Annotated in this window: 53 protein-coding genes and 1 tRNA gene (2 of these 54 only partly in view); 21 read left to right on the plus strand and 33 right to left on the minus strand. The window is 66.9% G+C overall.

Features of this window, described 5'->3' with window-relative positions:
- On the minus strand, positions 1-172 hold the beginning of the coding sequence (locus O3139_RS01430; protein WP_269515118.1) for an AI-2E family transporter. The gene continues 974 nt to the left of window position 1, outside the view; the window shows 172 of its 1146 coding nt (coding positions 1-172); its start codon is at positions 170-172; its stop codon lies beyond the left edge, outside the window.
- A 96-nt stretch (positions 173-268) separates the two neighbouring features.
- Between O3139_RS01430 and O3139_RS01435 the strand changes: the two genes are divergently transcribed.
- Complete coding sequence (locus O3139_RS01435; protein WP_269515119.1) at positions 269-1798, plus strand: helicase HerA-like domain-containing protein; 1530 nt, start codon at positions 269-271, stop codon at positions 1796-1798.
- Between the two features lie 54 nt (positions 1799-1852).
- Here O3139_RS01435 and O3139_RS01440 read toward each other — a convergent pair whose 3' ends face one another.
- Genes O3139_RS01440 through timA form a run of 3 tightly spaced genes read right to left on the minus strand, consistent with a single transcriptional unit; the run spans position 1853 to position 4136 of the window.
- On the minus strand, positions 1853-2281 hold the full coding sequence (locus tag O3139_RS01440; protein ID WP_269515120.1) for a BLUF domain-containing protein: 429 nt from the start codon (positions 2279-2281) through the stop codon (positions 1853-1855).
- Positions 2282-2341: 60 nt separating this feature from the next.
- On the minus strand, positions 2342-3475 hold the full coding sequence (locus tag O3139_RS01445; protein ID WP_269515121.1) for an MltA domain-containing protein: 1134 nt from the start codon (positions 3473-3475) through the stop codon (positions 2342-2344).
- A 13-nt stretch (positions 3476-3488) separates the two neighbouring features.
- Positions 3489-4136 (minus strand): TIM44-related membrane protein TimA, encoded by a 648-nt coding sequence (gene timA / locus O3139_RS01450; RefSeq protein WP_269515122.1) that lies wholly within the window; start codon positions 4134-4136, stop codon positions 3489-3491.
- A gap of 212 nt (positions 4137-4348) precedes the next feature.
- Between timA and secB the strand changes: the two genes are divergently transcribed.
- Positions 4349-4846 (plus strand): protein-export chaperone SecB, encoded by a 498-nt coding sequence (gene secB / locus O3139_RS01455; protein ID WP_269515123.1) that lies wholly within the window; start codon positions 4349-4351, stop codon positions 4844-4846.
- 42 nt (positions 4847-4888) lie between these two features.
- On the opposite strand, the gene dnaQ is transcribed toward secB, so the two are convergent.
- Genes dnaQ through O3139_RS01480 form a run of 5 tightly spaced genes read right to left on the minus strand, consistent with a single transcriptional unit; the run spans position 4889 to position 8548 of the window.
- Positions 4889-5596, minus strand: a complete 708-nt coding sequence (gene dnaQ / locus O3139_RS01460; RefSeq protein ID WP_269515124.1) for a DNA polymerase III subunit epsilon — start codon at positions 5594-5596, stop codon at positions 4889-4891.
- Positions 5597-5602: 6 nt separating this feature from the next.
- A complete protein-coding gene (gene coaE / locus O3139_RS01465; protein ID WP_269515125.1) occupies positions 5603-6244 on the minus strand; it encodes a dephospho-CoA kinase in 642 nt (213 codons plus the stop codon).
- Complete coding sequence (locus tag O3139_RS01470) at positions 6241-7068, minus strand: shikimate dehydrogenase family protein (protein ID WP_269515126.1); 828 nt, start codon at positions 7066-7068, stop codon at positions 6241-6243. Before O3139_RS01470 ends, coaE begins: the two co-directional genes overlap by 4 nt.
- Positions 7065-7667: a Maf family protein gene (locus tag O3139_RS01475; protein ID WP_269515127.1), complete on the minus strand. Its 603-nt coding sequence runs from the start codon at positions 7665-7667 to the stop codon at positions 7065-7067. Before O3139_RS01475 ends, O3139_RS01470 begins: the two co-directional genes overlap by 4 nt.
- Entirely contained in the window at positions 7667-8548 is an 882-nt protein-coding gene (locus tag O3139_RS01480) for a pyruvate, water dikinase regulatory protein (protein ID WP_269515128.1), read from the minus strand. Before O3139_RS01480 ends, O3139_RS01475 begins: the two co-directional genes overlap by 1 nt.
- A gap of 493 nt (positions 8549-9041) precedes the next feature.
- Here O3139_RS01480 and hemE point away from each other — a divergent pair, with 493 nt between their 5' ends.
- The 4 genes from hemE to rho all read left to right on the plus strand — a co-directional run bounded on the left by hemE (position 9042) and on the right by rho (position 13280).
- Positions 9042-10079, plus strand: a complete 1038-nt coding sequence (gene hemE / locus O3139_RS01485; RefSeq protein ID WP_269515129.1) for a uroporphyrinogen decarboxylase — start codon at positions 9042-9044, stop codon at positions 10077-10079.
- Positions 10076-11155: a ferrochelatase gene (hemH, locus tag O3139_RS01490; protein ID WP_269515130.1), complete on the plus strand. Its 1080-nt coding sequence runs from the start codon at positions 10076-10078 to the stop codon at positions 11153-11155. The genes hemE and hemH overlap by 4 nt, the downstream gene beginning before the upstream one ends.
- A gap of 11 nt (positions 11156-11166) precedes the next feature.
- The gene (locus tag O3139_RS01495; RefSeq protein ID WP_269515131.1) at positions 11167-11631 is read left to right on the plus strand and encodes a CopD family protein; all 465 of its coding nucleotides are present in this window, start codon (positions 11167-11169) and stop codon (positions 11629-11631) included.
- Between the two features lie 215 nt (positions 11632-11846).
- A complete protein-coding gene (gene rho, locus O3139_RS01500; RefSeq protein WP_269515132.1) occupies positions 11847-13280 on the plus strand; it encodes a transcription termination factor Rho in 1434 nt (477 codons plus the stop codon).
- A 43-nt stretch (positions 13281-13323) separates the two neighbouring features.
- Here rho and O3139_RS01505 read toward each other — a convergent pair whose 3' ends face one another.
- Positions 13324-14295: a quinone oxidoreductase family protein gene (locus O3139_RS01505; protein ID WP_269515133.1), complete on the minus strand. Its 972-nt coding sequence runs from the start codon at positions 14293-14295 to the stop codon at positions 13324-13326.
- A 64-nt stretch (positions 14296-14359) separates the two neighbouring features.
- Here O3139_RS01505 and O3139_RS01510 point away from each other — a divergent pair, with 64 nt between their 5' ends.
- From O3139_RS01510 to O3139_RS01540, 7 genes are all read left to right on the plus strand, one after another.
- Complete coding sequence (locus O3139_RS01510; RefSeq protein WP_269515134.1) at positions 14360-14596, plus strand: DUF6489 family protein; 237 nt, start codon at positions 14360-14362, stop codon at positions 14594-14596.
- A 7-nt stretch (positions 14597-14603) separates the two neighbouring features.
- Positions 14604-15905 (plus strand): tRNA uridine-5-carboxymethylaminomethyl(34) synthesis GTPase MnmE, encoded by a 1302-nt coding sequence (gene mnmE, locus O3139_RS01515; RefSeq protein WP_269515135.1) that lies wholly within the window; start codon positions 14604-14606, stop codon positions 15903-15905.
- A gap of 81 nt (positions 15906-15986) precedes the next feature.
- Positions 15987-17852 (plus strand): tRNA uridine-5-carboxymethylaminomethyl(34) synthesis enzyme MnmG, encoded by a 1866-nt coding sequence (gene mnmG / locus O3139_RS01520; RefSeq protein WP_269515136.1) that lies wholly within the window; start codon positions 15987-15989, stop codon positions 17850-17852.
- A complete protein-coding gene (gene rsmG / locus O3139_RS01525) occupies positions 17852-18466 on the plus strand; it encodes a 16S rRNA (guanine(527)-N(7))-methyltransferase RsmG (protein ID WP_269515137.1) in 615 nt (204 codons plus the stop codon). The genes mnmG and rsmG overlap by 1 nt, the downstream gene beginning before the upstream one ends.
- 1 nt (position 18467) lies before the next feature.
- Positions 18468-19280 (plus strand): ParA family protein, encoded by an 813-nt coding sequence (locus tag O3139_RS01530; RefSeq protein WP_269515139.1) that lies wholly within the window; start codon positions 18468-18470, stop codon positions 19278-19280.
- 21 nt (positions 19281-19301) lie between these two features.
- Positions 19302-20198 carry a ParB/RepB/Spo0J family partition protein gene (locus tag O3139_RS01535; RefSeq protein ID WP_269515140.1) on the plus strand — a complete coding sequence of 299 codons (897 nt, stop codon included), beginning with the start codon at positions 19302-19304 and terminating at the stop codon, positions 20196-20198.
- A gap of 26 nt (positions 20199-20224) precedes the next feature.
- Complete coding sequence (locus O3139_RS01540; protein ID WP_269515141.1) at positions 20225-20401, plus strand: hypothetical protein; 177 nt, start codon at positions 20225-20227, stop codon at positions 20399-20401.
- A 6-nt stretch (positions 20402-20407) separates the two neighbouring features.
- Here O3139_RS01540 and holA read toward each other — a convergent pair whose 3' ends face one another.
- The 4 genes from holA to O3139_RS01560 all read right to left on the minus strand — a co-directional run bounded on the left by holA (position 20408) and on the right by O3139_RS01560 (position 25181).
- Positions 20408-21460, minus strand: a complete 1053-nt coding sequence (gene holA, locus O3139_RS01545; protein WP_269515142.1) for a DNA polymerase III subunit delta — start codon at positions 21458-21460, stop codon at positions 20408-20410.
- Entirely contained in the window at positions 21457-21936 is a 480-nt protein-coding gene (gene lptE, locus O3139_RS01550) for an LPS assembly lipoprotein LptE (protein WP_269515143.1), read from the minus strand. Before lptE ends, holA begins: the two co-directional genes overlap by 4 nt.
- Complete coding sequence (gene leuS / locus O3139_RS01555) at positions 21937-24534, minus strand: leucine--tRNA ligase (protein ID WP_269515144.1); 2598 nt, start codon at positions 24532-24534, stop codon at positions 21937-21939. It abuts the gene before it with no gap.
- A gap of 194 nt (positions 24535-24728) precedes the next feature.
- On the minus strand, positions 24729-25181 hold the full coding sequence (locus tag O3139_RS01560) for a DUF3576 domain-containing protein (protein WP_269515145.1): 453 nt from the start codon (positions 25179-25181) through the stop codon (positions 24729-24731).
- Positions 25182-25550: 369 nt separating this feature from the next.
- Between O3139_RS01560 and O3139_RS01565 the strand changes: the two genes are divergently transcribed.
- Complete coding sequence (locus tag O3139_RS01565) at positions 25551-25946, plus strand: NtrZ family periplasmic regulatory protein (RefSeq protein ID WP_269515146.1); 396 nt, start codon at positions 25551-25553, stop codon at positions 25944-25946.
- Here O3139_RS01565 and O3139_RS01570 read toward each other — a convergent pair.
- Entirely contained in the window at positions 25943-26593 is a 651-nt protein-coding gene (locus O3139_RS01570; protein WP_269515147.1) for a thiamine phosphate synthase, read from the minus strand. The two genes, O3139_RS01565 and O3139_RS01570, sit on opposite strands and share 4 nt — an antisense overlap.
- 10 nt (positions 26594-26603) lie before the next feature.
- Here O3139_RS01570 and O3139_RS01575 point away from each other — a divergent pair, with 10 nt between their 5' ends.
- From O3139_RS01575 to O3139_RS01585, 3 genes are read left to right on the plus strand one after another with little or no spacing between them, the layout of a single operon-like run.
- Positions 26604-27317 carry a YggS family pyridoxal phosphate-dependent enzyme gene (locus tag O3139_RS01575; RefSeq protein WP_269515148.1) on the plus strand — a complete coding sequence of 238 codons (714 nt, stop codon included), beginning with the start codon at positions 26604-26606 and terminating at the stop codon, positions 27315-27317.
- Positions 27318-27377: 60 nt separating this feature from the next.
- Positions 27378-28064, plus strand: a complete 687-nt coding sequence (locus O3139_RS01580) for a response regulator transcription factor (protein WP_269515149.1) — start codon at positions 27378-27380, stop codon at positions 28062-28064.
- A gap of 58 nt (positions 28065-28122) precedes the next feature.
- Positions 28123-29376, plus strand: coding sequence for a UbiH/UbiF/VisC/COQ6 family ubiquinone biosynthesis hydroxylase (locus O3139_RS01585; protein ID WP_269515150.1), 1254 nt, complete (start codon positions 28123-28125; stop codon positions 29374-29376).
- 66 nt (positions 29377-29442) lie between these two features.
- Here the strand turns inward: O3139_RS01585 and O3139_RS01590 are convergent, their stop codons facing one another.
- Positions 29443-29832 carry a hypothetical protein gene (locus tag O3139_RS01590; RefSeq protein ID WP_269515151.1) on the minus strand — a complete coding sequence of 130 codons (390 nt, stop codon included), beginning with the start codon at positions 29830-29832 and terminating at the stop codon, positions 29443-29445.
- A gap of 369 nt (positions 29833-30201) precedes the next feature.
- Between O3139_RS01590 and dnaK the strand changes: the two genes are divergently transcribed.
- The 3 genes from dnaK to dapB all read left to right on the plus strand — a co-directional run bounded on the left by dnaK (position 30202) and on the right by dapB (position 34202).
- Positions 30202-32103, plus strand: a complete 1902-nt coding sequence (gene dnaK / locus O3139_RS01595) for a molecular chaperone DnaK (protein WP_269515152.1) — start codon at positions 30202-30204, stop codon at positions 32101-32103.
- Positions 32104-32266: 163 nt separating this feature from the next.
- Entirely contained in the window at positions 32267-33442 is a 1176-nt protein-coding gene (gene dnaJ / locus O3139_RS01600) for a molecular chaperone DnaJ (protein WP_269515153.1), read from the plus strand.
- Positions 33443-33452: 10 nt separating this feature from the next.
- Positions 33453-34202: a 4-hydroxy-tetrahydrodipicolinate reductase gene (gene dapB, locus O3139_RS01605; RefSeq protein WP_269515154.1), complete on the plus strand. Its 750-nt coding sequence runs from the start codon at positions 33453-33455 to the stop codon at positions 34200-34202.
- 74 nt (positions 34203-34276) lie between these two features.
- On the opposite strand, the gene trmB is transcribed toward dapB, so the two are convergent.
- From trmB to O3139_RS01640, 7 genes are all read right to left on the minus strand, one after another.
- Positions 34277-34996: a tRNA (guanosine(46)-N7)-methyltransferase TrmB gene (gene trmB, locus O3139_RS01610; RefSeq protein ID WP_269515155.1), complete on the minus strand. Its 720-nt coding sequence runs from the start codon at positions 34994-34996 to the stop codon at positions 34277-34279.
- Between the two features lie 79 nt (positions 34997-35075).
- Positions 35076-35435 carry a hypothetical protein gene (locus tag O3139_RS01615; protein ID WP_269515156.1) on the minus strand — a complete coding sequence of 120 codons (360 nt, stop codon included), beginning with the start codon at positions 35433-35435 and terminating at the stop codon, positions 35076-35078.
- Positions 35436-35575: 140 nt separating this feature from the next.
- The gene (locus tag O3139_RS01620) at positions 35576-35941 is read right to left on the minus strand and encodes a hypothetical protein (RefSeq protein WP_269515157.1); all 366 of its coding nucleotides are present in this window, start codon (positions 35939-35941) and stop codon (positions 35576-35578) included.
- Between the two features lie 98 nt (positions 35942-36039).
- On the minus strand, positions 36040-37239 hold the full coding sequence (gene metK, locus O3139_RS01625; protein ID WP_269515158.1) for a methionine adenosyltransferase: 1200 nt from the start codon (positions 37237-37239) through the stop codon (positions 36040-36042).
- 224 nt (positions 37240-37463) lie between these two features.
- The gene (locus O3139_RS01630; protein WP_269515159.1) at positions 37464-39689 is read right to left on the minus strand and encodes a S8 family peptidase; all 2226 of its coding nucleotides are present in this window, start codon (positions 39687-39689) and stop codon (positions 37464-37466) included.
- 216 nt (positions 39690-39905) lie between these two features.
- Entirely contained in the window at positions 39906-42278 is a 2373-nt protein-coding gene (locus tag O3139_RS01635; protein ID WP_269515160.1) for a putative bifunctional diguanylate cyclase/phosphodiesterase, read from the minus strand.
- Between the two features lie 5 nt (positions 42279-42283).
- Positions 42284-44344 (minus strand): FecR domain-containing protein, encoded by a 2061-nt coding sequence (locus O3139_RS01640; protein ID WP_269515161.1) that lies wholly within the window; start codon positions 44342-44344, stop codon positions 42284-42286.
- A gap of 247 nt (positions 44345-44591) precedes the next feature.
- Between O3139_RS01640 and O3139_RS01645 the strand changes: the two genes are divergently transcribed.
- The gene (locus tag O3139_RS01645) at positions 44592-46076 is read left to right on the plus strand and encodes a ShlB/FhaC/HecB family hemolysin secretion/activation protein (RefSeq protein ID WP_269515162.1); all 1485 of its coding nucleotides are present in this window, start codon (positions 44592-44594) and stop codon (positions 46074-46076) included.
- Positions 46077-46273: 197 nt separating this feature from the next.
- On the opposite strand, the gene O3139_RS01650 is transcribed toward O3139_RS01645, so the two are convergent.
- The 10 genes from O3139_RS01650 to hemC form a co-directional block, all read right to left on the minus strand.
- Positions 46274-47467: a GIY-YIG nuclease family protein gene (locus O3139_RS01650; protein ID WP_269515163.1), complete on the minus strand. Its 1194-nt coding sequence runs from the start codon at positions 47465-47467 to the stop codon at positions 46274-46276.
- Positions 47460-49526 (minus strand): DEAD/DEAH box helicase, encoded by a 2067-nt coding sequence (locus tag O3139_RS01655; RefSeq protein ID WP_269515164.1) that lies wholly within the window; start codon positions 49524-49526, stop codon positions 47460-47462. Before O3139_RS01655 ends, O3139_RS01650 begins: the two co-directional genes overlap by 8 nt.
- A gap of 5 nt (positions 49527-49531) precedes the next feature.
- Positions 49532-52285 (minus strand): class I SAM-dependent DNA methyltransferase, encoded by a 2754-nt coding sequence (locus tag O3139_RS01660; RefSeq protein ID WP_269515165.1) that lies wholly within the window; start codon positions 52283-52285, stop codon positions 49532-49534.
- A 102-nt stretch (positions 52286-52387) separates the two neighbouring features.
- Complete coding sequence (locus O3139_RS01665) at positions 52388-53491, minus strand: site-specific integrase (RefSeq protein WP_269515166.1); 1104 nt, start codon at positions 53489-53491, stop codon at positions 52388-52390.
- A gap of 17 nt (positions 53492-53508) precedes the next feature.
- On the minus strand, positions 53509-53976 hold the full coding sequence (locus O3139_RS01670) for a helix-turn-helix domain-containing protein (protein ID WP_269515167.1): 468 nt from the start codon (positions 53974-53976) through the stop codon (positions 53509-53511).
- Positions 53977-53986: 10 nt separating this feature from the next.
- Positions 53987-54151 (minus strand): helix-turn-helix domain-containing protein, encoded by a 165-nt coding sequence (locus O3139_RS01675; protein WP_269515168.1) that lies wholly within the window; start codon positions 54149-54151, stop codon positions 53987-53989.
- Between the two features lie 772 nt (positions 54152-54923).
- On the minus strand, positions 54924-56144 hold the full coding sequence (locus tag O3139_RS01680) for a tyrosine-type recombinase/integrase (RefSeq protein ID WP_269515169.1): 1221 nt from the start codon (positions 56142-56144) through the stop codon (positions 54924-54926).
- 165 nt (positions 56145-56309) lie between these two features.
- Positions 56310-56385 (minus strand) — tRNA-Thr (locus O3139_RS01685).
- Between the two features lie 40 nt (positions 56386-56425).
- Complete coding sequence (locus O3139_RS01690) at positions 56426-57109, minus strand: uroporphyrinogen-III synthase (RefSeq protein ID WP_269515170.1); 684 nt, start codon at positions 57107-57109, stop codon at positions 56426-56428.
- A gap of 141 nt (positions 57110-57250) precedes the next feature.
- Positions 57251-57671 carry the 3' portion of a hydroxymethylbilane synthase gene (hemC, locus tag O3139_RS01695; RefSeq protein ID WP_269515171.1) on the minus strand. 515 nt of this gene lie beyond the right edge of the window, so 421 of the gene's 936 nt are visible here — the last part of the coding sequence; its start codon lies off the right edge, out of view; the stop codon is at positions 57251-57253.

Raw genomic sequence — 57671 nt, forward strand, 5'->3', positions numbered from 1 at the left:
CCTCGATGAACCGCTTTACGCCGTCGATCATGATCATCAGGAAGATGGCCATGGCCAGAGGCGTCAGGATGTCCCGCAGCCAGTAGAGCGCCGCCCCGACGGCCACGACGGCCAGGGTCACCAGGGCGTTGCGGGCGACCGTGTTGGCCGGGACGGGGATCGGCAGTTTCATGCCCCGACTGTCGGGGCGGTCGCACAGGCGGTCAAGCCGATCCCTCTCCCCGGCTGCGTCTTAAGCTGTATTGTGGCGGTGAAACCGGAGTTCCGAATGACCGACGCCGCCGCCCCCGCCCTCGACCGGACCGCAGGACTGTTCCTCGGCCAATCCTCCGACAACGGCGTCGCGCGGCGGGAGTATCTGCTGTGGAACCGCGCCAACCGACATGGGGTCATCGCGGGGGCGACCGGCACCGGCAAGACGGTGACCCTGCAGATCATGGCCCAGGGGTTCTCCGACATGGGCGTGCCCGTGTTCTGCGCCGACGTGAAGGGCGACCTATCGGGCATCAGCCAGATCGGCACGCCGAACGAAAAGCTGCTGGCCCGCGCCACCGGCATGGGCCTGACGCTGCGGCCGCTGGCGGCACCGACGGTCTTCTGGGACCTGTACGGCCAGAAGGGCCATCCCGTCCGCGCCACCGTGTCCGAGATCGGTCCCCTGCTGATGGCGCGGATGCTGGATCTGAACGACGTGCAGGAGGGCGTGCTGACCGTCGCCTTCCATGTCGCCGACAAGGAGGGCCTGCTGCTGCTCGACCTCGACGACCTGCGCGCCATGCTGGTCTATGTGGCCGAGAATGCGGCCCGGATCGGGCGCGAGGTCGGCAATGTGGCCCCGGCCTCCATCGCCTCGATCCAGCGCGCCCTGCTGCAGCTGGAACAGGACGGCGGCGACGCCTTCTTCGGGGAGCCGGCGCTGAAGCTGACCGACATGATGAAGACCGGCGTCGACGGTCGCGGCCAGGTCAATGTGCTCGATTCGACCCGGCTGATGAACAGCCCGCGTCTGTACGGGGCCTTCCTGCTGTGGCTGATCTCCGAGCTGTTCGAACAACTGCCGGAGGTCGGCGACCCAGAGAAGCCCCGTCTGGTCTTCTTCTTCGACGAGGCCCACCTGCTGTTCAAGGATGCGCCCAGGCCGCTGCTGGAAAAGGTCGAGCAGGTCGTGCGCCTGATCCGCTCCAAGGGGGTCGGCATCTATTTCATCACCCAGAACCCGGCCGACATCCCCGACAGCGTCCTGGCCCAGTTGGGAAACCGCATCCAGCATGCGCTGCGGGCCTACACCCCGGCCGACCAGCGCGGCCTGAAGGCGGCGTCCGAAAGCTTCCGGATCAATCCGGCCTTCGACACCCGGGAGGCGATCCAGGCGCTCGGCACCGGCGAGGCACTGGTTTCGGTGCTGGACGAGAAGGGAGCCCCCACGATCGTCCAGCGCACCCTGATCCGGCCGCCGGACAGCCGGCTGGGCCCCGCCACGGACCCGGAACGCGCCGCCGTCATGGCCGCCAGCCCGGTCAGGGGCGTCTATGACACGGTGATCGACCGCGAATCCGCCGAGGAAATCCTCGCCGCCCGCCATGCGGCAGAAACCGCAACCGAAGAGCCGGCCCCCGGTGCCGCGCCCAGGGGCCGGGCCGCGCCGGCCCCGCGCCCCGCACCGGCCCCCAGGGCCCCGCGCCGCTCGAACCGCCAGACCCCGCTCGAGGCCCTGACCAAGTCGGTTCTGCGCACAGCCGGATCGACCCTGACCCGCGAACTGTTGCGTGGGGTGCTGGGCGGATTGAAGCGCCGCTAGATCATCTCGGGAGCCTGTTTCACGGCATTGGCGGAAGCGCGAAGCGATACCGCCTCAGCCGATCATGCCCGGGACCACCGAACCGAGTCGGGCACTGGCAAGGTCGGCAAGGACGTTCGTGACCTGCGCGCCCGAGCCGGTCTGGGTCAGCAGTCTGGAATGATGCGACGACAGGGCGCGGGTATCGACGTGCACCATGGCCCAGCCCATGAACAGCTGGACCTGCACCGGCCAGCGGGCCAGGACGCGGACATTGCGGTGGCGGTCGTCGGTCTCGATCGTTTCCATCAGGACCGTCAGGGCGTCCGGGTCGCCTTCCAGCACCTGGACAAAGGTCCCGCCCTGCAGCGCCAGAGCCCCGGTCAGCCGCCGCCTGGCGTTGTTGCGGACCGAGGTGGAGATGATGGGCGAGACATCGACGGGACCGTCGGTCAGGGCGACCGCATCGCTGCGATAGACGATGCGTTCGATGGGCGATGTCATGGGAATGGGCAACCTGGCGGGCGATCCGCCTGTCCCTCTAGGCGCTATCGGCCCAATTCCCTAGCGGGGAACCAGACGCCACATCCGCAGGGGGTGGCGCACGACGCCCGCCTCAGCGCCCGCCGCCTCGCCCCGGCCGATATAGAGGTCGGCGCGCACCGGGCCCCGGATGGCCGAGCCCGTGTCCAGCGCTATCACCAGACCCCGATAGCCGTGGCGCGCCCCGGTCAGGGTGCCCGCATCGGCCGAGATCCAGACCAGATCGCCATAGGCCCAGCTGGTGGGATCGACCGCAATCGCCCGGCGTGCCGGCAGGGGCACGCCGGCAGCGCCCGCCGGTTCGCCGCCGTCGTCGGGATCCAGAGAAAAGAAGATGTAGCGCGGGTTCAGGGCCGTGATCGCCCGCGCCTCGGCTCCGCGATGGGCCGCCAGCCAGGCCCGGATCGCATCGCCCGAGGTGCCGTCGGCCGGCAGCAGGCCGCGGTCGGCCATCGGCCGGGCAATCCCCGTGAAAGGTCGCCCGTTGTCGGCCGCATAGGCGGCGCGGGCGGTCGTGCCGTCCTCAAAGGTCAGATAGCCGGAGCCCTGGATCTGAAGAAAGAACAGGTCCTCGGCCCGCATCCAGGCGAGCGGCGGCGATGGCGGTGGTCCGGCCTCGATCGTCGCCCGTTCCGGCAGGATCTGGCCCCGCGTCCAGCCCTCGGGCCGGGCCAGGACCGGCGTGTCGAACGGGCCGTCCGGGGCGCGGCGCGCCGTATACTCCGGCGCAAAATAGGCGGTCATCAGTCCGGGTCGGCCGTCGGAGGTTTCCGCGGCCACGACGCCGAATCCGCGTTCGAAAAAGGCCCGGGCGACCGAGGGGGTCACGGGCCTGGACGTCCGCCCGATCGTCTGAGCCTCCTCGCAGCGCAAGGCCGCGAGAGCCTCGCGGGCGACGCGACAGGTCCCGGCATAGGCCTGGAACGCGGCCAGATGATCCTCGTCGGCCCAGCCGGCCAGGGTCTGCGGGCCGGGCAAGCCGGACGGCGCGGCGGGATCGGGCGCGGGCGATGGCTGCGATGGCCCGGGCGCGGGTGCGGGTGCGGGTGCGGTTACAGTTGCGGTTGGCCGGGTCGGGGCCTCGCCCGTCGCGGTCGCACAACCCGCCAGCAGCAGCAGCGCCGCCGCCAGCCCGGGCTTCCGGTAAAATCCCAAGGGGCGGTCGGCCCTAGGCGTTGGCGGGCTCGACCCGGGCCAGGACCCAGTTCGGGTCGGACGCGCCGAGCGAGCGTTCAAAGGTCCAGTGCTCGGCGGTCCGGCGTTCCTCGATGCGTTCCTCGGCCGGGGCGCCCGGCGTGGCTTCGTCCGCCGGGGGCATGATCCGCGACCGAAGCTCGGCGAGGAAGCGCACCTTGGCCACAGCCCGGTCGCCTTCGGCCGAGGCCAGTTCCAGATCGGCGCGGGGCGGATGCAGAAACTCGACCTGCTCGGTCTCGCCGCGGGTCTCGCGCGCGGCGATGCCGGTCTCGAACGATTCCAGCACGGCGGGGGTCAACAGCGGCTTCAGCGCCGCCCGATCACCGGCGGCATAGCCCCGGACGATCGTCTCATAGGCCTGGCGGGCCCCATCGATGAACCGGGCGGGATCGAAGGCGGGGTCGCGGGCGCGGAGCGAAGCGGCGGCGGCCAGCAGGGTGGCGTCCACGCCGGGCGTCCGGCCGGGCGCGTCGGGACCGGCGGTCGCCGGCAGGGCCGTCAGGCTCTTGGCATCCTCCTGCGGCTGGCGGCCGACCTTCTTGCCCAGCACATTGTAGAGCTGGAACAGGACGATGGCCGCGATCACGGCGAAAATGACGATCAGAAACTGTGAGGGCACGGTCTATCCCGGGTTTTCGATGCGCGCTTCCGACGAAAGGCCAACGGCGTCGGATGGACGATTACGGTCCTATATAGGCCTGCGCAAGGCGACACGCATCCACTGCGTCACGAAGGCGAGTGGACGGCGACGGGACGGGGCCGTTGCGGGGCCGTGTCGCGGATGCTAGTCGCCCGGCCTCTCATCCTTCGTCCGCCCACGGCTTTGACCCCATGACCGATGTCGCCCCGACCGAGCCGAACGGCTCAGCCCCCACCGGCCAGCCGCCCGTCCCCGGCTTCCGCATCCTGGCACAATATGTTCGCGACCTGTCGTTCGAGAACCCCAAGGCCCCGGATTCCCTGCGTATCGAGGGTCGTCCCTCGATCGACATGGGCGTCGAACTGAATGCCCAGGGGCGCCCCGATGGACTGTTCGAGGTCGACATCAAGCTGTCGATCAAGGCCTCGACCGAGACGCTGGCGGTGTTCCACGTGGAACTGCTTTACGGGGGCCTGTTCCAGCTGTCGGGCGTGGCCGAGCAGGACATCGAGCCGCTGCTGCTGATCGAATGCCCGCGCTATCTGTTCCCCTATGCGCGCGAGATCATCGCCCGCGCCACGGCGGACGGCGGCTTCTATCCGCCCTTCATGCTGGATCCGATCGATTTCGCCGGCATCTATGCCGCGCGGATGCAGCAGCAGAACGGCCAGCCGTCGGGCGTGGCGTAGGCTGTAGTCTCCGCCCTATCGGCTTCGCCGACAGGGCGGAGACTACGGGGTCACCCCGTAGCCTTCCCATAACGACCGATCCTTGAGCGTCGCGGCCAGAAATGCGGCATGGGCGGCGCTTTCTTCGGCATTCAGACGTGGTGCCAGCGGCCGGGGCCGGGCACCGTAGCCACCGGCCGCGGCGTGGGCGGCGGCAGCCACACTTTCCCTACGGCTGGTCAGGTCCAGAACCCGCTCCTTGCCGCCCTTCAGCTCCAGATAAACCTCGGCCAGCAACCGGGCATCGATCAGGGCCCCGTGCAGGGTGCGGTCGACCAGGCTGATCCTGTAGCGTTTGCACAAGGCATCCAGCGAATTGGCCATCCCCGGAAAGCGCTTCTGGGCCAGTTGCAGCGTATCGATCCAGCGGGTCTCGTGCAGCAGCGGATGACCGCAGCGGCCGCATTCGTGATCGATGAAATTGCGGTCGAACTGGGCATTATGGGCAATCACGGGCGCATCGCCGATGAAGTCCATCAGATCGACGACGATCTCGGCGAACCGGGGCGCGTCCCGGACCTTGTCGTCGGTGATGCCATGGACCCGGATCGCATCGGCCGGGATCAGCCGTTCCGGATTGACCAAGCGGTGGAACGTCCGCCCGGTGGGCAAGAGATCCATGATCTCGATACAGCCGACCTCGATCAGCCGGTCGCCCGTTTTCGGGTCGAAGCCGGTGGTTTCGGTGTCGAGAACGATTTCGCGGGCCATCCCCGCTTAATGGGGCGCTTCGTCGGGTTGCGAAAGACTCCGCACCGGCCGTTTCCAGTCCGGCGACAGAACCATCCCCACGATTTCGGCCACGCGGGCGCGGGTCGCCTCGAGGCTCTCGCCCGTATCGATGACGAAGTCGGCGCGGCGGCGCTTTTCGGAATCGGGGACCTGCCGCGCCAGGATGGCCTCAAGCCGCTCCGGCGTCATGCCGGGCCGGGCCAGAACGCGGGCGCGCTGCACCGCCTCGGGCGCCGACACGACCACCACGGCATCGACGGCGCGCTCGCCGCCGGTCTCGAACAGCAGAGGAATATCCAGGACCGCCAGCGCGACCCCCGTCGCCCGCGCGGCCTCAAGATCGGCCAGCCGCCCGGCCACCACCAGCGGATGGACGATCGTTTCCAGCTGTCGGAAAGCCGCGGCGTCGCGCCCCAGCGCCTCGGCCAGCCGCGCCCGGTCCACCGCACCGTCCACCACGACACCGGGAAAGGCCTCCCCGACCGGCCCGACCGCCGCGCCGCCCGGGGCATAGAGGGCGTGGACGGCATCGTCGGCGTTCCAGACCAGGGCTCCGTGATCGGCGAACATGGCGGTCGTCGTCGACTTGCCCATGCCGATCGAGCCGGTCAGGCCCAGAACGATCACGCCGTCTCTCCCAGATGGGCCAGCAGCAGAGGCCGGGGGTCGAGATCGGGCGGTTCGACACCGAAGATCGCCCGGTACGATGGCCCGGCCTGGCCGATCAGCATGGCCAGGCCATCGACGGTGGTCAGGCCGGCGCTTCTGGCGGCCGTCAGGAATGGCGTGCGGACCGGTCGATAGGTCATGTCCATGACCACCGTCGCCGGATCGAGGCTCTCCGGATCGATCGCGGGTCGCACGCTGAGCGCGTTCACCACCAGGGCGGCCCCGGCGAAGGCCGTCGCCGCATCACCGACCTCGATCAGGCCGCCGAGGTCCGTGGCCAGGGCTTCGGCACGGTCCCGCGTGCGATTGACGATCCGGACAGTGGCCCCCGCATCGCGCAGGGCCGCGACCGCCGCCCTCGCCGCCCCGCCTGCGCCCAGCATCACGACGGTCGATCCCTTCAGCGACAGTGCGGGGGCCTGTTGGGACAGGGCCCGCAGAAGACCCTCGCCGTCGGTGCTGTCGGCGAAGACCTGCCCGTCGCGGAAGACCAGAGTATTGGCCGATCCGCTGGCCGTGGCCGTCCGGGACCGGGTGTCGGCGCAGGCGAAGGCCTGTTCCTTGAAAGGCGCCGTGACGTTCACGCCCGACAGCAGTCCGGCCCGTCCAAAGGCCACCAGGGTCTCGAATCCAGCCGCATCGCGCGGCGAGAAGGCCCCGTAGGTCCCGTCCAGGCCCGCCGCCTCCAGCCAGGCATTGTGGATGACCGGGCTGAGCGAATGGGCCACCGGATTTCCGACGATCCCGCCCAGCCGGACCGCGCCTGTGAGTCTGGCCGTCATGTCGCGATCACTCCGGCGCGGCGCAGTTCGTCCAGCACCGGCCACAGGGGCATGCCCAGAACGGTGAAATAGTCGCCCTCGACCCGGACGAACAGCTGCGATCCCATGCCTTCCAGCCGATAGCAGCCGACCGAGCCCAGCAGGGCCTCGCCTTCGACGGCCAGATAGTGATCGAGGAATGCGTCGGTGAAAGGCCGCAGGGTCATCCGCGCCGTATCCACGCCGGACCAGACCACCTCTCCGTTGTGGGCGAGGGCCGCCGCCGCGTTCAGATGGTGGGTCCGGCCCCGCATCGACAGCAGACGCAGACGCGCTGCCTCGAGGTCCGGGGCCTTGGACACCATGGTGCCTTCCAGATCCAGCGTCTGGTCCGAACCCAGCACCCATGCGTCCCGATGCTGACCCGACACCGCCAGCGCCTTGGCACGCGCCAGCTCCAGCGCCAGGTCAGCCGGAGCGATGCCGGTCAGGCGGGTCTTGATCGCATCCTCGTCGACGCCGGCGTCCTGGGTCTCGAAGGGAACGCCGGCCCCGGTCAACATGGCCCGCCGCGCGGCGCTGCGCGATGCCAGGATCAGCCGTCTGGACCTCTCTCCCATCACCATGTGACCCCTACGGTTCTGGTCCGCCGTTCGTTCAGCAGATTGAGGATGGCCGCCGCCGTCTCCTCGACCGAGCGGCGGGTCACGTCGATCGTCGGCCATCCCCGACGCTCGAAGGCGCGGCGCGCCTTGATGGTCTCCTCGCGCACGGCGTCGGGCTCGACGTAGGAGGAGGCGTGGTTGGCGTTCAGGCCGTCCAGCCGGTTGCGGCGGATCTGGATCAGCCGGTCAGGCGACACGGTCAGGCCCACGATCAGCGGGTTTTTCAGTCCGACCAGGCGTTCGCCATCCTCCTGACCGGGCACCAGCGGCACATTGGCCGCACGGATACCCCGGTGCGCCAGATAGATGCAGGTCGGGGTCTTGGACGTGCGGCTGACGCCGACGAGGACGACATCGGCCCCTTCCAGCTGCTCGGCCGTGCCCTGGCCGTCGTCGTGCGACATGGCGTAGTCCAGCGCGCCCATCCGGTTGAAATAGTCGTGATCGAGGGTGTGCTGGGCCCCGACCCGCGTCGACAGGGCCGCGCCGAGATACCGGGACAGGGCACCGACCAGCGGGTCCAGAGCGCCGATGTTGGGAATGTCCAGCGCCCGGCAGCCCTCTTCCAGCTGGGCCCGCAGCGCGCGGTCGACGATGGTGTGAAGAACGACACCCGGCGCCGTCGCGATTTCCTCCAGCACCCGCTCCATCTGGCGGTCGGACCGGACCAGGGCATAGATGTGCTCGATCGGAATGACCCCGTCGAAGCGGGCGGTGACCGCCTTGGCCATGGCGTTCAGCGTCTCACCGGTCGAGTCCGAAACCAGATGGACATGGAAATAGGTCGCCAGCCGTGACGCGCCCGCAGGCCTGGCCGGGCTCACTGCGGACCCCATTGCTGGATAACCAAGATCGAGATCGCGCGAATGGCCGTGATTCCTGTGGATCGGTCTGGGCGCCGCGCGGCGAGACCGGGGCACGGTTTTCTATAGGGCGCCGCCGTCCGCCGGGCGAGCCGGGAGAATGTCGGACACGCCCGTATCCTTACCGGACATCATCCAATGCGGCAGAAGCGCCGCTGGTTCGGCTGGGGACATCCTTAACAGAAGGTAAACGACCCCCACGCCAGTCAGGACAGAATCATCAGCCGGAGCCCCCGGCCGTTAAGGTTTGGTTAAGGATTATCCCCGGTTTCCACCGGCCTTCGTCGCCAACGACCGAAGCCGCCCGCCGGCCGTGGAAAAGCGATGCCGAACCCCGGAATCGCCCTGCTTTGTCCCCGTCGTCCCGCCCTCTGCTGCCTTCCTCCAATTCTTTTATGATTCTCAATGGAACAAGGAGGAGGACGTGGGCTTGAGGCCAGCGCCCTCCCCCCGTAAAGCCAAGGTCATGAGCACCACGCCGTCACTGATCCGTGTCCTGCAGGGCGAGACCCTGGAGCGTCCTCCCGTCTGGTTCATGCGCCAGGCCGGGCGCTATCTGCCCGAATACCGGGCGCTGCGGGCCCAGGCCCCGGACTTTATCGCCTTCTGCCTGAACCCGGAGATGGCCGCCGAGGCGACCCTGCAGCCCATGCGCCGGTTCGGGTTCGATGCGGCCATCGTCTTCGCCGACATCCTGCTGATCCCGCAGGCGCTCGGTCAGGACGTCTGGTTCGAGACCGGCGAGGGACCGCGTCTGGGTCTGCTGCCAAGCGTCGGCCGGATGCAGGAGCTCACCGAGGGTGCGGGCCAGCATCTGCACCAGGTTGGCCAGACCCTGAGCCTGGTGCGCAGCCAGCTGGAGCCGGAACGCGCGCTGATCGGCTTCGCCGGGGCACCGTGGACCGTAGCCACCTATATGCTGGACGGCCATCACAACACGATCGGCAAGGGCGAACGCGCCACGGCCCGGTCCTATGCCTATGCCGAACCGGAGAAGGTCGACGAGGTCCTGGCTGTGCTGGTCGAGGCCACCGCCCGCTATCTGAAGATGCAGGCCGATGCCGGGGCCGACGCGCTGAAGATCTTCGAGAGCTGGGCAGAAGGCCTGCCGGATGATCTGTTCGAACGGCTAGTGCTGAAACCCCATCAGGCCCTGGTCAGGCGGGTGCGGGAGCTGGGCGTCACCGTCCCCCTGATCGGCTTCCCGCGCGGCTCGGCGCTTCATGCCGATCGCTACGCCCGCGAGGTCGATGTGCAGGGCGTGGCGCTCGATACCGCCTGCTCGCTGGAGCGGGGCCGCGAGGTCCAGAAGATCAAGCCGATCCAGGGCGCGCTCGATCCGCTGCTGCTGCGCGTCGGCGGTGCGGCGCTGGACCGCAGGGTTGATCAGCTTGTGGAGGCCTGGGGTTCCGGCCCATGGATCTTCAACCTGGGCCACGGCATCCTGCCGGACGTGCCGATCGCTCACGTCGAGCAGGTTCTGAAACGGATCGGCGCGCAGTGAACGCAAGCCCGGGGAGCCAGCGGTCGGGTCGTCGTATCGCCGTCGTGCTCTTCAACCTGGGGGGGCCGGACGATGCGGCCACCGTCAAGCCGTTCCTGTTCAACCTGTTCAACGACCCGGCCATCATCGGTCTGCCCGGGCTGTTCCGCACGCCCCTGGCCAGGCTGATCTCCTCGCGTCGCGAGGCCAGCGCCCAGGCCAACTATTCAATGATGGATTCCAACGGCGGTTCGCCGCTGAAGGGCGAGACCCGGGCCCAGATGGAGGCCCTGGATGCCGCGCTGTCGGCCCGGCTGCCCGGCGACGAGGTCAGAAGCTTCATGGCCATGCGGTACTGGCATCCCCTGACCGAGGAAGCCGCGGTCGACGTGGCCGCCTGGGGGCCGGACGAGATCGTGTTGTTGCCGCTTTATCCGCAGTTCTCGACCACGACGACGCGGTCGTCGCTGAAGGCCTGGAATGCCGCCTATGCCGGCACAGGCACGACCCGGACGATCTGCTGCTATCCCCGGGCCGAGGGCTGGGTCGCGGCGCAGGCCGAGGGCGTTCGTCTCAAGCTGGCCGAGGCCGATCGGGAGCATCCGGGCCGGCCGGTCCGGGTCCTGTTTTCGGCGCACGGCATCCCGGAGAAGCTGGTCCACAAGGACGGCGATCCCTATCAGGAACAGGTCGAGGCGACCGTCGCGGCCGTGGCTTCCGAGGCCGGTCTGAGCGACTGGCTACTGTGCTACCAGAGCCGCGTCGGGCCGCTGAAATGGCTGGGACCGTCCACGCCCGATGCCATTCGCGCTGCTGGAGCCGAGGGTATCGGCCTGGTCGTCACCCCCATCGCTTTCGTGTCCGAACACATCGAGACCTTGGTCGAGCTGGATATCGAATACGGTGAACTGGCGCATGAGGCCGGGGTTCACCCCTATCTGCGCGTGCCGGCTGTGGGGGTCAGCCCCCTGTTCATCGACGGCCTGGCCGATGCGGTGAAGGACAGCCTCGGCCGAACCGGTATCGCGCCCGCAGGGCCGGGGTGCCAGGGGCGCTGGAAGGCCTGCCCCTGTCAGGCGCAGAAGAAGGCGGCGTAGGAAGCTCAGCGATGAATCTGTACGATCTGGCCCGGGGGCTTCACATCCTGGCCGTCATCGCCTGGATGGCGGGCCTGCTGTTCCTGCCGCGGCTCTATGCCTATGACGCCGAACAGGCTGACAAGGCCGAGCCGCTGAAGACGGAGATGCGCACGCTCCTGCGACTGTGGCAGGGGCGAATGCTGAAGATCATCCTGCATCCGGCCATGGGTCTGGCCCTGATCTTCGGCCTGTGGCTGATCCATCTGGATGTGGAGATGCGCGGTGCCGGCTTCCTGGCCGAGCCATGGATGATCGCCAAGCTGATCGGGGTCGTTCTGCTGCTGGCCTGGCATGTCTATCTGGTGGCGGAGCGCAGGAAGATCCTGGCCGGGACATCGGTCCGGACCTCGAAATTCTGGCGCATGACCAATGAGGTGCCGTTCGTGCTGGCCATCGTCATGGTGCTGTCGGTAACGACGGAGTGGACGTTCTGATCCGCCACGCTTGACCCGGACCCCTGGTTCGTGGTTCCGCTCGCCGTGAGGCGTCGTTCTGCGGCGCTGCCCTTCTCTTCGCGTCGACCGATCGCTGGCAGATGCCGCCCTCGGATCCGACGCTCCCCCTCGGCCGTCAGGCCACATCCTTCCAAGCGTTCCTGCCTGACGTCGTCCGACGCCGGGCCGGAATGGCGTGAATCCCGAGTTCCGACATGACCGACGTCCGCGACACCCCCAACGACAGCCCCGAATCCGAGACGCTGGACGCCTCGACGCCCGAAGCCACCGAGGATTCGTCCCAGGCCGACGGGGCCAACGACGCCGACGTGGCGGCCGACATCGGCGACGATGCCGAGGACGAGGGCGAGTCCGTCGTCCCCTCCGGTCGGATCACCCTTCAGGAATTGAACGACAAGTCGCCGGTCGAACTGGTGGCCTTTGCCGAGCAGCTGGACATCGAGAATGCCTCGAACCTGCGCAAGCAGGACCTGCTGTTCGCCATCCTGAAGACCCTGGCTGACGAAGAGGTCGAGATCATCGCCTCCGGGACGCTGGAGATGCTGCCCGACGGCTTCGGCTTCCTGCGTTCGCCGGACGCGAATTATCTTCCGGGTCCGGACGATGTCTATGTGTCGCCGTCCCAGATCCGCCGGTTTGGTCTGCGGTCGGGCGACACGGTCCACGGCGCGGTCCGTGGGCCCCGCGAAGGCGAGCGATACTTCGCCCTGCTGAAGGTCGACACGATCAATTTCGAGGATCCCGAGACCGTCCGCACCAAGGTCAATTTCGACAATCTGACGCCGCTGTATCCGAACGAGCGGCTGATTATGGAAATCCAGGACCCGACCCTGCGGGATCGCTCCGGCCGGGTCATCGACATCGTCGCCCCTCTGGGCAAGGGCCAGCGCTGCCTGATCGTCGCCCCGCCGCGCGTCGGCAAGACGGTGATGCTGCAGAACATCGCCAAGTCGATCGAGGCCAACCACCCTGAGGTCGCCCTGATCGTCCTGCTGATCGACGAGCGGCCGGAGGAAGTCACCGACATGCAGCGGACGGTGAAGGGCGAGGTCGTGGCCTCCACCTTCGACGAGCCGGCGACCCGTCACGTCGCTGTGGCCGAGATGGTGATCGAGAAGGCCAAGCGTCTGGTGGAGCACAAGCGCGACGTCGTTATCCTGCTGGACTCGGTCACGCGCCTGGGCCGAGCCTATAACGCCACGGTGCCCTCGTCGGGCAAGGTCCTGACCGGCGGCGTGGACGCCAATGCCCTGCAGCGGCCCAAGCGGTTCTTCGGCGCGGCGCGGAATGTGGAAGAGGGCGGCAGCCTGACCATCATCGCCACCGCCCTGATCGACACGGGCAGCCGGATGGACGAGGTCATCTTCGAAGAGTTCAAGGGCACGGGGAACTCGGAAATCGTGCTGGACCGCAAGGTCGCCGACAAGCGCATCTTCCCCGCCATCGACGTGCTGAAGTCGGGCACCCGCAAGGAAGAGCTGATCACGCCGAAGGACCAGCTGACCAAGACCTATGTGCTGCGCCGCATCCTGAACCCCATGGGACCGCAGGACGCGATCGAGTTCCTGCTCGACAAGCTGCGTCAGTCCAAGAACAACGCCGACTTCTTCCAGTCGATGAATACCTGATCGGGTCTCCTCCCCGTTCGCTACGCGACCCGGGAGGAGACAGTCACGGGATCAGCAAAGTGGAGCCTGTTGTCTGTCGCCCGGCGAGCGCCTCGTGCGCCTCCCGGACCTGATCCAGGCGGAAGGTCTGGCCGATCTCGACCTTGATGGCGCCCGACCGGATCATTCCGAACAGGGCGCTGGCGCTTTGGTCCAGTTCCTCCGTCGTGGCGACATAGTCGAACAGGGTCGGGCGGGTCAGGAACAACGATCCACCGCGCGAGAGCCGGAGGGGCTCGATCGGTGGGACGGGCCCGGACGCGTTTCCGAAACTGACCAGCAGACCCCGACGGCGCAGGCTGGCGAGTGACGCCTCCAGCGTGTCCCGGCCCACCGAATCGTAGACGACCGCGCAGCCCAGGCCGTCGGTGAGGGTCTTGACCCGTCCGGCGATGTCCTCGGTCTTGTAGAGGATCACATGGTCGCAGCCGTGGGCGCGCGCGATCCTGGCCTTGGACTCGTCTCCGACCGTGCCGATGACGGTGGCCCCCAGAGACCGCAGCCACTGACACAGGATCAGTCCCACCCCGCCGGCTGCGGCATGGATGAGAACGGCGTCGCCCTGTTTCACGTGAAACACGCGTCTGGCCAGGAACTCCGAAGTCATACCTTTCAGCATGACCGCCGCCGCCGTCCTCAGGGACACGTCGGCGGGAACCCGGACGGCGCGGTTCGCATCGACGACGTGAGCCTCGGCATAGGCCCCGATGGGCCCCGTACCATAGGCCGCCCGATCGCCCACCTGGAACCGGGTGACCTCCTCGCCGATCGCCTCGACGATCCCGGCGCCCTCCAGCCCGAGACCGGTCGGGCAGGCGAGGGGATAGAGGCCTGTTCGCTGATAGATGTCGATGAAGTTCAGACCGATCGCCTCGTGCCGGATCAGGATCTGACCGGGGCCCGGCACAGCCGTGTCGACCTCATGAAGCGCAAGGACGTCCGGTCCTCCGGCACGGGCGAGGCGAATGGCGCGCATGGGAGGGTTCCTTTGATCGGCCAGTTCGGCCTATGACGGGCCTTCGAGAGGTTGGAGCACCAGGATGAAAGTCAAGATCGAGGCCGAGTGCACACCGGAAGAAGCGCGTGCCTTTCTGGGCCTGCCGGATGTCACGGTTCTGAACGACCAACTGGTCAGCGAGATGAAGACCCGCATGGATGCCAACATCACCGCCATGCAGCCGGAAGAGCTGATGAAGACCTGGACCAGCTTCGGCCTTCAGGCCCAGGACCAGTTCCGCCAGATGATGTCCGTCGTCACCCAGGTGCCGAAGGCCTGATCCGACGTTGACCGACACCATCTTCGCCCTGGCGACGCCGCCCGGCCGGGGGGCGATCGCCATTCTGCGGCTCTCCGGACCCGGCACCGATGCCGCGCTGGCCGGCCTTGGGGCGGGAACCGTATCGGCTCGGATCGCATCGCTGCGAACGCTTCGGCATGGCCCCGAGGTCATCGACCAGGCGCTGGTGCTGCGCTTTCCTGCGCCGAATAGCTACACCGGAGAGGATTGCGCCGAACTGCATCTGCACGGCGGCCGCGCCGTGGTCGAGGCGGCGACCATAGCGTTGACGGCTCTGGGCGTACGTCCCGCCGATCCCGGCGAGTTCACGCGTCGCGCCTTTGAGAATGGACGGATGGACCTGGCCCAGGCCGAAGCCGTCGCCGACCTGATCGACGCCGAAACGACGGCCCAGGCAGCCCAGGCCCTGGGTCAGCTGGAAGGCGCGCTGTCGCAGACCTATGCCGGGTTCCGGCGCGATCTTCTGAAGGCCCTGGCCCTGGTCGAGGCGGAGATCGACTTTCCCGACGAGGACGTGCCCGATCATCTGGCACGGACGGCCGGGCCGGTATTGGACGGGCTGATCGAGGATCTGACCGCTGCCCTGGCCGATGCCGATCGGGGGCGGCGGGTGCGCGAGGGCTATCGCATCGTCCTGATCGGCGAGACCAATGCCGGCAAGTCCGCCCTGTTCAATGCCCTGGTCGCGCGCGAGGCCGCGATCGTCACGCCCATCGCCGGGACCACGCGGGACGTGCTGGATGCCGACATCGTCATCGGCGGCTATGCCGTGACCCTGTCGGACACCGCCGGGCTTCGTGAGAGCGACGATCCGGTCGAGGCCGAGGGCGTCCGTCGCGCGCGGGCGCGGGCCGAGGCTGCAGACCTTCGGCTCTGGGCGCGGGGGCCCGGCGATGCAGAGGGCGATGCGGCGACCTTCGTTCGGAGCGACGACCTCGTCGTCTGGACCAAGGCCGACCTGCGGACGGCCGATCCCTCCAGCCCCGGGTTCGTGGTCAGCGCCACCACAGGGGAGGGACTGGTCGGTCTCCGGGATGCGATCCGAAGCCGGCTCGAGCAGGATCTGTCGGGTTCCGATTTCCCCGCGGTCACGCGGGAACGGCATCGCCGACGACTGACGGAGGCGCTGGAAGCGATACAGGTCGGGCGGATGCGGCTGATCGATGCTCCGGAACTGGCCGGAGACGATCTTCGCCGGGCTGCGGAGGCGCTCGCGAGGGTCACCGGCGATATCGGGGTCGAGGACATCCTCGGCGAAGTCTTCTCCACCTTCTGTATCGGCAAATAGCTCGGGTCGGTCGCCCCTTTGTTTCACGTGAAACAGCGGTGAGAGTGGCGCTCGGCTGTGGTTTCGCCTATGTGCCCGCTCATGAGTTCCCCCACTGCCTTCGACGTCATCGTGATCGGCGGCGGCCATGCCGGCTGCGAGGCCGCGGCCGCCTCGGCCCGGACGGGCGCGCGCACCCTGCTGCTGACCCAGACGCTGGAAACCATCGGCGAGATGAGCTGCAACCCGGCCATCGGTGGCCTGGGCAAGGGCCATCTGGTGCGCGAGATCGATGCCCTTGACGGTCTGATGGGACGCTTGGCCGATGTGTCCGGCATCCAGTTCCGCATGCTGAACCGGTCGAAAGGTGCGGCCGTGCGCGGACCTCGCAGCCAGATCGACCGCCGTTTGTACCGCGAGGCCATGCAGGCCGAACTCGCATCGACACCGAATCTCACCCGGATGGCAGGGACGGCCGAGGCGCTGATTCTGGACAACGACCGCGTGGTGGGCGTGACGACGGGCGAGGGCGTGGCCCTGCGCGCCGGGGCTGTCGTTCTGACGACAGGTACCTTCCTGAACGGGGTCATCCATCAGGGCGATGTACGAACGCCCGCCGGCCGGCATGGCGAGGCCCCCTCGACCGGCCTCGCCCGGGATTTGTATGGCGCGGGCCTGAAGATGGGTCGGCTGAAGACCGGCACGCCCGCTCGTCTGGACGGCCGCACCATCGGCTGGGACAGGCTGGAGATGCAGGCGGCCGACGCGGAGCCGGTCCCCTTCAGCTTCCTGACCGACCGGATCACGGTGCCCCAGATTGCCTGCGGCATCACCCAGACCACCGAAGATACCCACGCCATCATCGCCGCCAACCTGGGTGAAAGCGCCGTCTATGGCGGTCATCTGACCGGACGGGGCCCGCGCTATTGTCCCTCGATCGAGGACAAGGTCGTGCGGTTCGCCGACAAGACCTCCCATCAGGTCTTTCTGGAGCCGGAGGGGCTGGACGATCCGACGGTCTATCCGAACGGCATTTCGACGTCGGTCTCGCCCGAGACCCAGATGGCCTTCCTGCGTACGATGCCCGGGCTTGAAACCGTCGAGGTGTTCCGGTTCGGCTATGCGATCGAATACGACTATGTTGATCCGCGCGAACTGACCCCGGCGCTGGAGGTGAAGCGTCGGCCGGGCCTGTTTCTGGCCGGTCAGATCAACGGTACGACCGGGTATGAAGAGGCCGGCGCTCAAGGGTTGATCGCGGGCCTGAACGCGGCGCGGGCGGCGGCTGGATCCGGGGCGATCGTGCTGGGGCGGGACCAGGCCTATATCGGGGTGATGATCGATGATCTGGTCACACGGGGTGTGACCGAGCCCTACCGGATGTTCACCAGCCGGGCCGAATACAGGTTGACGCTGCGCGCCGACAATGCGGATCAACGGTTAACGCCCATCGGCATTGCGGCCGGGATGGTGTCGAGCCCGCGCCAGTCGGCGTTCGAGGCGAAGGCCGCCGTGCTCGCGATCGCGACGGCCATGGTTCGGGACACCCGGTTCACGCCGAACGAGGCCCAGGGTCTGGGGATCGCGGTCAATGCCGACGGCCAGCGCCGCTCGATGCGCGATCTGCTGGCCTATCCGGGTGTCAGCCTGGCGCAGTTCGAGGTGGCCTATCCGGTGATCCAGTCCTGGCCGTCGGCCATCCGTGAGCAGGTGGAGATCGATGCGGGCTATGCCGGATATCTGGATCGCCAGGCGGCCGATGCCGAGGCCCTGCGCCGGGAGGAGGCGCTGACCCTGCCGACCAATCTGGACTATGCGGCGATCGGCGGGCTGTCGAACGAGGTGCGCGAGAAGCTGTCGATGGTCCAGCCCCGGACCCTGGGCCAGGCCGGGCGGATCGAGGGCGTCACACCGGGCGCCCTGACGGCCCTGCTGTCGCATGTGAAACGGGCGGCGGTCGCGGCCTGATGACCGCGGACGAGTTTCAGCGGCTGACCGGGGCCTGGCCGGAGCGGATGGCCGACCTCGAGCGGTTCCGCATCATGCTGACCGAGGCGAACGCGGTCATGAATCTGGTCGGGCCCGACAGCCTGCCGGACTTCTGGAACCGCCATGCGTGGGATTCAGCCCAGCTGATCGATCTGGCCGGATTCGGCAAGACCTGGGCGGATCTGGGGGCGGGGGCCGGGTTTCCGGGTGTCGTGCTGGCCGTGCTGGCCAAGGGGCGTCCGGGATCGCACGTTTGGCTGATCGATTCCCTGCAGAAACGCTGCCGCTTCCTGCAGACGGTCGTCGACGAACTTGCGCTTCCGGCGACCGTTATCTGGGGTCGGGCCGAGCACCAGGCGCTGAAGGTCGACATCGTGACGGCGCGCGCCGTGGCCCCGATGGAGAAGCTTCTGGGTTATGCACAGCCCTGTCTGTCTCGCGGTGCACAAGGTCTGTTTCTCAAGGGAGAGAAGGCAGAGCTCGAGTTGCAGGAGGCGTCCAAGGTCTGGCAAGTGGAGGCCGATCTCACTGTCTCGCGCAGCGACCCGCGCGGGCGCATCGTGACCGTCCGGAGCGCCAAACGCCGTGGCTAGCATGACCAAGACCGCCCGCGTCCTCGCCGTCTCGAACCAGAAGGGCGGGGTCGGCAAGACCACCACTGCGATCAACCTCGGCACGGCCCTGGCCGCGATCGGCGAGAAGGTGCTGATCGTCGATATGGACCCGCAGGGCAACGCCTCCACGGGTCTGGGCGTTCCACGTGAAGCACGGCGGATCACCATCTACGATGTCATCGTCGATGGGCGTTCGGTCCATGACGCGGCCGTACCGACCACGGTTCCCGGCCTGCACATCATCCCGGCCGATGCCGATATGTCGGGCGTCGAGATCGAGCTCAGTCAGGCAGACAGGCGTTCCTATCGGCTGCGCGACGCGCTGGCGCGGCAGGGGGAGGCCGGTAGCGCCGGGTATGACTATGTCCTGATCGACTGCCCACCATCGCTGAACCTGCTCACGCTCAATGCCATGTCGGCAGCCGACGGTGTGCTGGTGCCGCTGCAGTGCGAGTTCTTCGCCCTGGAAGGGCTGACGCAGTTGATGAAGACCATCGACATGGTGCGACAATCCCTGAACCCCTCGCTGGAGATCCAGGGTCTGGTCCTGACCATGTACGACCGCCGCAATGCCCTGTCGGGGCAGGTCGCGGCAGACGTGCGGGCCCATTTCGGCGACAAGGTCTATGAGGCGGTGATTCCCCGAAACGTCCGGGTCTCCGAGGCGCCTTCGTTCGGCAAGCCCGTCCTGATCTATGATCTCAAATGCTCCGGCAGCCAGGCCTATCTGCGTCTGGCCAAGGAAGTGGTCGGCCGCGAGCGGCGTCGTCTGAAATCCCTCGCTGCCGCTTGATAACGAAACGGAATCAATACCTTGTCTGAACGTCAAAGAGGTCTCGGTCGCGGTCTGTCGGCGCTGCTGGGAGAGCCCGTCGCCGAAACCCCCGTGCCCGTGACCGGTGGCCAGCCGGTGCCCGGTGGCGTGCAGATGGCGCCGATCGAGAGCCTCAAACCCAATCCCGATCAGCCCCGCAAGATTTTTACCCAGTCCGATCTGGAAGAACTGGCCGCCTCGATCCGCGACAAGGGTGTGCTGCAGCCGATTCTCGTCCGGACCCAGCCGGGCGAGGACGGGGTCTGGCAGATCATCGCCGGCGAGCGGCGCTGGCGGGCTTCGCAGGCGGCGCGTCTGACCGAGGTGCCGATCGTCGTGCGGGAGATGGACGACGTCGAGGTCTTCGAGGTCGCGATCATCGAGAACGTCCAGCGCGCGGATCTCAATCCGCTGGAGGAGGCCGACGCCTATCGCATGCTGATGGAGCGGTTCGGGCGAACGCAGGACGCCGTGGCCGGGATCGTGGGCAAGAGCCGCAGTCATGTGGCCAACACCCTGCGCCTGCTCCAGCTGCCCGAGGAGGTGCTGTGGTTCGTGCGGCACGGAAAGCTGAGCGCCGGCCATGCCCGGGCCCTGATCACGGCACCCGATCCCGGTGCCCTGGCTGCCCAGGTCGAGCGCGACGGCCTCAATGTGCGTCAGACCGAGGCCCTTGCCAGACGCGCGGCCCAGGGGCCTGCAAAGGCCAAGGCGGGGGCGGGCGGTGCCAGAACGGGCCTGGCCTCGGCCGACACGGCGGCGCTGCAACAGGATCTGGCCGATGCCCTGGGTCTGAAGGTGGCACTGGCGGACCGCGGCGGCCGGGGTGAGCTCACCCTGTCCTACGCCAGTCTGGAACAGCTCGACGACCTGTGCCGCCGGTTGATGAAGGCCTGATCCAGGTTGTGTGCTAGGGTCTCGTGATGACCGACACGCCCGAAACCGCATCCGAAGCCCTGAAACGCGTCCTGGCCGCCAAGAAAGCCAATGCCCCGGCCCACGCCGGCATGTCCGGCGGCAAGTCCGAAGAACGTGCCGTGGCCGCCAAAAATGTCGCTCTGGCCAAACCCGCCTTCCGCAAGGCGTCGAAACGGGGTTGAGGTCGTCTACAGCCCCAGCCGCCGGGCGCGCGCCGCGATTTCCAGCAGCAGCCGCTCCGCGATCAGGTGTTCTGGCATGCCGGTCGTTTTTGTGGCGACGTCGGCGGTGTTGACGCTGTCCTGGACGACGTCGAGCTCCTCCAGACGCCAGGCGCGCGCCTGACGCAGCATTTCGGCTTCCTGCTTCCAGAACACGCCCGCTGCCTTGGCCGCCTCCTTGGCCCCGGCTCCGGAAAGCTGCAACACGTTGATCCGGCGAAGCTTTCCGAGGTGGATCGAGGCAGAGCGAACCGCCATGACCGGACTCTCGCCTTCTGCCAGGGCGCGGCGCAGCCCGCCCTGGGCCGGGGCGGGTCTGCCGCCGAAGGCCTGAAGCGCCGCATCGGCCAGAGACGCGTCCGCCTCGACGCCGAGATGCGCCTCCAGCTCCTCCACGTCGATCGTGCGGCCTGACCCCGGGCCGATATAGAGGGCCAGACGCTCGATCTCCTGACGCATCAGGCCCCGCTCTTTCGGCAGGCGGGCGACGAAGGCGGCGAGGGCGTCGGAGGTCAGACCGACCTTGTCGGCGGCCAGGGCCTCCCGCGTCATCCGGGCGATGTCGCCGGCCTCGTCCTCGTAGCAGGCGATCCCGACCGAGGCCTTGCCCGTTTCGGCGGCCTTGCGCAGGGCGGAGTCGCGTCCGAGTGCCCCGGCCTCGATGACCAGCATGGCATCGGGATTGTAGCCGCCGTCGCCGTGGGTCTTCAGCGTCGTCGCCAGCATCCGGTCGATCGAGGCCTTGTCGGCCCCCAGCCGCACGCGGACCAGCCGTCGCCCGCCGATCATGCTGAGGGCCGTCAGGGCTTCCTCCAGCCGGGCCTCGTCGCCGTCGATGTCGCTGTCGGTCAGGACCGTGACGTTGAAGGGGTCGTTCAGGTCGGGGGTGATGGCCCTGCACAGCATCTCGGCGCGTTCGGCGACGCCGGACCGGTCCTTGCCGTGGATGACGGCGGCGCGGATCCCGGCGTCGGGCCGCGACAGGAAGCGGTCCACCTCGGGCCGTTTGGCCAGGATCACTCGGCCAGGGCCCGCATCAGGTCCAGACGGATCATCCGGGCCAGTTCGGCGGCCGCGCGGTCCTCGCCGTCCTGCTGGGCCGCGATGGCGGCATAGGGCTGGTCGGCGGCGGCATAGGTGGTGGTCACGGTCTGGCTGCCGGACAGGGGCGTTCCACCCGAAGTCGGGGTCAGGGTCCAGGTCCCGCGCACCGTCAGCTGGTAGCGGGTGGCCGTATCGTCGATCCGGCGCCCCAGCGGGCGGCGGCTCTGCTCGACGGTGGTTTCAAGCCGATAGAGCGGGGCGGTGGCACGATCCCGGCCCAGGGCGTCCTCCAGCTGTTCGCGCAGCCGATAGCCGAGACGATCGTCCTGGGTCGTCACGGTGATCCGCGACAGCGACCCGGAGGCGCCGGTGGTGCCATACAGCGGTGTGAAGCCGCACCCGGCCAGAAGCCCGGCGGCGGCACCCAGGGCTGCAAGGCCCCGAACCGACATCTAGCCGGCCACCAGATTGACGATGCGGTCCGGCACGACGATCACCTTGCGGATGGATTGGCCCTGGCTCTCCAGATAGGCCTGAACGCCGGGATTGGCGAGCGCCTCGGCCTCGACGGCCTTCGCATCCGCCCCGCGCGGCATGGTGATCTCGCCCCGCCGCTTGCCATTGATCTGGATCGGCAGGATCACCTCGTCGTCGGCCGCCAGCGCCGGATCGAAGACCGGCCAGGGCGCGTCCAGGACCAGTCCCGCCTCACCCAGCCGGGTCCAGCCTTCCTCGGCCACGTGGGGGGTGAAGGGGGCGATCAGGCGGGCGAGGGCCGACAGGGCCTCGCGCCGGGCGGGGCCGGAGGCAGTGTCATGGTCGCGCAGGGTGGCGACGAAGGCGTAGAGCTTGGCGATGGCCGAGTTGAAGCGGAAGCCCTCGACCCCTTCGGACACCGCCTTGATGGCCTTGTGGGTTTCCTTCAGCAGGGCCGCATCCTGGGCCAGGTCGCCGGCTGCCGTGGCGTCGAAGCTGTCGAACAGGGTCCAGACGCGCTGGACGAAGCGGCTGGCGCCCTCGACGCCGCCGGGGGTCCACTGGACGTCGCGTTCGGGCGGGCTGTCGGACAGGACGAACAGGCGGCCGGCGTCCACGCCGTGCGAGTCGAGGATTTCCTGCGGCGCGACGACGTTCTTCTTGGACTTCGACATCTTCTCGATGTCGCCGATGACCAGGGTCTCGCCGGTGGACAGCTGGCGGGCGCTGCGGACCCCGGCGGTATTGGCCAGATCGACGTCGGTCGGCTCGACCCAGGCCCCGTCGGCCCGCCGATAGGTCTCGTGGACCACCATCCCTTGCGTGAACAGGCCGGCGAAGGGCTCCTTCACCGCCAGCATGCCGGCGTCGGACAGGGCACGGGTGATGAATCGGGCGTACAGCAGGTGCAGGACCGCGTGCTCGACCCCGCCGATATACTGGTCGACGGCCAGCCAGCGGTCGGCGGCGGCCTTGTTGATCGGCTCGGCCGCCGTCGGATCGGTGAAGCGGGCGAAATACCAGCTGGAATCGACGAAGGTATCGAGCGTGTCGGTCTCGCGCGTCGCATCGGCTCCACAGGACGGACATTTGACGTGTTTCCAGGTCGGATGGCGGTCCAGCGGATTGCCGGGGACGTCGAAGGTCACGTCGTCGGGCAGGACGACGGGCAGCTGATCGGCCGGAACCTCGACCACGCCGCAGGCGGCGCAATGGACGATGGGGATGGGGCAGCCCCAGTAGCGCTGGCGCGACACACCCCAGTCGCGCAGGCGATAGATGGTGGTGCCCTTGCCGTGATCGGACGCCTCCAGGCGGCGAATCGCCTCAACCTTGGCCGCCTCGACCGACAGGCCGTCCAGGAAGTCCGAATTGAAGATCGTGCCCGGACCGACATAGGCCTCGGTGCCGATCTCGATGTCCTCCGCCCCGTCGGGACGGACCACGGGCACGACCGGCAGGTCGTATTTGCGGGCGAAATCCAGGTCGCGCTGGTCATGGCCGGGGCAGCCGAAGATGGCGCCCGATCCATAGGTCGACAGGACGAAATTCGCCGCCCAGACCGGCACGGTGCGCCCGGGATCGAACGGGTGACGGACGCGCAGGCCCAGGTCGATGCCCAGCTTTTCAGCCTTCTCGATATCGGCCTCGCTGGTACCGGTCCGGGCGCAGGCCTTGACGAAGGCGGCGACGTCCTGCCGGTGTTCGCCGATGGCCTTCGTCAGGGGATGGTCGGGGGCCAGGGCCAGGAAGCTGGCCCCGAACAGGGTATCGGGCCGGGTGGTATAGACCTCCACCGGGTCGCGGTCGTGGCTGGGCTGGCCGTCCGGTGCGGCGGGCAGGAACCCCGGAACCTCGGCGATGTCCCACCAGACGGTGGCTCCGCGGCTCTTGCCAATCCAGTTCTCCTGCATCAGCCGGACCTTGTCGGGCCAGCGCTCCAGGTCCTTGAGGCCCTCGATCAGGTCGTCGGCATAGTCGGTGATGCGCAGGAACCACTGGTTCAGCTTGCGCTTCTCGACCACGGCTCCGGAGCGCCAGCCGCGACCGTCCACGACCTGTTCATTGGCCAGGACGGTGTTGTCGACCGGATCCCAGTTGACGACCGAGTCCTTGCGATAGACCAGGCCGCGCCTGAACAGTTCCAGGAACCAGGCCTGCTGTCGGCCATAGTAGGTGGGATCGCAGGTGGCGAACTCCCTCGACCAGTCCAGCGACAGACCCAGCAGTTTCAGCTGGTCGCGCATGGAGGCGATGTTGGAATAGGTCCATGCGCCGGGGTGGATGCCACGCTCCATGGCGGCGTTCTCGGCCGGCAGACCAAAGGCGTCCCAGCCCATCGGGTGCAGGACGTCATAGCCCTGGGCCCGCTTGTGACGCGCCACCACGTCACCCATCACATAGTTGCGGGCGTGTCCCATGTGGATGTTCCCCGACGGATAGGGAAACATTTCAAGGACATAGTATTTCGGACGGCCCGTATCGCGGGTAACGAAGGCGTTCGTCTCCGACCAGCGGGCCTGCTGGCGGGGTTCGGCGGTCTTTGGGTCGTAGCGGGTCGGAGAGGCGGACACGGGATTCCTTGTCGAGTCTCCTCCCTGTCGCCCCTGTGGCGACGGGGAGGTGGATCGGCGGCGAAAGCCGACGAGACGGAGGGGCTCTTGAAGCGGACTCGGTCATGGGGCGTCAAGAACCCCTCCGTCTGCTCGCCAGGAGGCTCGCATCCACCTTCCCTTTCGCCAAGAGGCGAATGGGGAGGAGACGAGGTCTAGCCCGCGTTGGACAGGTTCAGCTGGCGCGCCTTGGTCAGGATCGCGTTTTCCAGATCGGCCTCGGTCTGGGCGGCGACCGGCGCACCGGTCCAGGCCCCCGAGGCGTCCTTGACCTCCTTGGTCACGGTGACGTTGAGGGCATCGGCGCGCAGACGGGTGTCGAGGATGAAGACCGTGGCCTTGAACCGCTCGTTCGGGGTCTGGGGGTTGATGTACCAGTCGTAATTGACAACGCCACCCCACGGGTCGGCGGTCAGCAGGGGCATGAAGCTGAGCGTGTCCAGGGTGGCGCGCCACAGATAGCCGTTGACGCCGATTCCCTGCTGGGCGTTGGCCCGGGGAGTCGGGCGATCGCCGACGAAGGGCAGGCTGCCGCAACCCGCCAGAACCAGACCGCCGAGGGCCAGAGCCGTGGCCGCTACGACCGTCTTGCCGCGAACAAACGCCATTCGTCTTGTCTCCATCCCAGGATCGACCCATGGCCTCCTCGAGGACACGGGCGCGTCGACGGCCCCTTCGAGGGCGCGCGGCGAAGCAAGGCTCTATAACACGCTGAAAAGGGGCGATGACAAGGCAATGGCGTTCCGGTCGTCCCGAGGGCGTCCGATGCCGTCCGCTCGCCATGCGGGCGAACGCCTTCTTGCCGCATTCCCGTGACGCTTGCGCCACAGGGGGAGCCCAGAGTCGCTGGAACCGGGATCGTTCGGTCGGGTTCCGTTGACCGGGCGGACCACCGGTGTCTAATCGGACGGTTCACGGCGAAAACGCCGGTTCAGGAAACAGGTCCGGCGAAAAAACGCCGGATTCAAGGGTTGGAAATGCGGCTTCGCGTCATCATCGCCGGACTGTTCGTCACCGCCGCCCTGTCTGGCGTCGCGGGCGAGGCGGCTGCGCAGTCGCGCTCGCGCGCCCCAGCCGTCAGCCTGTCCGAAGCCAGTGCGGCCCGCAACAGTGTCGCCCCGTCGACGCCGCGCCGTGGCCTGCGCTGGAATGCGAATGGCCGCTGGGGTCTGGATTTCAATCTGAACCAGCCCGTCGGCCGCGAAACCCGCTGGGGCGATGTGGAGGCGGGGGCCTATTACCGGCTGTCGCCATCGCTTCGCGTCGGTGCCGCCGCCGGTCTGGCCCCGGCCGAGCAGGATCCGGCGCGCCCGGCCGAAACCGATCGCCGCGCCCAGCCGCGCGTGCGCCTCGAGACCCTGTTCCGCTTCTAGACAGCGAAGGCTTCGGCGATGCTGGAGACGGCCGCCAGCCCCATTGCGCCCGTTCGCACCAGATTCGCCACATTGTCGGCCGTGATGCCGCCCAGCGCGATGACCGGCCTGTTCGCCGCCACGTCGGCCAGCGCCCGGACGCCAAGGGCGGCCCTGGCGGAGGAGGCCCCGCCCGCCGGATAGATGGGAGACAGGACGACCGCATCGAGATCCCGTGCCGCCCGGGCCCCTTCGACCGAATGGACCGCGCCGGTCAGGATCCAGTCCGGTCGCCGTCCCGACAGCCCATAGGCCGCCGATAGCGCCCGTTCGGGCAGATGAAGCCCGTCCGCGCCGACGGCCTCGGCCAGGGCGCTGTCCATGCCGATCAGCAGGGCGATGCCGCGGTCTGCCGTCACGGCCCGAAGCCGGTCGGCCGTCTCCCGGGCATCGTTCGCGCCGAAGGACCGGTATACGACGCCCGACCCTGCCGGCATCCGCGCGACGATCTCCCACGGCCTGGGCGTCCGCCCGGGATCGGTGAAGAACAGCAGGGGCGGCACCCGCGACGGCGCGCCCCCCCTGACAGCGGCGGCCGCACGGGCTAAGGCCAGGGCGCTGGCCCACAGTCGCGTGGCCGCCGTGCCCATCATTACCGGCTCAGTCATGACCGCCTCTATGCCCGCTTCCGCCCCCGCGTCCAGCGATCCCGGCTTCACGGGACGGCTGGCGGCCGTCCGGAACCGGATGACGGCGGCGGCCACGGCGGCCGGCCGTGACCCGAGCACGGTCACCCTGACCGCCGTGTCCAAGACCCAGCCCCCCGAGGCCATCGACGCGGCCCTGGCGGCCGGACTGCGCGTGTTTGGCGAGAACCGGGTGCAGGAGGCCCAGGGGCGCTGGCTGGACCGGCGCGCAGGCCTGCCTGACCTGGAACTGCGCCTGATCGGGCCTTTGCAATCCAACAAGGCCGAGGATGCCGTGGCCCTGTTCGACGTGATCGAGACGCTGGACCGCGAAAAGCTGGTCGGGGCCCTGGTCTCGGCGGCATCCAGGGCCGGACGGTCGCCGCGCCTGCTGGTCCAGGTCAATACCGGCGAGGAGCCGCAGAAGGCCGGGGTCGCGCCGCGGCAGGCCGATGCCCTGATCGCCCTGGCGCGGGCCCAGGGGCTGACAGTCGAGGGGCTGATGGCCATTCCGCCGACCGACGAGGAGCCCATCCTGCATTTCGCCCTGCTGAAAAAAATCGCCGAACGGAACGGACTGGACGTCCTGTCGATGGGGATGAGCGGCGATTACGAGGCTGCGATCCGGCTGGGCGCGACCCATGTCCGGATCGGATCGGCGCTGTTCGGGGAACGAAAACCGGCGCAGATGCCCTCCAGTTCCTGATTTCGCACCAATTTCCGGCGCCGTCTTGGCGTTTGCCTTCAGCCTCGCCATTCTAGACAGATGCCGACAGCCAAGACCCTGCTCATCATCGACGACGACGACGACCTGCGCGAGGCGCTCGCCGAGCAGCTGGCGCTGCACGAGGAGTTCAAGACCGTCCAGGCCTCCACCGCCACCGAGGGCGTGCGTCTGGGTCGCGAGATCCGCGCCGACCTGATCCTGCTGGACGTCGATCTGCCCGATATGGACGGCCGCGAGGCGTGCCGCTTGTTGCGCAAGGACGGCGTCTCCACCCCCGTCATCATGCTGACAGCCCAGGATTCCGATGCCGACACGGTGCTGGGCCTGGACTCGGGGGCCAACGACTATGTCACCAAGCCCTTCCGGTTCGCCGTGCTGCTGGCCCGCATCCGCGCCCATCTGCGCAGTCACGAACAGTCCGAGGACGCCGTCTTCCAGATCGGCCCCTATGAATTCCGGCCAGCGGTCAAGATGCTGCTGGACGCCCGGGGCAAGAAGGTCCGGCTGACGGAAAAAGAGACCAATATCCTGAAATACCTCTATCGCGCGGGCACCAAGGCGGTCTCGCGAGAGGAGCTGCTGACCGAGGTCTGGGGCTACAACGCCGGCGTCACCACCCACACGCTGGAAACCCACATCTATCGCCTGCGCCAGAAGATCGAGCCTGAGCCGGGTCAGGCGCGGTTGCTGCTGACGGACGCCGGCGGCTACCGTCTTCAGCCCTGACGGCCGTGCGACGCCCCCGACACTGGACGGACCGGATCGACGGGGCGACAAGACGGCCATGAACGGACCCCATACCCACGACGTCATCATCGCAGGCGCGGGCCTGGCGGGTGCGACCTTTGCCCTGGCGGCTGCGCAAGGCGGGCTCAGGGTCGCCCTGATCGATCCCCAGCCGTTTTCGGCCCAGCTGGCCCCGACCTTCGACGGTCGGTCCACGGCCATCGCCTGGTCCACCTTCCGGATGCTGGACGTGCTGGGCCTGGGCGAGCGCCTGCGTCCCCACGCCTGCCGGATGGACCACATTCTGGTGACAGACGGGCGCAGGCCCGGGGCCGCCTCGAAGGCCGCCTCGCCGGCCTTTCTGCGCTTCGATGCCGCGGAGGTCGGGGATGCGACCGGCGGTGAGCCGCTGGGGTATCTGGTCGAGAACCGCCAGATCCGGGCCGCCCTGGCCGGGCTGATCGCCGCATCGGACATCGACCTGATGGCCCCGGCCTCGGTGGTGGCGGTCGAGACCTCCCCGTCCCGCGCGACGGTGACGCTGGCGGATGGCACGGCTCTGACCGCCCCGCTGGTGATCGGGGCCGAGGGCCGGGGATCGCTGGTGCGGTCCGCCGCCGGCATCGAAACCGTGGGCTGGCGCTATGGCCAGTCGGGGGTGGTCGCCACGGTCCGGCTTGACCGGGACCACGGCAATGTCGCCCACGAATATTTCCTGCCGCACGGCCCGTTCGCCATCCTGCCGCTGACCGACCGGCGGGCCAGCCTGGTCTGGACCGAGACGACACGCGCGGCCGAGGCCCTGCGGGACGCTTCGGACGAGGCCTTCCAGTCACATCTGATGCGGCGGTTCGGCGAGTTCGTGGGAACGGCGACGCCCGAAGGGCCGCGGTTCGTCTATCCGCTGGCGCTGGAACTGGCGACACGCCTCACCGCGCCCCGCACGGCCCTGATCGGCGATGCGGCCCATGGAGTTCACCCGGTGGCGGGCCAGGGGCTGAACATGGGGCTGAAAGACGCCGCCGCCCTGGCCGAGGTGCTGATCGAGGCCCTGCGGCTGGGCGAGGATATCGGGTCGGAAACCGTGCTGGACCGCTACGCCCGCTGGCGCCGGTTCGACATCATGGCCCTGGCCGCCGGGTTCGATGCCTTCGTCCGGCTGTTCTCCAACGACATCGCGCCCATCCGCCTGGCACGCGACCTCGGCATGGCGGCGGTCAACCGCATCGGCCCGCTGCGCAAGGCCTTCATGGGCGAAGCGGGCGGCGCGACCGGCGATCTGCCCCGATTGCTGCGGGGAGAGGCTGTCTAGAGGCGCGCGGCGCGGTCGCCTGCTGCCTGGGTGCATTCCGGTGCAAAGGCGCTTCTGTCCGGCGCGTCAGCGCGTGAAATAGTAGTCCGCGATCTGGCAGACGTTGATTCCGCTACGGCGCAGGGATTCGCCATTGTCGAACTCGGCCCAGAAATCATAGCGGCAGGCCCCCGAGCCGTCGTCCACCGTCACAACCACACTGTCGCCGGGTGACAGGGTGGCGGAACCCAGAAGGTCGTCGCCCCAGCCATCCGTGCCGGAACTGGCGGCGTAGAAATAGGTCATGGTCCAGCCGGTCTGGTTATGGACCCGGATCTCGCGGTTATAGCTGTCCCGGGATTGCTGGACGACGGGACGGGCCAGGGCCGGAGCCTCCGTACGCGAGACGGGCTCCGTGGCGGCGACGGCGTCGACCCCGATCCCGAGGGCAAGGCTCCCGACCAGAACGACGGCCATCAGGTTCGCCCTTCGCGTCGCGGACGGTAATGTCTTGGGCATGCGGGCGTCCTGAAGATCGATCGGGGGGGCATTCAGCCCACGATCGGTTGCCATTGTGCCGTTCCTGCCCGCCGAATGCACCTGATGCGACCTGACTCTGTGATCGCGTCGGGATGATTCGCATCAAGGCCTTGCAGGGCATGGCGACTTTCCCATATCCCGACCAGCCCGAGAGACCCCGCCAACTGTGGGGTTTCACGGGAAACGAACCCACCTGTCGATCCGGCCTCGCAGCCGGGCGACGCAAACAAAACGGGGGCGGTCACGCGCGGCGCTTGGCTCCAGAAGGCCGCCGCATCGCCCGCCAGACGGAGAGACATAAGGCTCATGGCCAAGATTATCGGTATCGACCTCGGCACGACCAATTCGTGCGTGGCCGTCATGGACGGCAAGAACCCCAAGGTCATCGAGAACGCCGAGGGCAACCGCACCACCCCGTCGGTGGTCGCGATCCAGGACGGCGGCGACACCTTGGTGGGACAGCCCGCGCGCCGTCAGGCGGTGACCAACCCCGCCAATACCTTCTTCGCCATCAAGCGCCTGATCGGCCGCAATTTCGACGACCCCGTCGTGGCCAAGGACAAGGGCATGGTGCCCTATGAGATCGTCAAGGGTCCGAACGGCGACGCCTGGGTGCGCGCCAACGGCAAGGACTATTCCCCGCAGCAGATCTCGGCCTTCACCCTGACCAAGATGAAGGAGGCCGCCGAGGCCTATCTGGGCGAAAAGGTCACCCAGGCCGTCATCACCGTGCCCGCCTATTTCAATGACAGCCAGCGCCAGGCGACCAAGGACGCCGGCAAGATCGCGGGCCTGGAAGTCCTGCGCATCATCAACGAGCCGACCGCGGCGGCCCTGGCCTATGGCCTCGACAAGAACGACGGCCAGAAGATCGCGGTCTATGACCTGGGCGGCGGCACCTTCGACGTCTCGATCCTGGAGATCGGCGACGGGGTGTTCGAGGTGAAGTCGACCAACGGCGACACCTTCCTGGGCGGCGAGGACTTCGACGTGCGCCTGGCCGACTATCTGGCCGACGAGTTCAAGAAGGAACAGGGCGTCGATCTGCGCCAGGACAAGCTGGCCCTGCAGCGCCTGCGCGAAGAGGCGGAAAAGGCCAAGAAGGAGCTGTCCTCGACGACCCAGTACGAGGTCAATCTGCCGTTCATCACCATGAACGCCTCGGGTCCGTTGCACCTGAACATCAAGCTGACGCGCGCCAAGCTGGAAGCCCTGGTCGACGACCTGATCCAGCGGACGATCGAGCCCTGCAAGAAGGCTCTGGCAGACGCCGGCCTGAAGGCGGCGGACATCGACGAAGTGGTTCTGGTCGGCGGCATGACCCGCATGCCCAAGGTTCAGGAGGCCGTGAAGGCCTTCTTCGGCAAGGAACCGCACAAGGGCGTGAACCCCGATGAGGTCGTGGCGCTGGGCGCCGCGGTTCAGGCCGGCGTTCTGCAGGGCGACGTCAAGGACGTGCTGCTGCTGGACGTGACGCCCCTGACTCTCGGCATCGAGACCCTGGGCGGCGTGTTCACCCCGTTGATCGAGCGCAATACGACGATCCCGACCAAGAAGAGCCAGGTGTTCTCCACCGCCGACGACAACCAGTCGGCCGTGACCATCCGGGTCTTCCAGGGCGAGCGTCCGATGGCGGCCGACAACAAGATGCTGGGCCAGTTCGACCTGATGGGCATTCCGCCCTCGCCGCGCGGGATGCCGCAGATCGAGGTGGCCTTCGACATCGACGCCAACGGCATCGTCAACGTCTCGGCCAAGGACAAGGCGACGAACAAGGAACAGTCGATCCGCATCCAGGCGAACGGCGGCCTGTCGGACGCCGACATCGACAAGATGGTCAAGGAAGCCGAGGCCAATGCCTCGGCAGACAAGGCGAAGAAGGACCTGGTGGAGGCCCAGAATGCGGCCGACAGCCTGATCCACTCGACCGAAAAGGCCCTGGCCGAACACGGCGACAAGGTCGGCGCGGACGAGAAGTCGGCCATCGAGACCGGCCTGACCGAGCTGAAGGCGGCCCGCGACGGCACCGACCCGGAAGACATCCGCACGAAGACCAACACCCTGGTCCAGGCGTCGATGAAGCTGGGCGAGGCAATGTACGCCCAAAACGCGGGCTCCGGCGGTGACGACGCCACGGCCGATGACGGCGTGGTCGATGCGGAGTTCGAGGAAGTCTCGGGCGACGACGACCAGAAGAAGAGCGCCTAGGGCGCATGCAGGGTCCCCGCCTGCCGGTCGCGGGCGGGGATCGTGTCTTTCATGAAACTTGCATCCGCCCACCCGGCGCCCATGTCATCCCTGGGTCGCTGTTCCGCTTGCGCCGATAGAGACGTGAACGGAATGTCCGGAGCTGGCTTGAGGACGTCTGCGCATGGCGCGTGATTATTACGAGGTGCTGGGGGTCGATCGGGGGATCGACGCCGCCGGCCTGAAATCGGCCTATCGCAAGCTGGCGATGGAGCACCATCCCGATCGCAATGGCGGCTCGGATGACTCGATGGCCCGGTTCAAGGAAATCTCCGAGGCCTATACGGTGCTGTCGGACGACCAGAAGCGCGCCGCCTATGACCGGTTCGGCCATGCGGGCGTCAACGGTGGTGGAGGCGGGGGTCAGCAGGGCTTCCACGACGTCAACGATATCTTCTCCCAGGTCTTCGGCGACGCCTTTGGCGATGTGTTCGGCGGGCGGCGTCCGTCGAATGGTCCCCGGCGGGGCTCGGATCTGCGCTACGACCTCGAGATCACCCTGGAGCAGGCCTATCAGGGGGCCGATGTGGAGATCGCGGTGCCGACGACGGCCGCTTGCGAAACCTGCGAGGGCTCCGGAGCCAGGCCGGGCACCAAGCCCAGGACCTGCTCCACCTGTGGCGGGGCGGGCCGCGTGCGTCAGGCGAACGGATTCTTCCAGGTCGAGCGGACCTGTCCCGGTTGCGGCGGCTCGGGCCAGAACGTGGACCCCTGCACGACCTGCCAGGGTCATGGCCAGGTCCGGAAGACCCGAAAACTGGCGCTGAAGGTGCCGGCCGGGGTCGACGACGGCTCGCGCATCCGCCTGTCGGGTGAAGGCGACGCAGGGACGCGCGGCGGACCGCGCGGCGATCTGTACGTCTTTCTCTCTGTGACGCCGCACGACCTGTTCGAGCGGGATAATCTGGATCTGCTGGTGACCGTTCCGGTGCCAATGACGGTTGCGGCCCTGGGCGGCGAGATCGAGGCCCCCTGTCTGATGTCGGAAGCCTGCGACGGCCAGTGCAAGGCTCCGGTCACCGTGCCGGCCGGTGCCCAGACGGGCAAGACGATCCGCATCCGCGGCAAGGGCATGCCCCACCTGAACGGTCGCCAGCGCGGCGACCTGGTGGTCGAGCTGTTCGTCGAGACCCCGACCGACCTGACGCCGCGCCAGAAGGAGTTGATGCAGGAACTGGCGGCCTCCTTCGGGGACAGCCAGAACCCGAGGAACTCCTCCTTCGCGGGCAAGGCCAAACGCTTCTGGGCCGATATCCTCGGGGCCGAGGACGCCCGGACGTCGCGCGAAAATGTCCAGTGACGGCCGTCCGGTGAGCGAGTTGTTTCACGTCGGAATCTCCGGCGCGCGGGGCAAGATGGGACGCGCCGTCGATCTGGCGCTCGATGCGCGCAGCGATGTGATGGTGGCCGCGCGGTTCGACCGGGGCGAGACGCCCGACCTGTCGCGCTGCGATGTCGTCATCGATTTTTCGACGGCCGATGCCTCCGTGGCCCTGGCCGCTGCCTGTGCCCTGACCGGTGGGCCGGCCCTGGTGATCGGCTCCACAGGTTTTTCGCCCGAGCAGGATGCGGCGCTGGCGACGGCGGCGGACCGCATCGCCATCGTGCGCAGCGGAAATTTCTCGCTTGGCGTCAATATCCTGATCGGCCTGGTGGAGCACGCCGCGCTGCGACTCGATGCGCGCGACTGGGACATCGAAATCTCCGAAGCGCATCATCGCCGCAAGATCGATGCGCCCTCCGGCACGGCCCTGATGCTGGGAGAGGCCGCCGCCAACGGCCGGGGCCGCGATCTGGGCGACCTTCGCAGCCCGCCCCATGACGGCGTCGGCAAGGCCCGCGAGACGGGCCGGATCGGCTTTTCGTCCATCCGCGCAGGCGGCATTGTCGGTGAACATACGGTGCTGTTCGCCTCGGAGGACGAGGTCCTGACCCTCAGCCATTCGGCCATCGATCGGTCCCTTTTCGCCAAGGGCGCGGTCGCTGCCGCCGCCTGGGTGCGGGCCCGCCGCCCGGGCCTCTACGACATGCAGGACGTGCTGGGATTCAGGCAGGCGTAAATGCCTGGCCGCTGTCGCGGCGCGCTAACGCTCGACTCGCACAGCCTCGCTGCTTGAGCGCGTTGCGTCAGGCCTCAGGTCTTTTCGAACTCAAGGAAGATCGGGTCGGTGTCACCGAGGCGTTTTTCCTCATAGCGCGTCACGACGTGATCGGCCGGGGCAATGCGCCAGTCCGACGCCTCGTCGGCCAGCCAGACCAGGCCCGGCGTCGCCCGGAACCGTTCCAGCGCCCAGCCGGCATAGTCCTTCCAGTCTGTCACGAACCGCAGCCGTCCGCCGGGCTTCAGCACCCGCGCCAGATCACGTGCGAAGGCGGGCTGGATCAGGCGGCGTTTGTTATGACGCGCCTTGTGCCAGGGGTCCGGGAACAGGATCATGATCCGGTCCAGCGAGGCGTCCGGCAGGGCCTCGACCACCGCGCGGGCGTCGTCGTCGTGCAGGCGGACGTTCGTCAGACAGCCGTCCTCGACATGCCGCAGCGCCGAGGCCACACCATTGATGAAGGGCTCGCAGCCGATCATCAGGATCTCAGGATGCGCCGCGGCCTGGGCCGCCAGGTGTTCGCCGCCGCCGAAACCGATCTCGAGCCAGGTGCCGGTGGCCCCAGGCATCAGGGACGCGACATCGATGGGCCCGGCCGAGGGATCGGGCAGGCGGATCAGCGGCATCAGGGTGTCGAAAAGGGCGGCCTGTCGCGGCTTGACCGCGCGCGACTTGATGCGGCCGAACGAGCGCAGGGGCGCATCGGGGCTGCGGGGTTCGGACGGTTTGGATCGGGGGCGCGAGGCGGGCATCGGGGCTGTCTAGAGCCTGATCGCGCCGGAAAGAAGAGCAACCCGGCCCTGTCGCGCGACAGGGCCGGGCCGTGACGTATCAGTAGGCGCGGATGCCGTCGTCATCCACGGCGACGCCGTCGATGCCGCAGTAGTCGATGACATCGGCGAACTCGGACCCGTCGGACAGGGTCACGGCGGTGTCGTATTCACAATCTTCTTCATTCGGGTCGAATGTCATGTGCAACTCGTCGCCGCTCTCGATGACGTTGTTCGGGATCAGGTCCTCATGCCAGCTGTCGTCGTCCGTGGCGGACAGATGGAAGGTCAGGATCGTCGAGGACGAGTTGTTGTAGAGGGTGAAGGTATAGTCGTCCTCGTCACCGTCCTGGGCCATGGCCGAGCCGCCGGCGGCCATCATCATCAGAGCGCAGACGGCCGCGCCGATCATCTTTTTCATAGTCAAACTCCCCTGCCCGGACGGAGGTCCCCCCGGATCAGCCGCACAAAGGCGCTGGCCGGGGCGTTCCGTCAAGAGTCTCGATCGACGTCGGCGGGCCTTGTCAGGAACCGTCAGCGGGTCCCGAACGGCGGACCGGTTCAGTCGCCGTTGGTGCCCGAGATGCCTTCGTTGGTCACGACCACATATTCCAGGTCGCAGAAGTCCAGACGTTCTTCCCAGGTGTCGCCGTCATTGAAGGTGATCTCGACGTCGTAGAGGCACGCATCCTCGGAATCGAAGAACCGCATCGCGATGTCATCGCCCGGTGCCAGGACGCGCGTCGGCATCCAATCATTGCTGTAGGTGCCTCTTGGCGGCTTGCGGGTCTTGAAGGTCAGGATCGTATAGTCGCTCTGGTTGACCAGATCGAATGTGTAGTAATCGCCGTCGGCCTGGGCTGCGGCCGGAGCGGCCATCCCCAGAGCGGCCAGAAGGCCGAGAGCGCTCAGAAACATGGTCTTCATGGGCAAATTCCTATACTTGCGGACGGCCGCAACCGGGCGCGACATGACGCACTGCTCCCTGCGGCGTCAAGCGTTCGCCCAACGCCGGTCAGGAACGATCAGCCCAGGGCCTTCAGCTGATCGACCAGATCCGTCTTTTCCCAGCTGAAGCCGCCGTCCGCATCGGGTGTGCGGCCGAAATGGCCATAGGCCGAGGTGCGGGCGTAGATCGGCTTGTTCAGGCCCAGGTGCTCGCGGATCGCGCGGGGCGTAGCCCCGCCGATCAGGCCCAGGATCTTGTCCTCGAGGACGCCCTCGGTGACCGAACCCTTGCCGGTGCCGTGCAGGTCGACGTGAATCGACTGGGGCTTGGCCACGCCGATGGCATAGGAGATCTGGATGGTGCAGCGGTCGGCCAGACCTGCCGCCACGACGTTCTTGGCCAGGTAGCGGCAGGCATAGGCGGCCGACCGGTCGACCTTGGTCGGGTCCTTGCCCGAAAAGGCGCCGCCGCCGTGCGGGGCCGCGCCGCCATAGGTGTCGACGATGATCTTGCGGCCGGTCACGCCCGCGTCGCCATCGGGTCCGCCGATCTCGAAGATGCCGGTCGGATTGATATGCCAGACGGTGCTGGTGTCGGTGAAGCCTTCGGGCAGGACCGCCAGGATATGGGGCTTGACGATCTCGGCGACCTGTTCGGACGACAGGCCGGCCGCGTGCTGGGTCGACAGGACGATGGAGGTGGCGCGGACGGGCTTGCCGTCCTCGTACTGGATGGTGACCTGCGACTTGGCGTCGGGCTCCAGCCGGGTGTCGCCGCCGTGGCGGACCTCGGCCAGACGTTTCAGGATGTTGTGGCTGTACTGCAGCGTGGCCGGCATCAGCTCGGGCGTCTCGTTCGAGGCATAGCCGAACATGATGCCCTGATCGCCCGCGCCCTCGTCCTTGTTGCCGGCGGCGTCGACGCCGACGGCGATGTCGGCCGACTGGCCATGCAGGCGGTTGATGAACTCGAACTTGTTCCAGTGGAAGCCGGTCTGCTCATAGCCGATGTCCCTGACCGCGGCGCGCACGGCGGCCTCGATCTCGTCCTGGACGCCCGGGGCCCAGTTGCCCGCCGTGTCCATGATCCCGTTGCCCCGGATCTCGCCGGCCAGCACCACCAGATTGGTCGTCGTCAGGGTCTCGCACGCCACGCGGGCATAGGGGTCCTTGGACAGGAACAGGTCCACGACCGTGTCGGAGATGCGATCCGCGACCTTGTCGGGATGGCCCTCGGAGACGCTTTCCGAGGTGAACAGGAAGGAAGAACGGGACAAGGCGATGCTCCGGGCAGCCGTGAGGGCGGGGTGGCGAGGAGACATATAAAGATATGCTTATATGATCAAGTGAGGCCGCGCGCCGGGCGTGCGAAACCTGCCGCGGAAGGGGGCGCGCCTCAAGCCGGAGATGGGTCGTGCCGCTCGGGGGCCCCGAACACCTCTCCTCCGGCTTTCGAAGGCGACACGACCCACCGTGATCGGGGTCCGGTCTAGAGGGCGGCTCAGAAGGTCAGACGGGCTTCCGCAGCCAGGTGATATTCGCCCCGGCCCGTCAGGTCCGCGCCACCCCGCAGGCGGGCAGACCAGGTCTCGCCGTCCTCAAGCGTGTAGCTGCTCTCGATGAGCACCGGCCGGCCCGTGACGTCGGCGAGCGGGGACTGACGGTGAACGACTTCGGTTTCGAGTCCGTCGGCCGTGGGCACCATATAGTCAAGGTAGAGGTGACCGGAAACGGCCTGCGGCGCGGCGCGCAGTCCGACAGCCAGGCTTTCTCGCCAGGCGGTCTTGCCGCGCACCACCCGTGTGAAACGGGCGCCGACTTCCCCCGAAACAAGGACGCCGTCCGAAAAGCGGATGGGCCCCTGGGTCGCCGGCGCCCCGATCGCCGTGGTCTCGGCCGCACCATAGACTTCCCAGGGCCCGAAGGTGCGACTGGCTGCCAGCCCCACACTGTTGAGCACGACCGGCGCATCGAAGCTCGAGAGATCGGAGGCCAGGTCATAGAAGCCATGACGCTGGACCATGCTCGTCACACTGACGCCGACAAGCGTGCGGTCATCCGGCCGGGCCCAGTATCCCACGCCGACCGCGGACTGGCGCAGGGGGGAACGCTCCATGGCCATGTATGAGGTGAAAGTCCCTGCGTCCGGCCCACCGGCCCGCTGATAGCCGTCGTCCTCGCCGAGGGCGGGGCTTCCGCCAAGCGACGTGGCGCCGAACATGACAAGCCGGCTACCGTTGTTCATCGGCATGCTCACCCCTGTCAGGGCGGAGCGGCCCAGAAGATCCGACGAGGCAAAGAAGCCCAGGGGCCTCAGGCCCGGGTCAGACGCGAAGTCCGAGCGTGTTTCGGTGGCGCCGGTCAGGCGGAAGGCGACGACAGCGCCGCCCAGGGGGGCGTCGATACCCGCGCGCAGAGTCCGGTCCACCAGGAGCCGCCCGCTACCGGCAGCGGCGCGCGGGCCAAAGCCGACATAGGCGACAGGGACCGAGGGGCCGGCGAAGAAGGTCTGGGCCCAGTCGCCCTGGGACCCCATGTCGATCGCCGAAGCGCCGCCCGTTCCCGGATCCCGCGTGGCCGAACGGATCGAGAAATTGCTGACCTGGTCCAGGGCGTAGTCACGACCATAGGCGTCAAACGCCGTCAGGGCGGAAAGCAGTCCGGGCGTATTTCCCATGACCGAGGCGGCCGTCACCGACGCGCCCGACACGACGACCTTCTGGCCGCCCGGCGCGACGATCGCTGTCGTGCCGGCGTTCTGGAACGCCCGTTCGACGTTCAGAAGCCCTCTGCCGTAGACGGGATCGACGCCTCTCGCGCCGATGTCCGTGGCCGAGTTCAACAGGATGTCGGCGACCGTGGCGGGATTGGCCTTCAGGACCGGCCAGCGCCCCTCAAGCAGCGCCGCCGCACCCGTGACGACCGGGGTCGCCATACTGGTTCCGGACATATAGCCATAGGTGTTGCCGGGCAGGTTCGCGTAGATCATCTCTCCGGGCGCGACGAGGAACCGGTTTTTCCATTTCATGTTTTCGGCGCAGGTCGTGGCGCCGGTGGCCAGAAGGCAGCCCTCGCCGGGACGGTTGGAAAAGCTCGAGATCGTTCCCGCCGAATTCACGCTGCCGACCAGAAGCAACCGGGAAAATGCGGTCCTGGCGTCCGCGGCGGCGACGGGGATCGCCTCATTGCCCAGCGCGACGCCGTCATTGCCGGCCGCCTTGACGAAGAGCATGCCCGACAGCGGGGTACTGGCCATCGTCCGGATTTCCGACGCGCTCAGGCACAGGGCCATGCGTGCGCATCCGAAGCTCATGCTGGCGATACTGGACTTGCGTTTGGCCGCATCGGTCCAGGCGGCGATCAGACCGTTGCCGCTGGCGACATAGCCCCGGCTGTCGAAGACGGCATAGTTGAGGATCGTGGCACCCGTGGCCGTGCCATATCGGGCTCCGGCGATGGTGCCCGCCGTGTGCGAGCCGTGCGTGCTATACGACGAAAAGACTCCGGTGTTGGGCACCAGATTGCTGCACCGCCCGGCAAGATCCGCAGACCGGCAATCGGCCAGGCCGTCGTAGAGGCCGACAATGACGCCGGAGCCGCCCCGGGCGCTGGACACCAGACTGGGCGTCAAACGGATGAGCGCCCATTCGGTGGCGTTGGGATTCGACGACGGGAATGCCGTCTGCGCCAAGGCCGGGAGCGGGGCGGCCACTGTCAGAGAAAACAACGCCGCAACACATGCTCTACGCATCATCTGAGGCCCCTCGCCCGTTGATAAGGTGCGGGGTTTACAGACTCATGATTTTCGAGCCGTTGCCGATAACGGTTAAATAACGAATTTCTGACGTCCCGGATTGAGACACATCCCTCGATGGAAGCCGGGCTCGGATGGCCATCACACCGGCAAGGCCCCCTGACCGGGGCCGGGGCCCGGATGCTCCATTCAGGCTGCGACCTGCCGGTCCCCCGGCTTCAACAAGTCTCGATCCTGCAGGAATCTCTGAAGGTCCGGGAGGGCCAGGGGCTTCGACAGCCAGTAGCCCTGGATCATGTCACACCCCAGCTGCGCAAGACAGGTCGCCAGCAGGGCGTCCTCCACGCCTTCGGCGACGACCTCCATGCCAAGACCGTGCGCCAGGTCGATCGTGGACTTCATGATCATGCGGTCGCGCTGGTTGCCGGTCAGCTCGACGACAAGCGACCGGTCGATCTTCAACTCGTCCGCATCCAGTTGCTTCAGATAGCCGAGAGACGACAGGCCGGCCCCATAGTCGTCGATGGAAATCTTCAACCCGGCGCCGCGGAAGGCGGCAATGGCTTCGGCGGCGAGTGCGGGATTGTCGATCACGGCGGTCTCGGTGATTTCCAGGCACAGGCTGGCCTCCACCGATCGGGTGAGCTCCAGCACCATGGTCTTGAACTTCATATCGGACAGAAGACGACCAGAGACATTGAGCGCGATCGTCACATCGCGTCCCGCCGCAGACAGGGTCGCCTGATGCTTGATGGCGGTGACGAAGCACCATTCGGTCAGGGCCCGGATCCGTCCCGTTTCCTCTGCGATCGGGATGAAGACGTCCGGAGAGATGAAGCCTCGTTCAGGATGGTTCCAGCGGCAGAGGGCCTCCACCGAGGTTATGGCTCCATTTCGGGTCTGCATCTTGGGCTGGTAGACCAGGCAGATGTCGCCGCTCTCCAGGGCGGCCAGCATCTCCGTCATCAGGGCCAGGTTGTTAGCCGGAGAGCCGTCCGCGTTTTCGTCGTAGATTACGGCCTGGGTCTTGGTCCCGCTGGCCTTGCTCAGGGCCAGGGTAGCCCGCTCGATCAGCAATTCGGCGTTCAGATCGGCAGCCTCTGAACGGGCGGCGCCGAGCCTCGGATAGATGTCGATGGAGTGCCCATCGATGTTGAAGTTCGTCTCGAGCTCTTTCAACCGGGATACCACCGCTTCGAGCTCTTCGCGGGTCAGGCCCGGTACGAACCCGGCGAGCGCGGAGGACGAGACGTGGGCCACGCAGTGGGCACCGGTGACATCGGCCATGCGGGCGGCCAGGCGCTGGATCAGGGTGTTGGTGACGTCGTAACCGACCAACCCGCGCATTTCCGGCAATCGCCCAATGCCCAGAACCACGACGCTGGCGCTTTCACCGGATGCGCGCTCATCCTCGATTGCTTTCAGCAACGCCCGCCTGTTGGGCAGCTCGCTTTCGGTGTGGTGCATCGCCAGGTGTAGCAGGCCCGCCTCACGCTCGCGGATGATGGCGCGACCGCGCCGGAACAGCTCCGCGCGCGTGGCCCATATCGCGAACAGGATCTGGGTGGCCAGGAGGGGCGCGATGTTCAGGCTGATGGGCCAAAAGACCTGCACCAGGATCGGCAGCCCGAGGATGCCGAGGGACACGAAGCCGTGGCGGATCAACAGGACCCGAAGGCTGTGCGCGTCGCGCTGGGGGAGCAGCAGCAGACCGAGCCCGAGGCAGAAAACCAACATCAGAACGGGGCCGGGCGTCATCAGGGCACGGCCCTTGACGATGCTCTCATAGGCCAGGGCGTGGATCACGACGCCCGGGACCAGCCCGACCGGGGTGGCGAACTCGTCTCCCAGCTCCAGTGCGGTCGCGCCGACCAGGATGACACGTCCGTTCACCAGGGCCGGGTCGAACCGGCCGGCCAGGACGTCGCCGAAACTTAGGTGCGGAATCGTTCGCTGATCGATGCCATAGTCGATTGCGAACTCGCCACGTCCGCTCCGTCCGGCCAGGGTCGCGGCGATGGAGGCCTGGCCGCCCGGGGGCGAGGCGTAGGCGTAGTGACGGACCCTGCCGTCCTGATCCACGGGGATGTTGACCGAGGCGATCAGCGCATCCTGAGTCAGGGAAGCGATCGGGCGATTCTCGGTCAGGCCCCGATCGCTGGCCGCGAAGCTCCTGTTCTGGACGAAGGCGCTCAAGGCCACCTGGCCGGGATGGTTCGAGATCGTCCGGGCCAGGGCGTCGTCCGAGGCCGCATCAGAGGCGGCGCTGAAATCGACGTCGAATACGACCAGGGTGGCCCCCGCCGCGATCAGACGATCGATCGCCGTCGCATAGCGCTCACGCTCCCACGGCCAGGTTCCGGCCTGCTCCAGGCTGCGCGCGTCGATCTCCACGACAGTGAGCCCGCCGCTGGCAATGTTGGGAGCCGAGCGGAACCGCGCTCCGGCGAACAGGTCGTCCATCGGCAGAAGCCAGCCCAGGATCGTGGCCGTCGCGACGGTGGCCAGGATCAGCGTGGTCCCGAGAAAATTGCGGACCCACACCTTTCGCCAGATCGACATCACCCTCAATCACCGCCCGGCGGCGTACGACGGCCGCCGCCAGAGTTGCCGCGTCCATTCCCGCCGCTGCCGTTGCCGGAGCCGCCACCGTTTCCACTGCCGGACCCGCTATTGCCGTTTCCGTTCCCGCCGCCGTTGCCGGAGCCGCCGTTACCATTGCCGCTGCCGTTGCCGCCACCGTGATCGTCGTCAGACCCGCCGCTGCCGCCGTTGCCATTACCGTTTCCGTTGCGGGAACCGCCGTTACCATTGCCGTTGCCGCCCCCGTTGCCGTTGCCGCCCCCGTGGTCGTCGTCAGACCCGCCGCTGCCGCTGCCGCTGCCGCCGCTGCCGCCGTTGCCATTACCGTTTCCGTTGCGGGAACCGCCGTTACCATTGCCGTTGCCGCCCCCGTTGCCGTTGCCGCCCCCGTGGTCGTCGTCAGACCCGCCGCTGCCGCCGCTGCCGCCGCTGCCGCTGCCGCCGTTGCCGTTCCCGTTGCCGGAACCGCCGTTACCATTGCCGTTGCCGCCCCCGTTACCGGAGCCGCCCCCGTGGTCGTCGTCAGACCCGCCGCCGCCGCCGCCGCCGTTGCCGTTCCCGTTGCCGGAACCGCCGTTACCATTGCCGGAGCCGCCCCCGTGGTCGTCGTCAGACCCGCCGCTGCCGCCGCTGCCGCTGCCGCCGTTGCCGTTCCCGTTGCCGGAACCGCCGTTACCATTGCCGTTGCCGCCCCCGTTACCGGAGCCGCCCCCGTGGTCGTCGTCAGACCCGCCGCTGCCGCCGCTGCCGCTGCCGCCGTTGCCGTTCCCGTTGCCGGAACCGCCGTTACCATTGCCGTTGCCGCCCCCGTTACCGGAGCCGCCCCCGTGGTCGTCGTCAGACCCGCCGCCGCCGCCGCCGCCGTTGCCGTTCCCGTTGCCGGAACCGCCGCCACCATTGCCGGAACCGCCCCCGTGGTCGTCGTCAGACCCGCCGCCACCATTGCCGGAGCCGCCACCGTGATCGTCGTCAGATCCGCCGTTCCCGTTGCCGGACCCGCCGTTGCCATTGCCATGGTCCCCACCGTTGCCTTCGTCGGACCCGCCGTTGCCGTTTCCGCTCCCGCCGCCGTTGCCGTGGTCAGACCCGCCGTTGCCATTGCCGTGGCCGCCATCGTCGCCCTCGTCGGACCCGCCACCGTTTCCGTTCCTGCCACCGTTCCCGCTGCCGGAACCGGCGTTCCCATTGCCTGATCCTCGCTGGCCGGTACCGCCCGCGTTGGGCCGGCCCGTGACGCTCGCGGAAACGAGCGTTCTGCCGCTGTTCGATGACGCGGATGGATCGCCTGATGACGGCGTCGGAGCGGTTGCGGGCCCCCCTGTCGCTCCGGCGGATGACCTGCCGGCGCTGTCTTGCGAAGCCGGCGGGGTCGTTGGAACACCGGTCGACGGCGGTACTGTGAGGGACGCATTCTCGACCAGGCCGCCCGAGGCGGCGCTGTAGTCGATCGGCGCGACCGTGAGCGTGGCCGCAGCGACCGGGACGCTGGCCGAAGGCGCCGCGATATCCACCGAGTCCGGGTTGTCCCGCGTCACCACCCCGGTGGCACCGGCGGCCACGTCGCCCGAAGCGTTGCCGCTGTTGGAGCGGACCTCGACAAGGCCCTCGGCCACATGCACCCGGTCGCCAATCGCATCGACACTGACCGTGAAGGTGGTTCCCTTGACCACGGCCGCGAGCAGAGGGGTTTCGACGCGGAAGTGGGGATGCGCCTGCCGGTCGACCTGGAACAAGGCCGAGCCCAGATCCTGAAGGATGCGCGTCATCCCGCCCTGTTCGGGGGCCAGGGTCGTGCGGCTGTTGGGGCCGACCACAATGCGCTGAAGGCCGTTCGTCACCACCGCGCGGCCGTTGCCGCCGGTCGTCAGGCTGGTTCCGATGGGGAGCACCTGTCCTGCGACCCCGGCGACGGCGGCCCGCGCGGGCAGGGCCACCCGCACTGTGCCGGTCACTTCGCGCAACTGCCAGTCGTCAGCCCAGGCCGGCGACAGGGTTCCCAGCCAGATGGAAACAAGTGCCAGAGCTCCCAGCCAAATACTACGCATCGCTCTGCTCCTGAGAGTATTGTCAGGATAAAATAACTCAGAACCACCTTCCGCAACCTTAAGGTCCGGTATTAACAGGAAATTGAGAATGACGAACGTATGCTAACCATGTCGTCTCATTTGCAGAATCCAACACTGGACAATGGCCTTCCGTTATCGGATGAAAACACGATTGATCGCCATTTCGGCGGCAATACTGGCCAGTATTGCTGGTATTGCCGGTATGGCGAACGCTGAGGATGGAGACGTGACCTCCGCCGACACGTGTGGGAACGACTGTTTCGTGCTGACCAGCATGACCATTCAGGGGGTCAGCGCCTATCCGCTGGCCGATCTCGCCGGGACCTATGATCAGAACCTGGCCCGCAAGATCGGCGTGGCGGATCTGGTCGCAACCGCGGACGCAATCACCACGCGCTATCGTCAGGATGGATACTTCCTGACCCGTGCTGTGGTCGCACCGGGCGACCACAGCACCGGGGCGGCCTATATCGTCGTTTATGAGGGCTATCTTGTCGACATTCAGGTCACGGGCGCAGCGGCTGAAAAAGTCTGGCCGATCCTGGAACCCCTGAAGGACGGGCGCGCGCTGACCGTCGCCATGCTGGATCATCGGCTGGCGCTGGCCTCGGACATACCCGGCGTAACCTTGACCAGCCGCATCGAGCCCGTCCCGGATAATCCGTCGCAACACAGGCTGGTTGTCACGGCCGACCTGAAACGGATCGAGGGCGGTGTCTATGTCGACAACAGGGGATCTGAGGCCCAGGGGCCGTGGCAGGCCTATGTGACGGCGTCGGTCAACTCAGCCGTCGTGCCGGGAGACCAGATCACCGTCTCGGCCCTGACCGTGCCCGAAGATCCCCAGGAACTCAGCTATGGAGAGGTCAGTTATTCGGCCCTGATCGCGGAGGAGACCCGTCTCAAGGCCAGCGTCAGCACATACGCTACGGACGCGCCGGCCGGCTCGGTCGGCTGGCTCAGCGGCCATAGCCAGGCCGCCTCCATCGCGGTGACGCAGATGCTGGTGCGATCGCGCGAACGAAGCCTGTGGGCGAGCGCAAGCCTCGACGTCCGCAAGGTCGAACAGACCTACCAGCTACTGGGTGGCATTGAGGAACGGCTCACCGTCGCCCGGGCCATGTTGTCAGGCCGGCTGAAGCTCGACGCAGGCTATGTCGCGGGAAGCCTCCAGGTGTCACAGGGCTTAGATGTCTTCGACGCCACCAGGACGCCATCGCCCGATCTGACCCGAAGCGATGCCACCGGCGAGTTCACCAAGGCGACGTTCAACGTCTCGGCCTACCGTGACATTGGCCGCTACATGGGTGTGTATGGCGAGGCGGCGGGCCAGTGGGCCAGCGATCCCGTGCTGGCGTCCGAGGAGTTCTACGTCGGTGGGCCAGGCTTCGGTCGTGCCTATGACTACGGCGAAATCAGCGGTGATACCGGTATGGCCGCCTCGGTAGAACTGCGCGCCGGATGGGACCCGCAGCCTCGCGCCATCACCTTTGCGCAAGGGTATGCCTTCGTCGACGTCGGCTGGGTGTCGAACGAGACGTCGAGCGGCCGTATCGACGCCGACCGCGTCTCGGCCGGGTTCGGCACCCGCATCACCTTCGAGGATCGCGTGACCTTCAAGGTCGAACTGGCGAAACCCCTGACCGGAAGCCCCGACGCCGAACCTGCCTCGGGCTGGCGCGCCTTCTTCGGGGTGTCCAGGGAATTCTGATCACCGCCCGGCCGGGAGGCGCTCCCGTCTTGGGCGATATCCATGTCCTATGGGAAATAGTGGTGCGCTTAGGGGAGCCGCATTGAGCAACTAAGAATTTGATTTAAAATACGATAATCAAAAGTCATTCTAAAAAGGCCCCCAGAAAGGCCCCCAACTAACTGTAGCTTCCCCCCGAATTTCTCGGCTGCGACCAATTAGCTCGGCGTTTCAATTCTCACCAAAGCGGCACAGCCGGGGTCGTATCTGAAGTCCGTGATCGAGCCGTCTCGGACCTTTTGGACGGCCGCGTCGATGGCTTGCAGCGGAGCGATGTACCACTCTCTCGGGCGAACCGGCTCACCGAATCGGTCGGGGATCGTCAGGTCCAGGCGCGCGGGGGCGAACACGCGGTGCAGCAGATTCTCCAGCCGGGTCCGGTTGATGTTGAATAGCTTGTAGGTCGCGATGATCTCGACCTCGGCCAGGAGATAGGTCGGGTCGGTGGTCGCCTGAGCGATCCGGGCCTCGACCGTCCCGCCCGTCACGCCGATCTTGTGGATCAGGTCGCGGTTGGCGGCGACGTCCGGGTGATCGGATTTGCTGCGCAGGACGTAAATCGTCCCGCTCTCCAGATCGTCGTCTTGGCTTTCATGGCCGAACAGGGGACCGGCGATCGGGTCGGTGATCCGCCGGCCGGTTTCGTCCTTGTAGAGCCCCCGCTGCAGTGACCGCAGCAGCAGGTCGCTTTCCGTGCCGTTGTCATAGATGACACGAAGCCGGCTATCGGGCCGGCCGTACTCGGTCACGAAGGAGTCGAGCACCTCGGCCACATAGACCATCTGGCCACCGAGGATGAAAAACTCGCCCGACTTGATTCCCGCGTCCTCGCCGAAACGACGAGCTTCACGGCCGCCGGTTTCGAGGTCACGTTTCACGGCGACGAACAGGGGCTTGAAGGTCTCGAAGTCGGCGCAGACCTTGCGGTTGGCGACTTCCTCGGCCGCCTTGACCTCGTCGCGGGACCGGACGTGCCTCAGGACCGAAATGTCTTCGTCCCCACCCGGGGCAACGCCCAGATCGGCCAGCAGGTCGGCGTCGTCTTCAAACTCGGCCGGCTCTTCGGCGACACCGTCGCTGCCGGTCAGCAGACCATGCTTGTCCAGCGGCTCGATCAGCACCCGGCAGTCAGCTTGGGCGCGGATGCGATCCAGCCGCACCGCATAAATCCGCTCGAAGATGTCGCGGTCCTCGCCGTGGCGCGGCGCGTGGCCGTGCTCGTCGACGAACTTCATGATGTCCTCGAACCCGGCGATGACCCGCTCCTCGCGCGGCGTGCGGGTGGCGGCCTTCTTCGTCTCGATCTCGACGCCGAGGTCCGACAGCAGCTCAAGGTCGCTCAGCTCAGCCATTCGGGTTCAACGCCACATGCCGCCGCAGGACTTCCACGCCCTCGGCCATGCGCCGCTCCCAGGCATCCTGCGACTTGATGTCGGGCAGCCGGCCGCGCTCGTCCCGGAACTTGCGCGCGCGTTTGGCCAGGTCGCGGGCCTCCTCGATTGGAATCCCCGCCCGCTTGCCGGCGATGGCCGCCTCGACCTGTTTAAGCATCTGTTCGTTCATCGACTTGGCCAGCACCGAATAGGCCGCCTCGAAGGGGTTGATTCCGTCGATCAGATCGATGTCCAGTTCGCGAACGCTCAGGGCGAACCTGCGCACCCCGTCGACAAACGCCGTGCTGCCCTTCAGTTCGGCATCATCAACCCCCGCTGCCACGGCCTTGGCCTTCTGCGTCATGTTCAGCGCGGCGACGGCGTGCTGGCGGACGGCTTCCTGATCCTCGTCGGTCAGCTCGGGGAAGCGATCGCGCACGATCTTTCCCATCCGCTGGACCGTCAATTCCTGCGGGGCGGTCTCGGCGTCGAAGATGCCGCGCTCGACCACCGTCTTGTCCTGCACGAAGGCGGTGATGATCTCGTTCAGGTCTTCCTGACAGATGCGCTTCGCCTCGGGGCTGGAAGGCGTGACCAGACCCTTGATCTCCATGTGGAACTGGCCGGTCTTCTCGTTGAAGCCGACGTTGGCGAGGCTGCCGCCCTCCTGATAGCCGGCCGGGCCGTAGTCGAATCCCGGCTTGGGTCCGAGGTCCTTGGGCGTGAAGTCGAAACGCGGGGCCAGCACCTGTTCCATCAACAAGCTGGCCGCGATGGCCTTCAGGGTGTCGTTCAGAGCGTCGACGACCAGCTCCTGGCTGGCGTCCGGCTCGGCGATCAGGTTGGTGAATCGGGCCGAGGCCTTGCCCGGTGCGTCACGGGTGGCGCGGCCGATGATCTGGATGATTTCCGTCAGGCTGGAGCGATAGCCGACCGTCAGGGCGTGTTCGCACCAGATCCAGTCAAAGCCCTCCTTGGCCATGCCCAGGGCGATGATGATGTCGACATGGTCTCGATCATTGCGATGCGCCGGGTCCTTCAGCGCCCCGATCACCTTGTCCCGGCGGGGGCCGTCGTCATCGACCAGGTCCGCGACCTTCAGCACCCGCCCGTCAGGCTGACGGATCAGATGGAATCCCGTTGCCGGGTCCTCGCCCTGCCAGTCGCCCAGGGCGCTCATGATCTCGTTCGCCTCCTTGATCTTGTCGGAGGTGCTTTCGCGGGCGTTGACGTTGGGGATGTGGACGATGGTTTTCAGGGCCGGATCGAGCACCTTCATGATGCTGTCGAGATAGCTGCCGGCGTAGAAGAAATAGCCGATGTCCAGCGTCTTCAGGTGCTCATAGCCGTTGAGCTGCTCGTGGTAGGTATAGGTCACGGTGACGAACCGCGCCTCATCGCCGGGGCTAAGAACGGCCTCGGCGTCGCCCCGGAAATAGGACCCGGTCATGGCCACGATGTGCGCCTTGTCGCGGGCGATGAACTGGGCGAGCTGCGCGCCCAGCCGGTTGTCTGGATTGGCGCTGACATGGTGGAACTCGTCGACCGCGATCAGGCAGTTGTCGAAGGCCTCGACGCCCAGCTCGTCGACCGCGAAACGGAATGTCGCGTGGGTGCAGACCAGCGCGGTGTCGCCGCTGGCCAGGAACTCGCCCACGGCCTTGACCTTGGACTTCGCCACGCGCGGCTCGTCGACGCCGGGCGCGTTGCAAAGGTTCCATTGTGGCTTGACCGTCCAGTCGGACCAGAAGCCGAATTTCGACAGGGCCTCGTCGGCAAAGCTGCCGCCGATCGAGCGTTCGGGCACCACGATGATCGCCTTGGCGACCCCCTGATTGTGCAGCTTGTCCAGGGCGATGAACATCAACGCCCGTGACTTGCCAGACGCGGGCGGCGACTTGATCAGCAGATACTGTTCGCCTCGCCGGTCATAGGCGCGCTCCTGCATGGCGCGCATACCCATCTCATTGGGCTTGGTTGAGGCCCCGGTCTGGCCGGTGCGCAGGGAGACGGAGGGGATGGTCGAGGTCGTGGCCATGGGGCTCAGGCAGCGCCTTTCCGTCTCGGGATTTCGGTGGTCATCCTCGTATAGAGCTCGAACAGCTTTTCGAGACGCTCGGTGTCATTGCGGAAGGTGCGGCCGATGTAGATGCGCTCCAGCGTCTCGTCGTTGCGCTCATGGGCGCGGCGCAGGTCGTCGGGCATGGTCTCGGGATCGTAGAGATCGGCGATGGTCGCCGGGTAATGCGCCTCGCGCGTCAGCAAAATGTCCTCGGCGCAGCGGGTCAGGTCGGCCTTGTTCTTCTCAGTCAGGGTCGGGACCGGGAAGGTGTTCCAGCCGAGGGTGTTGGAGTACGCGAAGTCGGTCCGCGTGCGACCGCAGACAGTGCCAATCCAAACCCTGTGAATCTTGGAGGTCAGGATCGACAGAATATGGATCGGCGCATCGTACAGCGCGAAGTTTTGGCTGCTAACTATCGAACCAGACTGCATCACTCCCGCCGGGAGGTAATCCCGGCGTTCGGACGTTATTCTTGGCATCACCAACGCCCGCTCATTTCCCGTTTGGCGAATCTCACCAAACGCAAATGGCTTCGCCGCCAAATCTTTCGTCGCCGCTCTGTTGGATTCCAATCGCCCCAAGCGCACTCGCTCAAAGCGCCCGTTCAGCCACACAAACCGCCTCGCTTCTTCATATTCGTGGGCAAGCACCCAAATGCAGAATTTCTCCAGCCCATTTATGAACTCATGCGATCCAACGAATGGTCTAATGAATTTTGAAGGGACGCCTTCACGCCATGCGTCCAAGGCTTCGGCCTTGGAAAGCAACAACTCCCCGCCATCATTCGGCATGTTCCCGAACAACATCTCAGGCAGGCCGGATAACGCACGCCGAGTAGCCGACACCTCAATGTTGGGCCCGGCTATTAGGTAGCCATTGATGTTATCGGCCGCCTTCGATGTCAGTGCTCCGGATTCGGCACTAAAGAGATAGCAGGTTCCTGAGGATCGGTTGTCGAGCCCAACAATCGAAACGGTCACACCCGCGTTGTTAGATGCCAGGTTCGCCCACAAGAATGATGTATGAGCAAAATATATTCTAACTCCAATTCCGAAAATGGGAGGCCACAGAGCCTCCACCTGCCGGCCTTGGTTGATCGAATTTGTAGTCACAAAGGCCGCGCGACCCGCGTTTGATGCAATATACTTAGCCGCCTTAGCAAACCAACCACTTACGTAATCTAGAATACTTGTGTTGTCGGAAAGAGTCGTAAAGGCCTTTTCAAGATCGCCCTTCTGCTCAGCGGTCTGCTGTTGACTCCCCCGGTATGGCGGGTTGCCACATATGTACGTTTCGCCCCCTTCGTTCTCGAAGTCGATCTCGGCCTGATCCAGCGGCGTGCTGAACAGATCATCGCCACGGAGCTTCACGGCCGCCCCCGTCGGCGGACAGACACTCAGCCAATCCAACCTCAAGGCGTTGTCGCAGGTGATCCAGTTCTGCGCATCCAACGGCAGAAAATCGGCCAGTGCTTCTCTCTGCCCGCGATAGACCACGTCGCTCTGGTACTCAGCGATGATCAAGGCCAGGCGGGCGATCTCGGCCGGGAAGTCGCGCAGTTCGATGCCCCGGTAGTTGGTCAGAGGGATGTCGCTGCGCCGGTCGGGCTCGCCGCGCCGGCGGTTGATCTCGGCCTCGATCCTCCGCATCTCCTTGTAGGCGATGACCAGGAAGTTGCCGGACCCGCAGGCCGGGTCGAACACCCGGATTTTCGCCATCCGCTTGCGCAGATTCAACAGGCTGCGGCCGTTGTCGCCGGCCTCTTCCAGCTGTGCGGTCAGGTCGTCGAGGAACAGCGGGTTGAGGACCTTCAGGATGTTCGGCACGCTGGTGTAGTGCATGCCCAGCGCGCCGCGCTCCTCGTCGTCGGCGACGGCCTGGATCATCGAACCGAAGATGTCCGGATTGATCTCCTGCCAGTTCAGGCTGGCGGCCCGCAGCAGATAGGTCCGCGCGATCTTGCTGAACCGGGGGCATTCTCCGGCGTCGGCGAACAGACCGCCGTTCACATAGGGAAACCGGTCTGCCCAGCTTTTGATGCCGGCAGCGGCGCGCCGGTCACCATGGGTGGCCATGGCGCGGAACAACTCGGCGAGGATCTCGTGGGTGTTGTCCCCGTCGCTCATCTGCTCGACGGTTTTCGAGAACAGCTTGCTCGGGAAAATCCCGGTGTCCTCGGCGAACATGCAGAAGATCAGCCGGGCCATCAGATGGTTCAGCTCCGGCCGACGCTCGGCACCCGCCCAGTCCGGATTGTCCTTCAACAGCTCGACATACAGCTTGTTCAGCCGGCCGGTGGCCTTGATGTCGACCGGGTTGTCCTTGATCTGCCGGACGGTCGAAATGCCGGCCAGGGGCAGGAAGAAGCCGAAATGGTCGGCCAAGGCCGGATAGGCGCAGGCCAGCGGATCGCCGGTCGCCAGTTCCTCGGCCTCCAGCACGACCCCGTCGGTGGCCAGGATGAACTTGACCTTGTTGGCCGCCGTCTTCGGGCTGGCCCGCAGGGCGTTCAGGGTCCCGGCGACCTGACCCTCGGCGCAGACGGCCATGTGGATGTTGTTGCGTTGAAGCACCCCGCCGGCGACGTCCGACGCATTGCCCGACCCCGCCCGCAGCCGCTGCACCGTGACGGCCTTGTTGCCGAAGGCAGTCAGGAAGGCGAACGGAAACTCGGACGCGTCAAAGGGGGCGGCGGCCAGCTCGGAAACAGCTTCCTCGATCTCGACTGCGTTCACGCACTCACCTGACTATCATCGATTCCGCGACGGTGGTGCCGGTGGTTGTCTCCAGCGACTCACCTCAAGCGCGATCCGATTGCTGATCCGGATTAGCAGCCCCTATCGGGTCGCGCCAACCACCGAGCCCGCCAGAGTGGATTCCAGCCGCGCCAGCCGCGCCTCAACCGAATCCGGGGCGCGGGCCGTATCCAGGCTCCGGATCAGAGTCGCCTGCCGGTGCGAGGCCACGGCACCATAGCTCGTGAAGGTGGTCAGCACGTTTTCATGGCCAAGGTTCTGCGACCACGCCTTGAACTCCTCCGGTGAACGGCACGCCCGTTCGCCGAGCTGGACGAGGGTGTCGCGGATCGAATGCGGCTTGAAATAAGGCAGGCCCGCCGCCGTGAACCCTTCGCGGAAGATCCGCCGGATCGGCTCGGCCGTGCTCCAGTGTTGGCGCTCCAGTCCGGCCACGACGAACCCACCCTCAGGTCCGACCGCCATCCGGGTCGCCGGGAACACCGGATCCGCCTCGCTCCACAGCAAGGTGCCGCGCAGGTGGTCAATCCAGTCGGTGACGATCTCCAGCGCCTGACCGCCGACCGGGAAGAACCAGGTCGAAAAGGTCTTGGAGAACTTCGTGTTCACCTCGCGCGCGTCCTGATCTAGCCGCCCCTGGGCCAGATCGACGTGTTTCAGCTTGATCGACGCCAGCGCACCGTCGCGGGCCCCGGTCAGGAGGCTGAATGCAACCAAGGCCCGGTCGCGGCGCTGGACGTCGGTCTCTGCCGGCATGGCGGTCAGGACATGGTGTACCTGTTCCAGAGTCGGGAACGACTTCTCCCGAACCGCCTTGGCGATGCGAACGTCCTTCTCCGCCAGATTGAAATAGTCTGCGTCCGAATAGCTGATCCGTCTCTTGTAGCCAGGCTGATCGGCCAGCCAGATGAAAAAGCTGCGGAGCGCGGACAGGGTCGAGTGGACCGTGGCGCGGCTCAGACGCTCGCCGGTGCGGGCGCTGACCTGGTCGTCCAGCTTGCGCTTGAAGGCCACCGCCTGTTCGCGATGAAACCGGCTGAACTCCTTGTGCCCGGTCGCCTCTTCGAAGCGGCTTAGCGCCTTGGCGACCTCGTCGACGGACTTGTCGTTCCGCCGGCGCGCCTCGCGCAAATAGCTGAAATAGGACCGCTTGATCCGCTCGTTCGCTGGGTTGTTCCTGGCCATGGTCGTCCGTCCTTGTCCTATGTACATTTCAGGGAGGGGGCCGTCCCCTCTGCTATGCGCGGCGCTGCCTCCACGACACGGACTGCGATTCCGGGCAGGACGACCGGGACAGCCTCGAGCCGCGTGCGTCGATGCATGGTTGATCCGCAGACCTCGCAGTGGGCTCGGAGGTTGCCGGTCCCGGCCTTGCCGACGATGAAATCGGCCATGCCCAAAGCAGGGGCGCGCGGCTCGCGGCATTTGAAGCAGTAGAGCGAGCCGGTGGGGCAGGGCCGTTTGGCGGCGGTCCTGCGGGTATCAAGGAAGGCCCTCAGGACCTTCCCCTGGACCAGAACGGGTCGACCACCGTCGATGGCGACCAAACCCCCGCCGTTCAGCCAGGACCGAACGGTATTGCGATGCAGGCCGTACAGGCGGGCGATCTCCTCGACCGTATAGCTGCGATGGATCTTGGCCAGGTTGGGATTGAGGCGCGTGCGCGACACCTGGCTGCCCTCACTGACTTCCCAGCAGACGCCGGATCGAATCGACCTTGATGAGCGTCCGCCGCCCCATCTTGACGGTCTCCAGCCGCCCGTCCCGGATCAGGGCATAGACGGAGGTGCGACCGAGGCTGAGGGCCTTGGCGGTGTCGTTGATCGAAGCAGCGATGATTTCCATGATGCAGGTTCCTCGAACACTGGCGGGTGCCAGCGAATGCAGGAACGAGTGTCGGTCGCCGGGTCGAGGTTAGCTGCCGGGAAGCGCCGGAAACCGCCGGAATCTATTTTCCGGCGTTCCGCAGGCGACGCAGGACGGCCTTTGCTGTCTCCTGAACGGTGGTTCGTGCAGGAGCCTCCAGACCCCGTGCCACCAATCGGTCGGCGACGCTGGAAATGAGCTCGTCAGTCCCGCGCGCGCCCGACCCCTCCGGTATTCCCTCTTCGTGAATCAAGCTGGCCAGCTCAGCGACCCATTCCGGCCAAAGTGCCGACATAGGGCGACCCCTCGTGTCTTTGCCCGGGTCGGGTTCGGGCCGACGCTGCTCCACCCGCGATGCCCCCACCATCCGATCGACGTCTTCTCGGTGAAAGCGCACCCCGAACGTTTGGTATTGAACGGTATTCTTGATCTAGGTTTCGAAGTCGCCCAGTTCCCAATTCTGCGTCAGAGCGTCGTGACCCTCGGCCCACCAGAAGCCCGAAGGAACGTCGCAGTCCGGGTGCCGCTGAGTGCGGTTGATGATCATCAAGGCGCAATGTGCTCTCAACAGTCCGGCATGTGCGCGTTTTGCCAAGGCAATGTGAGACGTAGGCGAAAGCGTCGCCTCCCGGACCCGTTTGATGGTCTCGGCTGCGCTGATCCAGTCGTCGTCTCTGAATCCTTGAGGCTCTTCGCCAGCGTCATCAGTCACCCAAGGAACTAGCCACGCCGAGCCAACGTTTTCAAGAACTCAACCCTGTCTCGCGAGCGGCACGACCTCCCCACCCGTGCGAAGGCGATCGAGATAGTCGCTCCACCACTGCGCCATCAGCACGCGTTCCTGCCAGTGAGCGCCCCGGTGGTATGCCGCCCGGACGAGGTCCTTGCCCTTGTGGGCCAGGGCGCGCTCGATGGCGTCGGGCGACCATTTGCCGGACTCATTGAGGAGAGTGCTCGCGGTCGAACGGAAGCCGTGCGCCGTCATCTCGTCACCGGTGTAACCCAGCCGGCGCAGGGCAGCGTTGACGGTGTTCTCGGACATAGGGTCGAAGCGTGACCGGATGGACGGGAAGACATACCGGCCATCGCCGGTCAGGCCGGCGGCGTCGCGCAAGATCGCAACGGCCTGGACGGACAGCGGAACAGCATGTTCCATGCGGGCCTTCATCTTTTCGGCCGGGATGCGCCAGACGGCCGCGTCGAGGTCGATCTCGCTCCATTCCGCTCGGCGCAGTTCTCCGGGTCGAACAAACACCAGCGGAGAAAGCTGGAGCGCGAGTTTCGTCAACGGCAGACCCTCATATCCGTCGATGTCGCGAAGCAGTTCTCCGACGCGCTTCGGCTCGAGGATGGCGGCGAGGTTTTTGGGTCTGCGATTCGAAAGAGCGCCACGCAGGTCGCGCGTCGGGTCAGTGGTCGCGATCTGGTTGGCGACCGCGTAGCGGAACACCTGACCGATGAACTGAAGCGTCCGGTGGGCCTTCTCGTCATTCTTGGCGGCCTCGAACGGCCGGACGGCGTCCAGCACTTCGCAGGGCTGAATCTCGGATATGGGCCGCCCGCCGAGGCTCCGCTCCACAAGCCTGATGAACCATTCGCGCTTGATCACGGTAGCGTCGGACAGACCATCACGCCGGTTCTTGGCGATGTAGTCCTTGGCCACCGCGCTGAATGTATTGTCAGCACTCACCTTGGCGGCGCGCTTGTCCCGGCGCTTCTTGTCGGCCGGATCGACCCCGCTGGCGACCAGAGACCGCGCCCTGTCCCTCAGTTCGCGGGCCTCTTTCAGGCTGATCTCGGGATAGCCGCCGAACGACAGCTTCTTCTCCAGCCCACCGGAAGCGCGGAATTTCATTCGCCAAAGCCGCCCGCCGGCCGGGGTCACCTGAAGATAGAGGCCCTTTTCGTCCGAAACCTTATAGGCCCGATCGCGGGGCTTGAGGGCACGGATGGCTGAGTCGGTCAGGGCCAATTTGGGGGCCTTTTTCTAAGGGCCTCCGCGAAGGCCCCCACAAGGGCCCCCAGTTTCGGCCGATTATCGGCGAACACTGACGACCGCCAGCACCCAACCGAAGCCCTAGTATGCTATATTTTATTGGTTTTTTCAACCACCGGCGCACATCGGCGATCAATGTGGTGGTGCCGCTTAGGTGACTCGAACACCTGACCCCCGCATTACGAATGCGATGCTCTACCAGCTGAGCTAAAGCGGCTTGTCGCCGAGGGCGGACTGCCCGTCGCGAGAGCGGCTGTTTATACGTCGGTGCGAGGATTGCCAAGGGCCGCCAGAAGGGCCGATTCGGTCGGGGCTGCGGCAATGCGGACCTCGGCAAAACCGGTGGTTCGCAGCGGATCGGCGGCAGCGGCCGAGATGGCGATCACGACCGGCAGGTTCGCCCGGCCCCCCATCATAGCCGCCAGGGCGCGACCGGCGCGCGGCGAGTGGACCAGGGCGGCCTCCCAGTCCCCGGGCGGCTCCACCCGCTTCTCGCGCGCGCCATAGACGGCGACCGAACGCAGGCGGGCGATGTCGCCGACGGCCGCGGACAGGTCTCCGGCGGGCTCGGCCGCCCCGGGATGCAGGATCGACAGGCCCGACGCCTCGGCGCGGATCAGGGTGGCGAGATCGTTCAGGCTTCCTTCGGCCGACCGGACCGAGCCGAAGCCGGCGTCCCGTGCGGCCCGGGCGGTGGCGTCCCCGACCGCGAAGACCGGCAGGCTCCGGTCCGACGACAGCGCCGCGAAGGCCGCGACCCCGTTCAGGCTGGTGAAGGCGAGGGCCTGGACGCCAGAGAGGTCGAGCGTGACGTCGAGCGGCCGGATCTCCAGCAGCGGGACGACCAGCGGCGTGTGACCCAGGCCGACGAGGCGTTCGGCGGTCCGGTCGGCGCCGGGTCGGGCGCGGGTGACCCAGACCCTGTGGATAGCTTCAATCATCTCCGCTCATCCCCGCGAAGGCGGGGACCCAGTGCTTTGGATGTTCGGCCGGATTGAGTGTGCCGTGACAATGATCCCGCGCATCCTGCCTCACGAAAGAACTGGATCCCCGCCTTCGCGGGGATGAGCGGAAAGAAAAGTCTAGACCGCAACCTGCTGGTCGCCCGCCATCGCATGGACCTCATGGCCCAGGCGCAGCCCCAGCGCGCGCGCGCGGTCCATGGCGTCCGGGCCTGACAGGTCGGTCAGATCGCCGGCGCGGCGCCAGCGGGCGGTGCCGTCCGGGGCCAGCATCTCGGTGGTCAGGGTCAGGCGGTCGCCCTCGATATGGGCGTGGGCCCCGACGGCGGTGCGGCAGGAGCCTTCCAGAGCGACCATGGCACCGCGTTCGGCCGCGACGGCCAGGGCCGTGGGGCCGTGGTTCATGGCCGGGACCCAGGCGTGGTGGGTGTCGCCCTCGCGCGTCTGCAGGGCCAGGGCCCCCTGGCCCGGCGCGGGCAGGAAGGCATCGACCGACAGGAAACCGCGCACGGCCCCGGACCGGCCCAGCCGGTTCAGGCCC

Origin of the sequence: Brevundimonas subvibrioides, from assembly GCF_027271155.1 — a bacterium.
GTDB classification, from domain to species: Bacteria; Pseudomonadota; Alphaproteobacteria; order Caulobacterales; family Caulobacteraceae; genus Brevundimonas; species Brevundimonas subvibrioides_D.

Coding starts and splice junctions, on each gene's coding strand:
- mnmG (WP_269515136.1), top strand. CDS start 15,987: ATGAGTTCCCCCACTGCCTTCGACGTCATCGTGATCGGCGGCGGCCAT.
- O3139_RS01665 (WP_269515166.1), bottom strand. CDS start 53,491: ATGGCCAGGAACAACCCAGCGAACGAGCGGATCAAGCGGTCCTATTTC.
- O3139_RS01655 (WP_269515164.1), bottom strand. CDS start 49,526: ATGGCCACGACCTCGACCATCCCCTCCGTCTCCCTGCGCACCGGCCAG.
- O3139_RS01560 (WP_269515145.1), bottom strand. CDS start 25,181: ATGGCGTTTGTTCGCGGCAAGACGGTCGTAGCGGCCACGGCTCTGGCC.
- O3139_RS01620 (WP_269515157.1), bottom strand. CDS start 35,941: ATGAAGACCATGTTTCTGAGCGCTCTCGGCCTTCTGGCCGCTCTGGGG.
- O3139_RS01530 (WP_269515139.1), top strand. CDS start 18,468: ATGACCAAGACCGCCCGCGTCCTCGCCGTCTCGAACCAGAAGGGCGGG.
- secB (WP_269515123.1), top strand. CDS start 4,349: ATGACCGATGTCGCCCCGACCGAGCCGAACGGCTCAGCCCCCACCGGC.
- O3139_RS01540 (WP_269515141.1), top strand. CDS start 20,225: ATGACCGACACGCCCGAAACCGCATCCGAAGCCCTGAAACGCGTCCTG.
- O3139_RS01570 (WP_269515147.1), bottom strand. CDS start 26,593: ATGACTGAGCCGGTAATGATGGGCACGGCGGCCACGCGACTGTGGGCC.
- O3139_RS01475 (WP_269515127.1), bottom strand. CDS start 7,667: ATGGGAGAGAGGTCCAGACGGCTGATCCTGGCATCGCGCAGCGCCGCG.
- O3139_RS01565 (WP_269515146.1), top strand. CDS start 25,551: ATGCGGCTTCGCGTCATCATCGCCGGACTGTTCGTCACCGCCGCCCTG.
- hemE (WP_269515129.1), top strand. CDS start 9,042: ATGAGCACCACGCCGTCACTGATCCGTGTCCTGCAGGGCGAGACCCTG.
- rho (WP_269515132.1), top strand. CDS start 11,847: ATGACCGACGTCCGCGACACCCCCAACGACAGCCCCGAATCCGAGACG.
- O3139_RS01440 (WP_269515120.1), bottom strand. CDS start 2,281: ATGACATCGCCCATCGAACGCATCGTCTATCGCAGCGATGCGGTCGCC.
- O3139_RS01615 (WP_269515156.1), bottom strand. CDS start 35,435: ATGAAAAAGATGATCGGCGCGGCCGTCTGCGCTCTGATGATGATGGCC.
- dnaQ (WP_269515124.1), bottom strand. CDS start 5,596: ATGGCCCGCGAAATCGTTCTCGACACCGAAACCACCGGCTTCGACCCG.
- O3139_RS01675 (WP_269515168.1), bottom strand. CDS start 54,151: ATGGAAATCATCGCTGCTTCGATCAACGACACCGCCAAGGCCCTCAGC.
- O3139_RS01470 (WP_269515126.1), bottom strand. CDS start 7,068: ATGACGGCCAGACTCACAGGCGCGGTCCGGCTGGGCGGGATCGTCGGA.
- O3139_RS01580 (WP_269515149.1), top strand. CDS start 27,378: ATGCCGACAGCCAAGACCCTGCTCATCATCGACGACGACGACGACCTG.
- trmB (WP_269515155.1), bottom strand. CDS start 34,996: ATGCCCGCCTCGCGCCCCCGATCCAAACCGTCCGAACCCCGCAGCCCC.
- O3139_RS01495 (WP_269515131.1), top strand. CDS start 11,167: ATGAATCTGTACGATCTGGCCCGGGGGCTTCACATCCTGGCCGTCATC.
- dnaK (WP_269515152.1), top strand. CDS start 30,202: ATGGCCAAGATTATCGGTATCGACCTCGGCACGACCAATTCGTGCGTG.
- O3139_RS01650 (WP_269515163.1), bottom strand. CDS start 47,467: ATGGCTGAGCTGAGCGACCTTGAGCTGCTGTCGGACCTCGGCGTCGAG.
- O3139_RS01640 (WP_269515161.1), bottom strand. CDS start 44,344: ATGCGTAGTATTTGGCTGGGAGCTCTGGCACTTGTTTCCATCTGGCTG.
- O3139_RS01505 (WP_269515133.1), bottom strand. CDS start 14,295: ATGCGCGCCATTCGCCTCGCCCGTGCCGGAGGACCGGACGTCCTTGCG.
- dnaJ (WP_269515153.1), top strand. CDS start 32,267: ATGGCGCGTGATTATTACGAGGTGCTGGGGGTCGATCGGGGGATCGAC.
- lptE (WP_269515143.1), bottom strand. CDS start 21,936: ATGTCGGTTCGGGGCCTTGCAGCCCTGGGTGCCGCCGCCGGGCTTCTG.
- O3139_RS01590 (WP_269515151.1), bottom strand. CDS start 29,832: ATGGCCGTCGTTCTGGTCGGGAGCCTTGCCCTCGGGATCGGGGTCGAC.
- O3139_RS01575 (WP_269515148.1), top strand. CDS start 26,604: ATGCCCGCTTCCGCCCCCGCGTCCAGCGATCCCGGCTTCACGGGACGG.
- O3139_RS01635 (WP_269515160.1), bottom strand. CDS start 42,278: ATGTCGATCTGGCGAAAGGTGTGGGTCCGCAATTTTCTCGGGACCACG.
- O3139_RS01480 (WP_269515128.1), bottom strand. CDS start 8,548: ATGGGGTCCGCAGTGAGCCCGGCCAGGCCTGCGGGCGCGTCACGGCTG.
- O3139_RS01690 (WP_269515170.1), bottom strand. CDS start 57,109: ATGATTGAAGCTATCCACAGGGTCTGGGTCACCCGCGCCCGACCCGGC.
- O3139_RS01510 (WP_269515134.1), top strand. CDS start 14,360: ATGAAAGTCAAGATCGAGGCCGAGTGCACACCGGAAGAAGCGCGTGCC.
- rsmG (WP_269515137.1), top strand. CDS start 17,852: ATGACCGCGGACGAGTTTCAGCGGCTGACCGGGGCCTGGCCGGAGCGG.
- O3139_RS01435 (WP_269515119.1), top strand. CDS start 269: ATGACCGACGCCGCCGCCCCCGCCCTCGACCGGACCGCAGGACTGTTC.
- O3139_RS01585 (WP_269515150.1), top strand. CDS start 28,123: ATGAACGGACCCCATACCCACGACGTCATCATCGCAGGCGCGGGCCTG.